This is a genomic window from Janthinobacterium sp. GW460-12-1-14-LB5, from assembly GCF_059423585.1.
Genome location: NZ_JBWKYD010000028.1, coordinates 1 through 57,201, shown reverse-complemented (window position 1 = coordinate 57,201; position 57,201 = coordinate 1). Strand labels below are relative to the sequence as shown.

Sequence of the window (57,201 nt, the reverse complement as noted above, 5' to 3'; positions counted from 1 at the left end):
GGTGGGGCTGATGTCGCCATGGCGGGCAAAAATACGGCGCAGCACATAGAAGCCGAAGCGTACCAGCGCCATCGACGTGCACAGGGGGATGGCGATGCTGAGCAGGTTCACGGACTGGAACTTGGCCAGGAAGTGTTGCGCAATGCCCAGCAGCATGGCCGCCAGCACGGGCGTCAAAATGCGGATGAAACTGTCCGTGCGCTGCAGGGTTTCCGGCGTGGCGGGCGTGGCCGCCGCTTCCGCCCGCTTGTGCAGGAATACGCGCAACTGCCGCACCAGCAGCCAGCTCAACGCCAGGCAGGCAACGATGACCAGCGCCTGCCACAGGATGGCCGGTTGGCGGAAATCGTCGACAAAATCAGTGATCAGGTTCAGCAGCGGGGTTTCATTCATGGCGGATGCGGTCCGGAAGGTGGGACGAAGGTGGTACGGATGGGCAGTGATCCCATGCCGCCAGGCGGGCTGGCGGCATTGAAGGCCGCCGCTGCAAGGCGCAGCGGCGGCCCGTGACAGGCTTACTCGGCTGGTTCAGCGTCAACGTCGTCGGCCGGTTTTTCATCGGCGTAGACTTTTTTCGGCATGACCTTGCGTTCGAACACGGCGGCGAAGAAGCCGTCGGTCTGGTGCAGGTGCGGCAACAATTTCAGATAGTCGCCCATTTCCAGCTCGATCTTCTGTTCGGCCAGTACCTTGCTCATCGGCACCAGGGTGAAGTCCGGATGGGCCGCCAGGAATTGCTCGGCGATAAAATCGTTTTCTTCGTTCAGGAAGCTGCAGGTGGCGTACACCAGGCGGCCGCCGCCCTTGACCAGGCGCGCCGCGCCGGCCAGGATGGCTGCCTGCTTGGCTTGCAGCTCGACGATGGAGTTCGGCTGCTGGCGCCATTTGACGTCCGGATTCCGGCGCAGGGTGCCCAGGCCGCTGCACGGGGCATCGACCAGCACGCGGTCGATCTTGCCGGCCAGGCGCTTGATCTTGGCATCGCGCTCATGCGCGATCTGCACCGGATGCACGTTCGACAGGCCGCTGCGGGCCATGCGCGGCTTGAGCTTGGCCAGACGCTTTTCCGACACGTCGAACGCGTACAAGCGGCCCGTGTTGCGCATCAACGCGCCCAGAGCCAGGGTCTTGCCGCCCGCGCCGGCACAGAAATCGACCACCATCTCGCCGCGCTTGGCGCCGACGATCTGCGACAGGATCTGGCTGCCCTCATCCTGCACTTCGATGGCGCCGCTCTGGAACAATGGCAGGTTTTGCAACGAAGGCTTCTTGATCACGCGCAAACCCAGCGGCGCAAACGGCGTCGGCGTGCTGAGGATAGGCGCTTCGGCCAGGGCCAGCATCACGTCTTCGCGCGTGGCCTTGAGCGAGTTGACGCGCAAGTCCAGCGGCGCCGGCGCGTTCAGCGCATCGGCCAGCTTCATGGTTTCCGCTTCGCCGAACTGGGCGATCAGCTTGTCGAACAGCCAGGTCGGCATGTTGGCGCGCATGTTCGCCGGCATCAGGCTGCGGTCGATCTGCGTGATGCGTTCCAGCCATTCCACTTCTTCTTCCGTCAGGCCGCCCAGCGAGTCGGCGCCCACGGCTTCGGCCAGGCCGAGGATGGTCAAACGGCGCATGGTCGGGCCGCTGCCCGCTTCGGCGAAGTCCGTGAAGAACGATTTGTTGCGCAGCACGGCATAAATGCCTTCGGCAATGGCGCCGCGTTCGCGCGAACCGAGGCGCGGATGGTCGCGGAAATAGCGCGACAGGGTGGTGTCGGCCGGGGCCGTGAAACGTAAAATTTCGCGCAATACTTCTTCAGCATTGGCAAGTATCGCTGGTGGCAATCTCATTGTTATTCTTCCTGTAATATTTTATTGAGGGTCCACGCGGACCTGGCCATGCTCGACCGACAGTTTATCGTCAATGAACAGGCGGATGGCGCGCGGGTAAAGCAGATGTTCCTGTACCAGCACGCGCGCCGATAAGCTGTCTTCTGTGTCGCCGGGCAAGACGGGGACGGTCGCGCTCGCCACGGCCGGGCCATGATCGAGTTCGGCCGTCACGAAATGCACGGTCGCGCCGTGTTCCGTCACCCCCGCCTCAAGCGCCTGGCGGTGCGTCGCCATGCCCGGGAACAGCGGCAGCAGCGACGGGTGGATATTGAGCATGCGCCCCGCGTAATGCTCGACGAAGGGCGGCGTCAGGATGCGCATGAAACCGGCCAGCACGACCAGGTCGGGGGTGTAGCCGTCGATCACGGCTTGCAGCGCCGCATCGAACTGTTCGCGGCTGGCATAATCCTTGTTGACAACGACTGCCGTCGCTATCCCATGTTCCGCGGCAAAAACCAGTCCCTGGGCGTCGGCCCGGTTACTGATGACGGCGGCAATACGGGCTGGCCATTGCTCGGCTTGCGCCGCGCGCACGACCGCTTCCATGTTGCTGCCGCGTCCGGAAATGAGGATAACGATATTTTTCATAGCGCGCATTGTACCCGCTATGGCGATGCGAATCTAGAAAGGCCGCTATTATTGTTGCGGCGCAACATACCTGCCGGGCCGCCGCCGCTGCCCGATTACGCCGCCCGGCCAGGGCATGAAAGGCTGGTTTGACGCCGCCGCGGCGTGAGCAGGTGCTTACTCGAACGAATAGAAGACGCGGAACGGGACTTTCTTCTCGGCCCAGTAGTCGGCCGCGTCGCGGAACACGTCGAGCAGGATCTCGCGCGCTTCCTTGTCGAATTTTTGCGTATTTGGCAATTGCTCGAGCACCACCAGGAAACCCGTCTGCGGTCCCGCCTTGAACATGGTGTCCGTCAGGCACAGGCGCAGGGCATCGAAATTCTTCGCCAGGTTTTTCGGAAACAGGAATGCTTCTGCAATAATGCCGATGACTTGTTGTTTGGTCTGTCCAGCGTTGCAATGCGCATATAAAAAGTGCTGCCCGAGACGGATCGCCTCGTCTTGTAATTCGGTCACGCGAAAGGCACGGATGGACTGGACAAGGTTGGGCGGCACGGTTAGTAACAAACTCATTTTTCCCTCAAATCGACCTGTTATGTATGGATTTTTTCTAGCTGCTCTTCTTATTGCATCCCCGCACGCGGGTCAATGCGCACGCGGTGATTCGATCTGTATCAACTTTTATGCGATTCAGTGCGATTTTATATAAGCCATACGCGTATTAGGGTAACGTGTTGTCCTGCATGAATCAACCCGAATATGATGTCAAACGCAAGATTTGTTACAAACCGCTGGTTTCAAGTCACTTCAACATCTTGTATCGATTGAAAGTGCATGTTACAGACTGTGGGGCAAGGGGCTTGGGCTGTTACATTTTGTTGCCATGCGAAACACTTGCCCGGGCCTGGCGGGATTACTATAGTCCCAAGTTGTAAAAAATACCCTGAAAGATTCTCTAGATAACGAGGTTACAAATGAACTTGCAAGCCAAATTGATGATGTCAGCCCTTTGTATCGGTGCATTGCCACTCGCCCAGGCCGCCGACTTTGAAGATTTCGGCAAGGTCGTGCGCGTCGTGCCGCAAGTGGAACAGATCAATCGTCCACGCCAGGAATGCCGTACGGAATACGTGCAAGTCCAGGCTCCGCCGCAACAGCGCAGCGCTGGCGGCTCCATCGTCGGCGGTATCGCCGGCGCCCTGCTCGGCAGCCAGGTCGGTGGCGGCAATGGCCGCACGGCCGCGGCAGCTGCCGGCGCGATTGCCGGCGCCGTCGTCGGCGACCGTGTCGACAACCAGAACAATTACCAGGGCGGCATGCAGGAACAAGCCGTCAAGCAATGCCGTCAGGTCGACCACTGGGAATCGCGCAACAATGGCTATCAGGTCACCTACGACTACCGCGGCCGCAACTACACGAGCATCATGTCCTACGATCCGGGCGAGCGCGTCCGTCTGCGCGTCTCCATCGAACCAGCGCAGCAGTAACGCTTGACATAAGCTGCTGCGCGTCGGCATAGGCGGCCTGCGATGCTCACCGGCTCGGCGCCCCCGTACTAAGCACGGTTGCGCTTCTCGGCCACCTCTGCCTTCCGCTCGCGACGCTTCTGTCAGGCGTTGTTACTCAGTATTAAAATGCCGGCCCCATATCATTCTCATGGGGCCGGCATTTTTTATGGCGTCCCGGCACGGGCTATAATGCGGCACACTTTCAGGCCGCCTTATGCTTATCAAACGAAAATCCATCGAACAAGTCGAATCCTCGCGCCCCGCGCGCAAGCCCCGCTACGCCCCTGTCACCCTGTCGGAAATGGATGGCGTGCGCTATCTGCATTTCGGCACGGAATGGGTGCAGGGCGCCATGCGCATCCGCAAGCCGGACTGGCCGGAGCTCGAATACGCGCAGCAGATGATGGCGTGGATGTTGTGGATCGAGCAACCGCAGCGCCTCGCCCAGCTGGGCCTGGGCACGGCCGCGCTGACCAAGTTCTGCTACCGCCAGTTCCCGCAGGCACAGGTCGAGGCCATCGAACTGAATCCGTCCGTCATCACCATCTGCGCCTCGATGTTCAAGCTGCCGCCCAACGACGAGCGCCTGCACGTGCGCGAGATGGATGCGCTCGACTACGTCAACGATGAAGCCAACCACGGCACCCTGGACGCCCTGCAGGTGGACTTGTACGACGCCACGGCGCGCGGTCCCGTGCTCGACAGCGCCGATTTCTATGCCGCCTGCTGCGCCTGCCTGGCGCCGCACGGCATCATGACGGTCAACCTGTTCGGCGACCATCCCAGCTACGCGAAGAACATCAAGGCGATGAAGTTTGCGTTTGCGCAGGTGATCTGCCTGCCGGAAGTCCATGATGGGAACGTGGTGGCGATCGCGTTCAAGACGAAAGTGACGCTCGATACCGAAGCGCAAGCCGCCTTGCTGGAACGCGCCAAGCAGATCGTCGCCGAGACCAAGCTGCCCGCCAAGACCTGGGTCAAAGGCATCGCCAGCACCCTGTAAGCGCCGGCACGCCCACGCAGGCCGGCAGCCCTGAAAGGCGCCGGCCATGCCCGCTTCCCCTCCTCCCTCTCCCATCTCGCCCGACACGCCGCTGCAACTGCCGCAACTGCTGGCCTGGCTGCAGGAAGACGGCATGCTTGACGCAGCGCAAGCGGCCGCCATCGCCACGCAGGCCGCCCTGCTGCCGGCGCCGGCCTTGCATCCGCTGTGCAGCATCGCCCACGGCGCACTCACGCTCGACACCCTGTGCGCCTGGCTGGCCCGACGCGCAAGCCTGCCGTATCTGCGCATCGATCCCTTGCACATCGATTTCAGCCAGGTGGCCGACGTCATGACGGCCGGCTATGCCGCCCGTTTTAATATCCTGCCCGTGGAAAGCACGCTTGACCGCATCGTCATCGCCACGGCCCAGCCCTACGCGCTCGCTTGGCAGGCGCAGCTGGGCAAGCTGGCGCCACGCAAGCTGAGCCTGGTCATCGCCAACCCGCTGCACATCGCCGATGCCATTGCGCAATTTTTCAGCCTGGCAACTTCCGTCAAGGTGGCCCGGCAAGCATCCACGCAAGACCTGGCGCTGCGCCACAATTTCGAGCAGCTGGTGGAACTGGGGCGCAACAAGACCAGCCTCGACGCAAACGACCAGCACGTGGTGCGCATCGTCGACTGGCTGTGGCAATACGCGTTTACCCAGCGCGCGTCCGACATCCACCTGGAACCGAAGCGCGACGCGGGCCTCGTGCGCCTGCGCATCGACGGCCGCCTGCACCAGGCGTATCAATTGCCGCCCGTGGTCTTGCTGGCCATGACCGCGCGCATCAAGTTGCTCGGGCGCATGGACGTGGTGGAAAAGCGCCGCCCGCAGGATGGCCGCATCAAGACGCGCAATGCGCAAGGCCAGGAAGTCGAGCTGCGCCTGTCGACCTTGCCCACGGCCTTCGGCGAAAAGCTCGTCATGCGCATCTTCGACCCGGAAGTGGCCGTCAAGAGCCTGTTTGACCTGGGTTTTCCGCCCGCAGACGCCGAACGCTGGCGCCAGCTGACGGCGCGCACGCACGGCATCGTGCTGGTGACGGGCCCCACCGGTTCGGGCAAGACCAGCACCCTGTACAGCACCCTGAAGGCGCTGGCCGGCAGCGAAGTCAATGTGTGCACGGTGGAAGACCCCATCGAAATGGTCGAGCCGGCCTTCAACCAGATGCAGGTGCAAACCCAGGCCGGCATCGAGCTGTCGTTTGCCGATGGCGTGCGGGCGCTGATGCGGCAAGATCCCGACATCATCATGGTCGGTGAAATCCGCGACCTGGCCACGGCCGAGATGGCCATCCAGGCGGCGCTGACGGGACACCTGGTGCTGTCGACCCTGCACACCAACGACGCGCCGTCGGCCGTCATGCGCCTGCTGGAACTGGGCTTGCCCGCCTATCTGCTGGAAGCCTGCCTGATCGGCGTGCTGGCGCAACGCCTGCTGCGCTGCCTGTGTCCGGGCTGCAAGCAGCTGGATGCCGCCCCGGGCGACGCGCCATGGCAGCGCCTGACGGGCGGCCAGCTGGAACGGCCGCAGGCTACGTACCGCCCCGTCGGCTGCGCCCTGTGCCGCCACAGCGGCTACCTGGGACGTGCCGGCATTTATGAACTGCTGAGCGTAACGGAAACGTTCGGCCAGCTCATCAAGGCAGGCGCCGACCTGCACGCCTTGCGCCGCCAGAGCATCCTCGACGGCATGACGCCGCTGCGCATCGCCGGCGCGCGCAAGATCATCGACGGCACGACCAGCATCGACGAAGTACTGAAGCTCACGGCCGCCCTGCATTGAGCCATCTTCATTTTCGTGCAGGAATGCTTTGCATTCTTTTTCAACTGATATATAATGCGGCCTCTTTCGGGTCGTTAGCTCAGCTGGTAGAGCAGCGGACTTTTAATCCGTTGGTCGCAGGTTCGAATCCCGCACGGCCTACCACGAATACAGCAGTACAGATCAGGGTTAGCAAACTACCGTTTGCTAACCCTTTTTTGCATCCATAAGAAAAATATTACCCTCGCGGGCAATATCCACCTTCTGCTTTGCGTCCCCCTATCCCCAAAAAAACTTAGCCCTCGCGTTAAGAGAAATCACTTCACAACAAGCAGGACGATATGCTTCGATTCGTGGAAAGACAATCCCTGCTATCGCTTCCATATTTCGAGCTCATCAGGGAGCTTTGCAATCCAATCTTCGGCCAGAGGCTCAAACCCATCCAGATGGACACGATTTACCCTCACGAGAAAATCATGCCAACCAATCACGAAACGGAACCACGGAACAGCAAACCGTTCGCCCTCGTCCCTATCACGAAAAAGATTATCAAGGGTTCCTCGATCTGCGCTTTCTCAAAGAAATTCCTTAAGGCAGAAAACATTGCGAAGTACGGTAGCATCACCCAACAGGCCTTCTGTTTGGTACAGTCTCCCTGTGCAGGGCAGCAACCTTACACGAACAACATGTGCCACACTGAACAGCAAGCGATGCAGCCTCCTCAGAAAATGCAGCTATCAATGGAACTACCAACTCAGGCCGATGAAAAAATACCAGCGCAGCATGGGCACGGGACTTTCTACGTAGAGTCTTTCGCCGACTATGTACGCCGCTGGCCGGAGTGTTACTCGTAAGTTCCGGAAACCGTCGTCGAGACATGGATCTATCGCTATTGGAACAACTTTCAAGCCTGGCTTCCGCTGGCCCCACTTTCCTGGGAGTACGTCGTTAGACCCCTTTCCAACGAAGATATCTTGCGAATTGAGCACGTAGGCAAATGGCCCGAAACTTTGGAGTCTTGGGGAAATGATCTGTTCGATGGCGCCTCACGCAAGAAGACGTGGCTAGGGCGCTATATGCTGGCTTCGGGGACAACACCTTCCCCATTATCGTTGCACGGAATGCAGATGCGCATACCCATCCACGCGAGCGGAAATGGATGCGTGCCCCCCACCAGCTCATCGAAGGCCACATGCGGATTGCTTACCTTCAAGCGATGATCCGCAGAGAATATGTAAAATTGAAGCCCACGCACATAATTGCAATTGCCACTATTCCGACCACTTAGATGCGTCATAGTCGCACAACTGCCAGCGTTGCACCGCATAGACACTAATCAAACATAACAATGAGCAAAATTTCAGATAATCCTTCGACAAAGAAGTTACTGGACGACATCCACGGCATGAGAGGCCTGAAGGCTCTGTTTGATTTCATGCCTTTCGCCAAGGTTCTTTTTCCAAGCGTCGCAAAGCATCTTGGCGGATTAGAACAATTAAGCAGTCAAGCGGAGATACTGCTGGTTCCAGACCGGTTTAACGATGCCTTCGCCCAGCAGGGATGGATCGCATACGAGTCAATGAGCTTAGATGCGATGATCCGCGCCTTAGAAATTGAGAAGGAAAGCGGCCTGGCGACAGCAGAGCAGTATCTTTCGGATCATTACGGCGCCGATACTCTCGAATTCGGCATCAAGCGGTGTACCGGGCATGCCGAGTTTCGGAAAAGATTACGTCTGATTGAACTAGCGAAAGAAGACTATCTTGCCGGTCGCTATCATGCGTGCGTACCCCTGCTACTTTCTTTGATAGACGGACTGGCTAACGACATTTCCAAGCATGTAGGCTTTTTTGCGGACAATATAAACATGACCGCTTGGGATAGCATTGCGGCACATGAGAGCGGCCTCACTGCTCTTGCAAAAATCATGGGAACCGGTCGCAACAAGACAAGCGAGGACGAAATAACTATACCTTATAGGAATGGAATACTACATGGCAGAGAACTCGCCTTTGATAACAAGATCGTGGCAGCCAAGTGCTGGGCGGCTCTTTTAGCTGTTAGAGACTGGGCTGGAGCACTCGTAGATGGAAAAGATGAGCCAAAGCAAAAAAAGGAAAATAAATGGTCTGATCTATTTCAGCAAATCGCCGAGAACGAGCGTACTAAGAAGTTCCTTGTTGCATGGCAACCTCGCACATCTGCCGAGTTCGGGCACCTTCCATATTCTGGACCGCCTAGTGGCCTTGCACAAGATACGCCCGAGCGTTTGGTTGCAGAATTCTTAGATAACTGGTGCAATGCGCGCTATGGGCCGATGGCAGATGCGTTCGTCGATTACTTAAATACGCCAAAGGGAAAGAAAGCCGGCAACGCAAAAAGGGACTTCGGGCATCAAACACCAGCTTCATATCGCATTGTCTCAACCATTGACGAAACACCAGCTATATCACAAGTCGACGTTGAAATAGTATTCGAACAAGAACCGTCGGCTGAAGTCGTCCAGTTAAGCTTGCGACTCGTATACACCGACCCCGCAAACGATCCGCTCGTATGGAGACACCAGAAAGGTAATTGGAAACTGATCCAGAACGGATTTAGCAAGGTAATTTATCGAAACTAAGAAGACATTCGTGGGTGAATACTTCTGCATCGAAATAGGTTTTGGGGGGCCAAACCTGAGAGAAAATGAATGAAATATTTTCCACAAGTACCCTTTGAATGATCATATCTATACGCATCTTGAGCCAATGACCTAGCTAACGTTTAAAGTTCAAATCCCGCACGGCCTACCACGAATGCGCAGTACTAAAAAGCCTATCCTCACGGATGGGCTTTTTTCGTTTCCGGCCCCGCGGTTATACTGGCGCTTCGTCTTGCCAGCCTTGAAAGAAACGCATGAAACTTGCCGCCACCCTCCTCCTGGCCACCGCTTGCCTGTCCGCCCAAGTCCAAGCGCAAGCCCAAGCGCCCATCGTACTCGACGGCGAGTACAGCGCGCGCACGGACGAGATGAGCCTGGAAATCATCGGCAACCGCGTCTGCTTCGCGCCCGACAAGGCGCAGTGGGGCCGTTTGCCCCGCCCTGCCGCCACGCACGATGCGTGGTTTTGTTTCAGCAACGACGCCCAGGCGCGCCGGCTGCTGCGCGTGCCCGCGCGCCAGGCCGACAATTGCGGCTGGCAGGCGCGTGCGCGCATCGTCATTGACACGTATCAACCCTACGTCGAGCAAGGCGACGGCAACGACATGGCGCGCCTGGCGTCCGTGGTGAAGGTGGCGCAGCCGAACGCCATCGCCTGCGAGTAATCAGTTCAGTTCAGTTCGATCAGTCCAGTTCATACTCCTGCAGATAGCGGGCAAACAGCTCCCCATCGGCCAGCGGACACGCAAACCCCGCGCCCCAGTCAGCCAGCAACAGCTGCTCTTTCAAGGGCAACAGCAACAGCTCGGGCATGCCGTCGCTGCACCACAGGTTGCACACGATGCCCTGCTCGTCCAGGCCCGCAAACAGGGTTTCCGTCTTGTCGCCGCCAAAGGCCAGCACGTTCTTGCATTCCACGCGGTAACTGCTGTAGCCCGTGTAGACGGCGTCGTACGGCGGCAAGGCATCGGCCAGCGCGAGGCGCAGCTGCTCGGCCGTCAGACCCAGCGCGCGCAGTGGCGACGGTGGCGCCTTGATCACATACATGTCCGTCCAGCCGGCGCCGCTGCGGTGCGCATCGGCGAACGCCTGCTGCTCGCCCATCTGCGTCACACAGTGCTGCAAATTATCCAGCGGCAACAGTTCGATCATGCAGAAATCGTCTTCGTGGTAATACGCTTCCCGCATGCGTCAATTCTCCAGCAAGTCTTGCAGTTGCGTATTGCGCCGCGCCGTCAGCCGGCCGGCCCAGGTCTCGCTGCTGACGGACGGATAGCGCACGGCGCCAAAGTTCATCCAGGCATCGCGGTAGGCGAGCCACAGGCGCTGGGTGGCGCGGATGCCGTCCTTGTCCACGGCGCCCGCATGGCTTTCCGCGGGCTTTTTCATCAGCTTGCCGTAGATGGCGTTGAGTTCCTTGTCGAGCGCCGCCGCCTGCTCCTTCGTCATGCTGGCCGGCAACTTGCCCGCTTCGTACTCGCGCAGATCGTGCGCCAGTTGGTCGAGCTCGGCCGTGCGGGCGGCGATGCTCAGGGCGGCGCGCGCCGTGCCGCTCAAGTCCGTTTCATTCGCCGCGCGCGCATCGGCAAACTTGCTTGCCGCCGCCTGCAGCTTTTGCAGCGACGCTTGCGCCACGGCCGGCATGCTTGCGCTGGCCTTGCCCGTTGCCTGCGCGCGCACGCGCTGCTTTTGCCGCGCATCGATGGCGCTGCACACGCCCATCATGTAGCCGCTGGTGATGTCGTCGCACAAGTCGATCATGCCGCGCCCGCTGGCATTGATCTTCTGCAAGTGTTCGATGCGGCCCTGCATCTCGGCCGGCGCCGCGTCGATGCTGCACGCATACTTGAGCGCCAGCAACGGATCTTTCTGTACGCCCTGTCCATTCTGGTACAGCATCATCAGCACGGCGCTGTTCTGCGTAGCCATGGCGCAATGGCGCACGGGACGCCAGTCGGCGGGCTTGGGCGAGGACATACTCTTGGTATCGTAATACAGGTCCGTTGCCTGGCATTGCTGCAAGGATGCCACGGCGGACGGCGCCGGCAAGTCGGCCGGCGGCGGTGCCGCCTCCTTGACCTTCAGGCAGCCCGCATACCAGGCCGTGCTTTCCGCATGGCCCACGCCCATGGCGCTGGTATTTGGGTATGGTGACGCGGCAGCGGCAAAAACCGGGGCAGCCAGCAGGCAGCTCGCGCCCAGCAATGCCGTTTTCAATAAGGGTAGACAAATTTTCATGTTCTATCGGCGCCAGCGTGAATAAAGCGGCAAGTTTAACTGATCAGCCAGGCGGCGCCCGCCCGATACGCGGCCATCCGGCCGGGTAAGTAACGGTTCATGGCCTTGGCAGTGGCCGAATCGATGGGCAATAATGTTGCCCGCTGTACTTTTTTCACTACCCGGACCACGCCCATGACCTTACCCCGTCTTCGCCGTTCCCTCGGCTCCCTGCTGATCGCAGCGGCCTGCGCCTCGCTTTCCCATACCACCGCCGCCGCGCCTGCCGCCACCCCGCAAGCCGCCGCCAAACACGCCATCACGCATGAAGACGTGTGGCTGATGAAACGGGTGGGCGCACCCGTCGCCAGCCCCGATGGACGCTGGGCCGTGTTTTCCGTGGTCGACAGCGCCTACGATAGCAAGGAGCAATGGTCGGACCTGTGGATCAAGTCCCTGCTTGATGACAGCCCCGCGCGTCGCCTGACGTATTCCAAGGGCGGCGAAGGCGCCGTGGCCTGGTCGCCGGACAGCCGCCAGCTGGTGTTTGTCGCCAAGCGCGACGGCGATGAAGCGGGACAGATCTACCGCCTCGACGTGGCCGCCGGCGGCGAAGCGCAGCGCCTGACCTCGCTCACCCTGGGAGCGCGCATGCCGAAATGGAGTCCGGACGGCAAGCAATTGCTGTTCATCAGCGACATCTATCCTGGCAACAAGACGGAAGCCGACGTCAAGCAGAGCGCAAAAGAGCGCAAGGAGCGCAAAGTCAGCGCCCGCTCGTATGAAACGACGGCACCGCGCTACTTCGACAAATGGCTGACGGACAAGCAGGTGCGCCTGTTCATCGTCGACGCCGACGCCGCAGCACGAGGTGACAACACCGCGCGCGACATCCTGTCGGGCACGCAACTGGTGGCGCTGCCGGGCTTTGGCGGCGGTCAGGGTGACGAGGGGCAATCCTTGGACGCCGTCTGGACGCCGGACGGCAAGGCCGTCGTCTTCAACGCGGCCAGCAACCGCGACGCGGCCCAGCGCGAAGCCGTCTACTCGCAACTGTATCTGCTGCCCGTGGCCGGCGGCGAAGCGCAGCGCTTGACGCAGGACAAACATAGCTACGGTTCCCTGAAATTTGCCGCCGACGGCAAGACCCTGTTTGCATTGAGCGACGCGCAAACGCCCGGTAAAGTGTATGACGTGAAACGCCTGGCCAGCTTCGCCTGGCCGATGAGCAACCCTGCGCCGGCCATCCTGACGGCCAAGCTGGACCGGTCGATTGCGCGCTTCGTGCTGCCCGAAGGCGGCAAGCGCGTCATCTTCAGCTATGAACACGCGGGCCTGGAAAAGCTGTATTCGATCGACGTCAGGGGCGGCGAGGTGCGCGAGGAGCCATCCTTGCCGACGGGCAGCATCAATTCGCTGAGCAGCGGCGGCAAGGCTTTGGTCGGCGTGTGGGAGTCAAGCATCAATCCGCCGGAAATCTATGCGTTCAACGGCAAGCAGCCGAAACGGCTGACGGCATTCAACACGGACAAGGCCGATAAAATCGACTGGCAGGCGCCCGAGCACTTCTGGTTCACCACGGCCGACGGCCGCCGCATCCACAATATGCTCATCAAGCCCGCCAACTTTGACCCTAACAAGAAATACCCGCTGTTTACCGTCATCCACGGCGGCGCGGCCAGCATGTGGCGCGACCAGTTCGTGCTGCGCTGGAACTATCACTTGCTGGCCAAGCCAGGCTACGTTGTCTTGCTGACCGATTACAAGGGTTCCACCGGCTATGGCGAGGAATTCTCGCGCTCGATCCAGTTCGACCCGTTGAAGGGTCCGGGCGATGAAGTCAACCAGGGCGTCGATGAAGCCATCAAGAAATATCCGTTCATCGACAGCACGAAACTGGCTGCCGGCGGCGCCAGCTATGGCGGCCACCTGGCCAACTGGCTGCAGGCGACCACCACGCGCTACAAGGCCATCGTCTCGCACGCGGGCGAAATGGATTTGATCATGCAGTGGGGCACCAGCGATGGCGGTTTCGGCCGTGAAACGAATGCGGGCGGCCCCGTCTGGTCGAACCTGCCCGTGTGGCGCGACCAAAGCCCGGTCATGCAAGCAGGCAATCACGAAAAAGGCACGGGCTTTACCACCCCCATCCTGATCACGGTGGGCGAGCTCGACTACCGGGTGCCGGCCAACAATGCGCTGATGAACTTTGCAGTACAACAGCGCCTGAACGTGCCGGCGAAATTGCTGGTCTTCCCGGACGAAAACCACTGGATTTTGAAGGGCGAGAACAGCCGCTTTTTCTATAGCGAAGTCGAAGGATGGCTGGCTAAGTATCTGAAATAATCGTGTTGCGCACTTCTTGAAAGGCCAGGCCCCGCTCACGCGGGCCTGGCTTTTTTCATGCGCTCTGGACGGCGGCCACGGCCGCCTTCTGCCGCTGGATTGCCAGCACCAGCAGCGCCGCCAGCAGGCAGGCGGCGCCGGCCGCGAACAGGGCCGGGTTGTAGGTCAGCATCAGGGTGCGGATGCGGCCCGCGCCATACGCGGCCACGGCGGCGCCCAGCTGGTGGCCCGCGAAGATCCAGCCGAACACCATGCCCGCCCGCTCCCGGCCGAACGTGGCCCCCACCAATTTGACGGTCGGCGGCACGGTGGCAATCCAGTCCAGGCCGTAGAACATGGCGAACAACGACAGGCCGTACAGGGTGAATTCCGAATACGGCAGCCAGAACAGGGACAAGCCCCGCAAGCCGTAGTACCAGAACAGCAATTTCCGGTTGTCATAACGGTCAGACAGCCAGCCGGACAGGATCGTGCCGAACAGGTCGAAGGCGCCCATCATGGCCAGCACGGATGCGGCCGGCACGGCGGACAGGCCCGAGTCGCCGCACAGCGAGATGAAATGCGTCTGGATCAGGCCGTTGGTGCTGAGGCCGCAGATGAAAAAGGTGCCGAACAGTATCCAGAAGGTACGATTGGAAGCCACGCTGCGCAGGATCAAAAAAGGCGTGGCGAACGTCATGCTTGCCGACGGCGACGCCACCAGCGGCGTGGCCGGGTCGGCGCCGTACGGACGCAAGGCCACATCCTGCGGACGGTTGCGCATGCACAGGAAAGCCAGCACGGCGACGATGGCGCAGGCGGCAAACACGGGCAGGACGGCCGTGCGCCAGCCGAAGTGTTCGATCAGCCAGGCGCCCACGGGCAGGAACAGCAGCTGGCCCGTGGCCGAGCTGGCCGTCAGCACGCCCACCACCAGGCCCCGGTGCGTCTCGAACCAGCGGTTCGCCACCACGGCGCTCAAGACCAGCGCCGTCATGCCCGAGCCCAGCCCCAGCAGGATGCCCCACAAGGCCACCAGATGCCAGAACTGCGTCATGCGCGTGGCCAGCAGCATGCCGGCCGCGATCAGGCCCAGGGCCACGCAGATGATATTGCGCAAGCCGAAGCGCTCCATCAGGATGGCGGCAAACGGCCCCATCAAACCGAACAGCACGAAGCGCACGGCCAGCGCGGAGGAAATCTGCTCGGCATCCCAGCCGAATTCGCGGCTCAGGGGCTGCATCAGCGCGCCTGGCAAGCCCAGCGCGGCCGATGACGTCAGGGCCGTAAGGAAAGTAATGGCGACGATGACCCAGGCAAAGTGGATGCCGCGCCGCTCCAGCCAGCGCGAAAAGGGAAGAGAAAGCATGCCGTCCTCATGAAAAAGTGAATACCGGCCAGCACCAGCCGACGGGATTTTTTCCATGTTATATTATGATCGTAATTTATACAATCAAAAAAACTGGAGCGACACTGCTGCGTGCCACTCCAGTCCTGGCTGCAAGACTTGTGAAGACGCCGCTTACTTGACCTTCAAGCCATTCTTCACGTCCTTCACGCCTTCCACGCCACGGGCCAGGTCGGCGGCTTTCTTTACTTGCTCCTGGGAAGGCACGAAACCGCTGAGCATGACGACGCCGTTGACCGTTTCCACGTGCACGTCAAGCGCTTTCAAGTCGTTGTCCTTGACGAGGTCCGCCTTGATCTTGGTGGTGATGACGGAGTCGGACATGGCCGTCTTGGTGCTGCCGGCCGCATTGCGCGTCATGCAGGCGGCCTTGGCCGTCGCATCCATGGCGTCGCAGTTTTCCTTCGTCGTGGCGGGCGGATTCTGCGCCACGTTGGTGCCGGCCTTGGCGCCCGTGTTGGCGTCGGCCAGCGCGGCCGACTTCGCAGCCTTGGCATCGTTCATGCATGTGGTTTTGTCGGCCCCCGTGCGGTCGCCGCACTTGGCCTTGGCCAGGTCATACTCGGCATTGGCGACGTCCTTGCGGGCCTTGCCCAGTTCGCGCGGCGTGTTGCGGTATTGGGCCACGGCGTCCGACTCGGCCTTGGCGCGCGCCACCTTGGCTTCTTCCACGCAGACTTTTTTCGCGTTGCCGCTGTGGCTGTCGCAGGCGGCCTTGGCCTGCTTGTAGTCGGCCGTTGCCTTGTCCGTCAAACTCTTGTACGAGGCGTCCTGCGCATACGCGGGCGCGGCGGCAAGCAGGGCGCTGGCACTGGCGGCCAGCATGAGTGCGATCATTTTGTTCATGATGGTTCCTCTCTGGTTAGTTGATGCCCAGATTAGACCCCTGCCGCGCGCAAAGCTCCGTGCGACAGCACACGCTGACACGCCATTCACGCAAAAACTCACTATCCTTTGTCGCCGCTCAAGCCCTTCCGCCACAATACTTGCGCCTGTTCAAATGGTGAAGCGGAGTCATCAAATGCGCCTGCGCCATCGGCCAGCGCCAGCCATGCCTGCGTGGCGTGGGAACTGCCTACACCGCCGCCCGCGGCCTCGCCAGCCGCGCGCACGCCGCGCATCCAGGCCAGCACGTCCCGGTACTGCCCGGGGTGGCGTCCATGCATCCAGGCCAGGGCGACCAGGTCCGCATAAGCCTCTTCGCGGCGCGTCTCGCGCAACTCCTGCGCCAGCGCCGTCAACTTGCCTTTCTGCATGCTGCGCGGCTCAACGAAGCCGCGCGGCAAGGCGTGCCAGTCGCCCTGCGCATAGCGCTGGCAATGGCCGATTTCATGCGCCGTCATCGCTTCCATCATCAGGCCGTGGCGCGTGGGTGGCACACCCTGCAAGACACTGTCCGCCTGCGCATTGCCACGCAGGGACAGCACCAGCTTGCAGCGCCCCCCTTCGTAGCCCAGCGCCAGCGGCACGGCGCCGGGCGCATCCTGGGGCTGCACGATGATATCGACGGGCAAACCTTGCGCGCGCGCAAACGCGATGACGGGCTGGCCCGCCTGCAGCCAGCGGGTTTCCAGATCGGTCAGCCCGGGACCAGCCACGGCGGGCAAAACGATGAGCAAGCTCATCAGCAAGAGCGGTTTCAACATGGGATAGACGGGAAGAAAGGAGGATTTACCACTGCAGAGTAAGCGGTGGACGTATTTCCACAAGGAAAAACTGGCAACTTTTCGCAAATAAAGACGAAAAAAAACCGGTGCGCAAGGCACCGGCTTTTCAGACTGATAATAATCAAGGTCAGCTTATTGCTTCGTCATCTTATCCAGCGCGCGGGCCGTGACGAATTCCGGACGGATATCGTTGGGCACGGCCTTCATCTTGTCGAGCGCCACCTGTACCTCTGGGCGGATGACCACGTATTTCGTCATCATCGCTTGCGCGCGCGCATAGTCGCCCGTCGCCTCGATGGTCAGAAATTCACGGTCCAGGTCGATCACTGCCTGCTTGATCTTCGCAAAATCGACGCCGAACCTGCCATCGCCCAGCGAGACGAAACCGCCCTTGTCGAGGATGTAATTCATCTGGATGGCCATGCCGCGCGCGTGCGAATCCGTCAGGCCGAAATGCAGGGTGCGGAAACCGGAGGCAAGGAAAGTGTTGTACAGCTTGCGCTCGGCCGCCTCGCCCTGGCCCAGGGTGTCGTTGAGCTGGCCCTTGTCCATCATGTAGCGCAGCGCGAACAAGCCCGTGATGTCGGCCTTGGCCTCTTCGATGGTCGAATACGCTTCCTTCAAGTCCTGGCGCGGCGTGGAAGCCTTGCCGTCGACGACGGTCGCGTGCGGACCCAGGCCGTGCATGATTTCATGCGCGAGGATGTGCGTGAAGAAGGAATTGAAATCGACGTCCTGCTGCGCTTCGGGTGTGAGCACCAGTTTCGAGATCGGCGTCAGGGTGGCCTTGAACTTGGCTTCCTGCACGTTCTTCAGCATGACGCGCTTGGAGCCGCGCGCGCTGATGATGCGCTCGTCATTGGGCAGGTTGTAGGCGGCCGTCTGCACGGCCATGTTGCCGTCGCCCGCGCCATACACCTGGTTGACCACCACCATCGGCGCCAGCGCGCCCACTTTCGGGTTGCGGTAGCGGGCGTCGAGCGGCAGGTTGTCTTCCAGCTCCTGCATGTGTTTGGCGAAGAAGTTCAGCTTTTGCGTCTCCGCCTGGTCGCGGATGTTCACGTAGGCTTCGAACGCGGCTTTGTAGCCGAACAGTTCATCGTTGTACGTTTCATACGGGCCGATGGTGATGTCGACGGGCGAATCGAGATCCATCCAGGCGAAGTCGGACGGCAAATAATCGTTGTCGAGGAAAGCCTTGGCGCGCAGGGTCAGGAATTTCTTCAGCGATGCATTATCCGTGGCGGCCGCCGCCTCGTCGAGCAGCCTGGCCAGCTGTTTCAGCTCCACCTTGTACTCGTCCGAATACTTGACGGTCTGGTACTTGCCATCCTTGCCCGCGCGGATGGTGGTAAAAAACCATTGCGCCTGCTGCTTGTCGTCCGCCGGCAAGCCATTCATCCACGTTTCCAGGCTGGCCTTGGTGGCGCCCTGCGGATAGAAATTGCCCGCTTCCGGCTTGTGCGCGGGAATGGCGATGCCCGCATAGCTGGCCGGCATGAACGAAGCGTGCGCGTCGAGCACCGACCATGGACCCTTGTTGATCCAGAAATAGTTCAGACGGGCCTGGCCCAGCTTTGATTTGTCCTTCTTCAGGGCTGCCCACAGGGCTTCGTTGCCGGACCAGCGCTGGCGCAGCTGCAGCACGTCGACCAGCTTGGCCGCTTCGACCAGCTTGGCGATGGCCTGGCGGTCGCCAGCGGACAGGTGGGTGACGTCGGCCGTCAGCGCGACGGGCGCGTAGCGGGCGCTCATGGCCGTCAGTTGCGCGGCGGTGGCCGGGGCGGCTGGCGCGGCCGCTGGCGTTGCGGCGCAGGCGTTGCCGACGGCGGCGGCCATCAGCAGGGGAATCAGGAGTTTTTTCATGGGGCCTCGGTTAAATTCTGGGGTCAGACCCCAAGTGAGGCAAATTGTAATCCACCAGCGCCCCCGCCTGTAGGGCAGGTTTTACCAAACCTTGTACACCTGCCCCGTCTGCGCCCCTTCCACGCTGCGGCTGTACGCCAGGGCCACGCGGCTGGCGGCGGCCGGCTCGAAGCCGTAGAAGAAGGAGCCGTACGACTCCAGCGACTCGGCCAGCACCGTCGGGCTGACGACATTGATGCGCACGCCCCGCTGCAACTCGATGGCGGCGCCCCTTACAAAACCTTCCACGGCCGCGTTGGTCATGCTGGCGGCCGTGCCGAAGCGGATAGGCTGCTCGGCCACGATGCCGCTGGTGAGGGTAATCGAACCGCCGTCGTTCAGGTATTCCTGCGCCACCAGCGCCACGTTGACCTGGCCCATCAGCTTGCTTTCCAGGCCCACCTGGAATTGCTCTGGAGTAAATTCGGCCAGGGGACCGAAATGCATTTTACCGGCCGTCACGACGACGGCGTCGACCTTGCCGATGCGCTTGAACAGGGCGCGCACTTGCGCGATGTCGCCCATGTCGGCCTGGTGGGTGCCGCTGCGGCTGCCCACTTCGATGATTTCATGGCGTGGCGCCAGTTGGGCGGCGACGGCCGTGCCGATGGTGCCGCTGGCGCCGATGATGACGATTTTCATGCTGCTTCCTTGTGTGGGTTGAACGATGGAGCCAGTATGCGCCGCTTACGAAAAGGAATAAATACGCTAGAATTTACAAGATTACCAACCCACAGTTTGCAATCGGGATGCCATGGATAAATTGCGCAGCATGGAGATTTTTGTCGCCGTCGTCGATGCGGGCAGTTTCACGGCCGCCGCCGAGGCATTCCATATTTCGCCCGTGATGGTGGGCAAGCACATCAAATACCTGGAAGAGCGGCTGGGCGCGCGGCTGCTGGCGCGCACCACGCGGCGGCAAAGCCTGACGGAAATCGGCCAGCAGTATGTGGAACAGTGCCGCCAGATCCTGGCCAGCATCCATGCGGCGGAACGGGGCGCGGAAGCCATGCGCGCGGCGCCGCGCGGCAAGCTGAAGATCACGGCGCCCGTGTCCTTCGGCAGCGAATGCATCGCGCCACTGATGGCCGATTACCTCGATGCGTATCCGGAAGTGAGCCTGGAGCTGAACCTGAACGACAGGACGGTGGACCTGGTGGAAGAAGGGTTCGACGCGGCCATCCGCATCGGCAAGCTGGAAGATTCCGCCATGGTGGCGCGCGCGCTGCGGCCGTATGCGATGGTGATCTGCGCCGCGCCCGCCTATCTGGCCAGGCACGGCACGCCGCGCACGCCGGCCGACCTGGCGCGCCACGAATGCCTGGACTTCATGCAGTGGACGCGCCACGTGCGCTGGCGCCTGGCCAGGAGCGGCGACGATGATGGCAGCCCCGTGCGCGAAAGCCGCTTCCGCTCGAACAACGGGCAGGCGCTGCGCGTGGCGGCCCTGCACGGCTTCGGCATCGTCATGCAGGCGGAAATCCTGATGGCTGGCGATATCGCCGCCGGCAGGCTGGTGGCGCTGCTGGCCGGCTACGTGCCGGCGCCGCGCCCCATGCACCTCGTGTATGCGCGCGACCGCCAGCCCACGCCGAAGCTGACGACCTTCATCGATTTTCTGCTGGAACGCTACGGGCCGGCGGCGACACCGCCACCGGCCACGCTCACGTAACCGTCGTACTTAATTGGCCTTTGCGGCGGGCGCGGACGCCAGTCTGGCCAGCTCGCCGTCCGGCTGCCAGCCGGCGCCCAGCGAACGGGCCACGGCGACCGTCGCCAGCAGGCGCTGGGTCTTGATCTGCGCGGCGGCGCGGTCCGCCGCCAGCGAACTGCGTTGCGCGTCGGTGACGTCGAGGTAGGTCGAGATGCCGCGCTCGTAGCGCGTGCGCGCCACCAGGTAGGCGCGCGCCGCCGCTGCCTGCGACAGGGCCTGGGCATCGCCCTGCAACTGGCGCTGTTCCACGTCGGACAGCGCATCTTCCACTTCGCGCAAGGCCGTCAACAGCTTCGTTTCGTGGTTCGCCACAGCTTCCGCATAGCGCGCCTTGGACAGGTCCAGATTGGCTTGGTTGCGGCCGCCGTCGAAGATGGGCAGGGACAGGGCCAGCGGGCCAAAACTGAACTGGCGCGAACCGCCCTGCGCCAGGTCGCGCAGCTTTTCGGAGGCGTAGCCGAAATTGCCCGTCAATTGCAGCGACGGGTAAAACGCGCCTTCGGCCACGCCCACTTGGGCGTTCGCCGCGCGCAGGCCCGCCACGCTGGAAACGAGGTCCGGACGGTGCGCCAGCAGGCTGGCCGGCAAGCCGACGGGGATGGCTGGCGGCAGCGGCAAGATCGACGGATCGGCGGCCACCGGCAATTGCAGCGCCGACGGCGGCTTGCCCGTCAAGGTGGCCAGGCTGTTTTCCAGCTGGTTGCGCTGGCGCTTGACTTCATGCAGGTCGGCCTGGGCGTTCGACAGTTCGACTTTCGCGCGCGCCAGGTCCAGCTCATTCGTCAGGCCCGCATTGAAGCGCGCCTCGACCAGCTGCGCCGACTCGCGGCGCGTGTCCAGGGCGCCATTCAAAATCGCCATTTCCGCATCCAGCCCGCGCAGCTGCCAGTAATTGCTGGCCACTTGCGACGACAGCATCAGCAGCACGCCGTCGCGGTCCGCCTGCGCCGCCAGCGCCTGCGAATCGGCCGCTTCGACCAGGCGTTTCACGCGGCCCAGCAAGTCGACTTCATACGACAGCGAGCCGCCGACGGAAAAATTGTTGCCGCTGATCGAGCGGTTGCCCAGGGCCAGGCCCTGCGAGGTGTTGGCCGAGGTGCGCGAGTTCGAGATGCCCGTGCTGACGTTCACGCTCGGACCCTGGTTGGCGCGCGCCGTGCCGCTTTGCGCCAGCGCCTGCAGCAATCGCTCGCCGGCCGCTTTTACACCGGGATTGTCCTGCAGCGCGCTCAGTTCCAGGCGGTTCAGGGTGGCGTCGCCATAGATGCTCCACCACTCTTTGGGCAGTTGCGCGGCGTCCGCCGCGGCCGCGCCGTGGCGGAAGGTGCCGTTATCGATACCGGCCACGTTTGCCGGGGCCGTGAAATCCTGGCCCACGGTGCCGCAGGCGGACAGCGCCACGGCAAGGGAAGCGGCCAGCGCGATTTTCGTCATTACTGTTTGCATGATGGTTTGCATGATGATTACCTTCTTGTTCTTGAGGTGGCTGCGTGCGGCGCTCAATGACCGCCGCCACCGCCACCGGGGGCTTTGAGTTTGTCGGCCAGCCACAGGGGCACGATGCAGGCCAGCAGGATGGCGCCGACGAGGAAGAAGCCGTCGTTGTAGGCCATCACATAGGCTTCGCGGCGCACGATGCCGTCGATCGCCTGCAAGGCCTGGTTGCCGGCCGTGACGGCGTCATAGCCCTTGGCCATGAACGAGGACGTCAGCTGGTCGATGCGCAGCTGCGTGGCGCTGGAATACGCGTTGATCGCTTCGCCCAGGCGCTGCGAGTGGAAATGCTCGCGGGTGCTCAGGGCGGTGGCCAGCAGGGCGATGCCGATCGAGCCGCCCAGGTTGCGCGTCATGTTGAACAGGCTCGAAGCGGATGCCATGTCCTTCGGCGCGATACCCTTCATGGCGAAGTTCGACAGGGTCAGCATGACGAAGGGCTGGCCCAGCGCGCGCACCACCTGCGACCACAGCAGCTGGTCGTAGCCGGTGGAGGCGTCCATGTAGGCATTCATCATGCACGAACCGCCGAACAGCAAGAGGCCGAACGAGCACAGGATGCGGTTATCCACCTTCGATGACAACTTGGCAACAAACGGCATGATGAACAGCTGCGGCAAACCCACCCACATGATGACTTCGCCGATCTGCATCGGCGAATAGCCGGCGATCTGGCCCAGGAACAGGGGTAGCAGGAAGGCCGAGCCATACAGGCCCATGCCCGTCACGGCCGACAGCACGGTGGCCACTAAAAAGTTACGCTGGCCGTACAGCGCCAGGTTGACGAACGGCTCGGCGCGCGTGGCGCTGGTGACGACCCAGCCCAGGATGCCCGTCAGGGCCAGCGCGGCGAAGGCGATGATGAAGCCGGAGTCGAACCAGTCCTTCGAATTGCCCTCTTCCAGGAAGATGGTCAGGCAGCCCAGGCCCAGGGCCATGAAGAAGATGCCCAGCCAGTCGGCCTTCCAGAACAATTTGAGCTGCATCGGCTCCTTGTCCAGGCCATAGATCATGCCGGCGATCAGCAGCACGCCGGGCACCCAGTTGATGTAGAAGATCGAAGGCCAGCCATACAGCTCGGAGAGATAGCCGCCCAGGGTCGGGCCCATGGCCGGCGCCAGGGTCGCCGTCAGGCCGAAGATGGCCATGCCGACGGCGCGCTTCGAGGCGGGCAGCTTGAGCATCACCAGCGTGAACGCCATGGGGATCAGCGCGCCGCCCGTAAACCCTTGCAGCATGCGGAAGACGATCATGCTTTCCAGGTTCCAGGCCGCCCCGCACAGGGTGGAGAACAGCAGGAAGAAAGCGGTGGTGCCTATCATATAGGCGCGCAGTCCGAACACGCGCGCCAGCAGCGCAGTGAGGGGAATGACGATGATTTCCGCCACCAGGTAGGCCGTGGAAATCCACGAGCCTTCTTCCTGGGTGGCCGACAGCGAGCCAAGGATGTCCCTGAGCGAGGAATTGGTGATCTGGATGTCGAGCACCGCCATGAAGGCGCCCAGCATGCCGGCGCCGACCGCCAGCCAGGTGCGTCCGGAGACTTTCTCACTGATCACGGGAAACGCTGGCGGCTTCGCCAGCGTGGTGGAGGAGCTGCTCATGGAAGCTTAGCGTGCGGTGGTCTGGGCGGCAGGAGCGGCGGCGTGGCGCGCGGCCTTGTCCTGAGCCTGCTCGGGCTGGTTCACTTCCACTTCGGCGATCACCGACATGCCCGGCACCAGGCGGCCACTCATGGCCTTGATGTCTTCCGGCTGGAAGACGATTTTCACCGGCACGCGCTGGACGATCTTGGTGAAGTTGCCGGTGGCATTATCGGCCGGCAGCAGGGCAAATTGCGCGCCCGAGGCAGGCGCAAAGCTGTCAACCGTGCCCACCAGCTTCTTGCCCGGCATGGCGTCGATGGTCACGTGCACGCTCTGGCCGCGGTGCAGGTCGGCCAGCTGCGTTTCCTTGAAGTTGGCAGTGACCCAGACGTTGTCCTGCACGATGGCCGTCAACTGCTGGCCAGGCTGCACGCGCATGCCCGTTTCCACGTTGCGCTTGCCGATGCGGCCGGCGACGGGGGCCAGGATGCGGTTGTATTGCAGCTGCTGTTCCGCATCCTTCAGTTGCACGCGCAGCACGGCCACTTGCGCCTTGGCGACGTCGCGCGCAGCTTGCGCCGCGCCGATCTGCGCCTTGGCGGCGGACGCGCTGTCGCGGCGGGCGGACAGGTCGGCCACGGCGCTCGAGCGGGCCGCGTTGGCGGCGTCGAGTTCCGCTTTCGAGACGGCTTTCATCTGGCTCGTGTACAGCTGGCCATAGCGCTCCGCATCCTGTTTGGCGCGCAGCAGCTGCGCATCGGCTTGCGCCACCTGCGCCTGGGCGGCGCTCGCTTGCGCCTGCACTTGCGCGATCTGCGCATCGGCCTGCAGCACTTGCTGCTCGGCGCTGGCGATCTGCGCGGCGATCTGCTCGGTCTTCACGCGCTGGTCGAATGGATCGAGTTCGGCGATCACGTCGCCCTCTTTCACGATTTGATTGTCGTCAATAAAAACCTTGGTGACGACGCCGGAAATGCGCGCCGACACGGGATGCACGTGGCCGGCCACATAGGCGTTTTCCGTTTCCACGAAATAGTGGCTGCGGTACCACATGCGCGCGCCGGCACCCAGCGCCACGAGGACGATCAGGCCGGCGATGATTTTGACGCGGTTGTTCGGTGCTGCGGAGCTGGCCGAAGCGGCGGGCGTGGAAGGTGCGGCGGGGGCCGCGGGTGGGACGGCGCTCAGCACCTTGTGCTCTGCCTGGCCTGGCTGGTTGGACATACTCGCTCCGGAAATGAAATGATATAGGTTCATTATTGGGCAAAGAAAAGCCAAAGTCAAGAAATGAAACGATTGCATTTCATTTTAATTTGCACTACAGTGTGAGCCATCACTTACCCTCCAACTTATAAAGAGACCCAGACCATGTCCGATCCCGGCCTCAGCGATACCTTGCCCACCGATACAGAATCCGACGCCGCCGCCCAGGAGCTTTCCTGCTGCGGCAAGCCAGCCGGCCGCCCCCGCGCAGCCGACATGGAGGCGCGCATGGAAAACCTGCTGCACACGGCCGGCTGCCTGTTTCTGGAAAAGGGGTATGGGAAAGTGAGCCTGGAAATGATCGCGCGCGAAGCCCACGTGGCCGTGCGCACGATTTATGTGAAATTTGGCGGCAAGTCGGGCTTGTTCAATGCCGTGGTGGAATTACGCCGCGCCGCCTACTTTTCGACCATGCCGGCGCTGGAAACGGACATGCGGCCCCTGCACTCCATTTTGAGCGAGTTCGGCCTGCTGTTCGTGCAACTGGTCACCATGCCGGCGGCGATCCGCCTGAATCGCATGGTGGTGGCCGAAGCGGCCACGCATCCGGAACTGGCGGAAACGTTTTACAAGGTGGGGCCGGGACAGACGCGCGAAATGCTGACCAAGTTTTTCAGCCGCCCCGACATCGCGCCGTTGTTTCGCGCGGAATTGACACCCTCCATCCTGGCGCTGCACCTGCTCAATTGCCTGCTGGGCGATCAGATGTCGCGCCTGCTGTTTCCGCCACAGGCGCAACCGGACGTGGCGCAACTGCGCGCCAAGGTGGCAGTCAGTCTCGACCTGTTTCTGCACGGCACCCTGCGCCAGCCGCAGGCGGACTGACGCGGAAGTCAGCCAGGGCGGCCGCAGTCTTCCGGCAGCGCCGCTTCGGCCTGTTCATCGCTCAAGCCCAAGGCACGCAGGAAAGGCTGGGCTGCCGACGCGCCATCAACACTGAGTGAAGACTCACTTCCATCGTGGCGCACCGGCCCATAGCGCATCAGGTCGAACGAAGTTTCAAAGCGCTGCGCCAGGAAATAGGTGCGGAAGTAATCGAAGGAAAATGCCACCTGGCCATCGTCCCGCAGCAGCAAGCCCCGCGCATACAGCGGCGCCAGCCAATCCCCGGCGGCCATGCTCCAGCCTTTCACGCCGCAATAGTCGCTGGCAAAGCGCTCCAGTTCCGCCTCGTTGAGGAACACGCTCTTGGCTTCGAACATCACGAATGCCAGCTCGATCAGGAATTCGCGCGCATCGGCAGCCGCGCCGGCAGCCACGCGCTGCTGCACGCCCGCCTTGCCCAGCAAGCCATCGAGATACCCGCGCTCGCCGGCCAGCTGCGGCAGCAAGGTGGCAAATACATACTCGGCGTCCATCTGCCCCGCTTCCTGGCCATTCGGCGTGTACAGCACCGACAGGGCGAAGTTCTTGCTTACGTCATCGAACTCGCGCAGCGACACCGTCCACTGCGTGCCTGGCGCGCCGCCATCGGCCGCGTCCGTACCGAATTCGAGCACGGCAAACGCCGCCATCTGGCCATGCGCACCATACAGGCTGCCGGGATTGCTCTTGAACAAGATGCCCAGCGACTTCATCAGCGAACTGGCGTCGCCCGTATGCTGGTGGCCATGGAACACGGCGTGGATATTCTTGTAATGCGCGCGCTGCTCGGCGCTGGCGTGCTCATCGGCGGAGAAAAAGCTGAAGCCGGCATTGCCCAGCGCCGCAGCCGCGACGCCCTGCTGGCGGCTACCCGGCACCAGGTAGAAACGCGCGCCGGGCAAGCTGGCCGCCTGCAGCAAGGGGCGCAGGAAGGATTCGTAGACGTACACGGGCGTGGTGCCGGCACAGGCGTCCAGCGCCACCAGCTGGCCCGTGAAGAAAATCGCATCGATCTTCTTGCCTGCCGCCAAGATAGCGGCCACATCCTGGTACAAGGCGTGCAGCATCACGGCTTGCTCTTGCTCATCGGCCCTGCGCAAACGGACATCGGCAATATGAAGGGCGGTAAATTTTTTCATTGTTGCAAAACTTTCTTAGAGCCTATCCCAGTAGGGAGCGTCTTCTGCTGGCAGTTCATCAGGAGCGCGGACAAGGCGTGAGGAGGACGCGTAGCGAGCCATGCGACGACTCCCCGCTCCCGAGGGTCGCCAGCAGGGGATGTATTCACCTACCGGGACAGGCTCTGAGTACAGCGGAACTTGACCGCCTCCCACGCTGGCAACATTCCTGGAAAAATCACACGCTGCTATTGAAGCAAAACATGGTGACAGACCTCCATTCTGCCACTTTTTCCATACGGCAATACTCACCAATTTTCACATGCGATGGATCCGCAACGTCCTATCTGCGGTTTACGCTGCCAGGATCAAGGGATATAAAAAAACCCGCAATCGCTTGCGGGTTTTTAATGTTGCAACGTGCGCTTAAAACATCAGCGCTTGCGCGGCGGCGGCAAGTCCGTGCACACGCCTTCGTACACTTCCGCTGCCATGCCAATCGACTCGCCCAGGGTCGGGTGCGGGTGGATGGTCTTGCCGATATCGGTGCCGTCGCAGCCCATTTCGATGGCCAGGGCGATTTCTCCGATCATGTCGCCCGCATGCGTGCCGACGATGGTGCCGCCGATGATGCGGTGCGTTTCAGCGTCGAACAGCAGCTTGGTAAAGCCTTCGGCGCGGCCGTTGGCCACGGCGCGGCCGGAAGCGGCCCACGGGAAGTGTCCCTTCTCGACCTTGATGCCCTTGGCTTTCGCTTCGTCTTCCGTGATGCCGGCCCATGCCACTTCCGGATCCGTGTAGGCGACCGACGGGATCACCTTGACGTCGAAATGCGACTTCTGGCCGGCAGCCGCTTCGGCGGCCACGTGGGCTTCATGCACGGCCTTGTGCGCCAGCATCGGCTGGCCGACCAGATCGCCGATGGCGAAGATGTTCGGCACGTTGGTGCGCATCTGGCTGTCGACGTTGATGAAGCCGCGGTCCGTCACCTGCACGCCGGCCTTGTCGGCCGCCAGCTTCTTGCCGTTCGGGCTGCGGCCCACGGCGACGAGCACCAGGTCGTAGACTTGCGGCGCTGGCGCCGTGGCACCCGCTTCGGCCGCTTCGAACGTGACCTTGATGCCTTCCGGCAACGCCTCGACGGCGACCGTCTTGGTCTTGGTCATGATGTTGTCGAAACGCTTCTCGTTGAACTTCTGCCACACCTTGACGGCGTCGCGGTCCGCGCCCTGCATCAGGCCATCCATCATTTCGACCACGTCGATGCGCGCGCCGAAGGTCGAATAAACGGTCGCCATTTCCAGGCCGATGATGCCGCCGCCGATGACCAGCATGCGTTTCGGGATCTGGCGCAACTCCAGCGCGCCCGTCGAATCGACGATGCGCGGGTCTTCCGGCACGAAGGGCAGCTTCACCACGGACGAACCGGCGGCGATGATCGCTTGCTTGAACTGTACGACTTTTTTCGAACCGTCGCCAGCCGTCACTTCGATGTGGTTCGCGGAGAGGAACTGCCCCACGCCCGTGACGACTTGCGTCTTGCGCGCCTTGGCCATGCCGGCCAGGCCGCCCGTCATGTTCGAAATTACACCTTCCTTGTACTTGCGTACCTGATCGATATCAATGGTCGGCTTGGCAAATGTCACGCCCGTATTCGACATGTGCGCCGTTTCATCGATGACGGAAGCCACGTGCAGCAGCGCCTTCGACGGGATGCAGCCCACGTTCAGGCACACGCCGCCCAGGGTGGCGTAGCGCTCGACGATGACCGTCGACATGCCCAGGTCAGCCGCGCGGAACGCCGCCGAGTAGCCGCCAGGACCGCCGCCCAATACCATCATGTCGACGTCGATGTCGACCTGGCCGCTGTAATTGCCGGCCGGGATGGCGGCGGCAACTGGTGCTGCCGCAGGGGCGGCAGCCGGAGCCGCCGCTGGTGCAGGAGCTGCTGCAGGCACTGCAGCAGCCGCGCCTTCAGCCGCTTCCACCACCAGCAGCGCGCTGCCTTCGGCGATCTTGTCGCCGACCTTGACCTTGACTTCCTTGACGACGCCCGCGTGGGTCGACGGGATCTCCATGCTGGCCTTGTCCGATTCGACCGTGATCAGGGACTGGTCCACCTTGATGGTGTCGCCCACCTTGACCATCAGTTCGATGACTTCGACTTCCTTGAAATCGCCGATATTCGGTACTTTTACCTCTACTGTGCTCATCAATCGCTCCTTACAGCAGAATTTTGCGCATGTCGGCCAGGACTTCGCCGAGGTACACGGAGAATCGCGCGCCCATCGCGCCATCGACCACGCGGTGGTCGTAGGACAGCGAAGTGCCCATCATCAGGCGCGGCTGGAAGGCCTTGCCATCCCATACCGGCTTGATCGAGGCTTTCGACAGGCCCAGAATGGCCACTTCCGGCGCATTGACGATAGGCGTGAAGTGCGTGCCGCCGATGCCGCCCAGGGACGAGATCGTGAAGCTGGCGCCCTGCATGTCGGCCGGTTTCAGCTTGCCTTCGCGCGCTTGCAGCGACAGTTCCGTCATTTCGCGGGCGATTTGCGAGACCGACTTCTGGTCCGCGCCCTTGATGACGGGTACCACCAGGCCATTCGGCGTGTCGGCCGCGAAGCCGATGTTGTAGTACTGCTTGAGGATCAGGTTTTCGCCCTTGGCGTCGAGCGATGCGTTAAACGCGGGGAATTTCTTCAGCGCGGCGACAGAGGCCTTGATGACGAATGCCAGCATGGTCAGCTTGGCCGCATCCTTGTTCTTCGCATTGGCCGCGTTGGTGTCGACGCGGAACGCTTCCAGGTCGGTCACGTCCGCTTCGTCGAACTGCGTGACGTGCGGGATCATGACCCAGTTGCGGTGCAGATTCGGACCCGAGATTTTCTTGATGCGCGACAACGGCAACAATTCGGTCGTGCCGAATTTGCTGAAGTCCAGCGACGGCCATGGCAGCAGATCCAGGCCCACGCCCGAACCGCCTTTGGCAGCGACTGGAGCATTTGGCGCAGCAACCGCGCCCGACATCACGCCCTTGACGAAGTTCTGCACGTCTTCCTGGGTGATGCGGCCCTTCGGACCGGAACCGCCGACCAGCGCCAGTTCCACGCCCAGTTCGCGCGCGAACTTGCGGATCGAAGGCGACGCGTGCGCCAGCTTGCCATTCGCTGCAGGTGCGGCGGCAGGCGCTGGTGCAGCAGCAGCGACCGGCGCCGAAGCGACGGCGGCGGCTGGCGCGGCGGCAGCTTGCGCTGGCGCGGCAGCTGGTGCAGCGGCAGGAGCGGCAGCGCCACCGGTCGTTTCCACCACCAGCACCAGGCTACCCTTGGCGACCTTGTCGCCGACCTTGACTTTCAATTCCTTGACGATACCGGCATGGCTCGATGGAATTTCCATGCTGGCCTTGTCCGATTCGACCGTCAGCAGCGACTGGTCGACCTTGATCGCGTCGCCCACCTTGACCATCAGTTCGATGACTTCGACTTCCTTGAAGTCGCCGATATCGGGCACGGTCACGTCGACCAGGGCCGGCGCGCCGGCTGGGGCGGCAGGCGCTGGCGCGGCCGCAGGGGCGGCGGCCGGGGCGGCTTCAGCGGCAGGTGCCGGGGCGGCGGCAGCTGGCGCCGGGGCCGAGGCGTCGTCCGCCACTTCCAGCAGCAGCACCAGCGAACCTTCGGCGATCTTGTCGCCCACGTTGACTTTCAATTCCTTGACGACACCGGCGTGGCTCGATGGAATTTCCATGCTGGCCTTGTCCGATTCGACGGTAATGAGGGACTGGTCGACCTTGACCGTGTCGCCTGGCTTGACCATCAGTTCAATGATCTCGACTTCCTTGAAATCGCCGATATCCGGGACTTTGACTTCCACAATGCTCATAGCTTGCTCCGTTATTTTATTTGTCAGATGGACCCGCACACACGCCAGGGCGGCACTTTCGCACCGCCCTGGCATCATCGGGTCCGCACAACGATTACTGGGTCACCGGATTCGGTTTGTTCGCGTCGATGCCGTACTTGGCGATCGCCTGCTCCACCACCGACACGTCGATCTTGCCTTCGTCAGCCAGCGATTTGAGCGCGGCCACGGTGACATAATAACGGTTCACTTCGAAGAACTCGCGCAGCTTGGCGCGGCTGTCCGAGCGGCCAAAGCCATCGGTACCGAGCACTTTGTAGGTGCGGCCCTTCGGCATGAAGGCGCGGATCTGTTCTGCAAATGCGCGCATGTAGTCGGTCGTGGCGACGATCGGGCCATCCGTGTCCTGCATCAGCGACGTCACGTAAGGCACGCGCTGCTGCTTCGACGGGTTGACCATGTTCCAGCGTTCGGCATCCTGGCCATCGCGAGCCACCAGGGTCAGCGACGGCGCCGACCACACGTCCGCGGCCACGCCCCAGTCGTTTTCCAGCAATTCGGCGGCGAAGATCGATTCGCGCAGGATGGTGCCGCAACCGATCAGCTGTACGCGCAGCTTGGCGTCCGCCTTGCCTTCTTGCAACTTATACATGCCTTTCAGGATGCCTTCTTCCTGGCCTGGCTTGATGCCTGGCTGGGCGTAGTTCTCGTTCATGATCGTGATGTAATAGAACACATCTTCCTGGTTGGCGATCATGCGGCGCAGGCCGTCCTGGATGATGACGGCGACTTCATGGCTGAAGGTCGGGTCGTACGGCATGCAGGTCGGGATGGTCGCGGCGAAGATATGGCTGTGGCCATCTTCGTGCTGCAAGCCTTCGCCGTTCAGCGTCGTACGGCCGGCCGTGCCGCCCATCAGGAAGCCACGGGCGCGCATGTCGGCCGAAGCCCACACCTGGTCGCCGATGCGCTGGAAGCCGAACATCGAGTAGAAGGTGTAGAACGGGATCATGATGCGGTCGTTGGTCGAATACGACGTCGCCGCGGCGATCCACGAGCTCATGCCGCCCGCTTCGTTGATGCCTTCTTGCAGGATCTGGCCGGCCTTGTCTTCGCGGTAGTACATGACCTGGTCTTTGTCGACCGGCTCGTACAACTGGCCTTTCGGGTTGTAGATGCCGATCTGGCGGAACAGGCCTTCCATGCCGAAGGTACGCGACTCATCGACCAGGATAGGCACGACGCGCTGGCCCAGGTTCGGGTCTTTCAGCAGGGTCGAAATGACGCGCACGAAGGCTTGCGTGGTCGAGATTTCGCGGCCTTCCGGCGTCGCTTCCAGCACGTTCTTGAACGCGTCCAGGCCAGGCACGGGCAGGGTTTCTTCCGCCTTCTGGCGGCGCTGCGGCAGGTAGCCGCCCAGGGCCTTGCGGCGCTCGTGCAGGTAGACCATTTCCGGCGCGTCGTCGGCTGGCTTGAAGAACGGGATGTCGGCCAGCTTGTCGTCCGGGATCGGCAGCGAGAAGCGGTCGCGCATTTCGCGGATGGCTTCGTCGTCGAGTTTTTTCGTCTGGTGCGCCGTGTTGCGCGCTTCGCCGGACTTGCCCATGCCGTAGCCCTTGATGGTTTTCACCAGCAGGACGGTCGGCTGGCCCTTGTGTTCCTGGGCGATCTTGAATGCAGCGTAAATCTTGTGCGGATCGTGGCCGCCACGGGTCAGGCGCCAGATGTCGTCGTCCGTCATGTTGGCAACCATTTCCAGCAGCTTCGGATGCTTGCCGAAGAAGTGCTTGCGCACGTAGGCGCCGTCTTTCGCCTTGTAGTTCTGGTATTCGCCGTCGACGGTTTCCATCATCACGCGCTGCAGGATGCCTTCCTTGTCTTGCGCCAGCAGAGCATCCCAGCCCGGGCCCCAGATGACCTTGACGACGTTCCAGCCCGCGCCGCGGAATTCGCCTTCCAGTTCCTGGATGATCTTGGTGTTGCCGCGCACGGGGCCGTCCAGGCGCTGCAGGTTGCAGTTGACCACGATGACCAGGTTGTCGAGCATGTCGCGCGCGGCCAGGCCGATCGCGCCCAGGGATTCCGGCTCGTCCATCTCGCCATCGCCGCAGAAGGCCCAGATTTTACGGTTGTCGGTCTTGGCGATGCCGCGTGCGTGCAGGTATTTCAGGAAGCGCGCCTGGTAGATCGCCATGTGCGGGCCCAGGCCCATCGACACGGTCGGGAACTGCCAGAAGTCAGGCATCAGCTTTGGATGCGGGTACGAAGACAGGCCCTTGCCGTCGACTTCCTTGCGGAAGTTCAGCATTTGCTCTTCCGTCAAACGGCCTTCGAGGAAGGCGCGCGCGTAGACGCCAGGCGAGGAGTGGCCCTGGATGTACAGCAGGTCGCCGCCGTGGTCGGCCGTCGGCGCGTGCCAGAAGTGGTTGAAACCGATGCCCAGCATGTTCGCCAGCGAAGCGAACGAGGACAAGTGGCCGCCCAGGTCGCCGTCGGCGCGGTTGGCCTTGACCACCATGGCCATGGCGTTCCAGCGCATCCACGAGCGCAGGCGCTCTTCGTATTCCAGGTTGCCGGGGCAGTGTGCTTCTTGCTTGGTGGGGATGGTATTGACGTAGGCGGTGGTGCTGGAGAACGGGATCTGGGCGCCGCGGCGGCGGGCCAGGTCAACCATGCGCTCCATCAGGTAATGCGCGCGTTCCGGACCTTCATTTTCCAGCACCGCTTCGAGCGCGTCCAGCCACTCCTTGGTTTCCTGCATATCCGGGTCGGTGCCGATCTGTGTCGTTACCTGGTTCAGTTGAGCTGACATCTGTTGAGTCTCCTTTGTGAACGCCCCACCCCGATTTTCCGGATCGCTGTCGGACGGTATTTCGCTGATTATTTACTATTAAGTCGGTTTAGTGTGGGGATTCTAACAGCGTATTTAGTATTTTTCAAATTACGATATAGCATTTCATATCGTGAAATTACCCTATGAAATTTATGCTGCACTGCCGCAAATTCTGTGCGGAAATTAGGATGAGCAGAGTAGCAAAAGGAATCAACACCCCAGTCGTCCGCACAGGCTCCCCGGGCCAAGCGGGCCTGAAAAATGTCGAGGGCCAGGCGCGGCGACGCAGACAGTACGCCAGTACGGCAAGGAGCTGCAACGCCGCCATCGGCATTTTCTCAGGCCCGCGTCTCTGGCCCGCTTTTTAACATAACGGCTTGGCGCCAAAACCGCCCCTTTGCGCCGCCCGGCTTTATAATCTGTCTTTTCCCTCCCACACAGCCTCCCTACCATGCCAGCACAACTGATCGACGGAATCGCCCTCTCCCAAAAACTGCGCAGCGAAATCGCCACGCGCGCCGCCGCCCTCACGGCCAAGGGCACCCAGCCCGGCCTGGCCGTGATCCTCGTCGGCGAAGACCCGGCCAGCCAGGTATATGTCCGCAACAAGGTCAAGGCGTGCGGCGACGTGGGTTTCCACTCGGTGCTGGAAAAATATGAAGCGGACCTGTCCGAAGCGGACTTGCTGGCACGCATCGCCAGCCTGAACGCGGATCCCGCCATCCACGGCATCCTCGTGCAGATGCCTTTGCCCAAGCACATCAACCCGCACAAGGTCATCGAAGCGATCGCCACGACGAAAGACGTGGACGGCTATTCCGTCCTGAGCGCCGGCGAACTGATGACGGGCTTGCCCGGCTTCCGCCCGTGCACGCCGTACGGCTGCATGAAACTGATCGAAAGCACGGGCGTGGACTTGCGCGGCAAGCACGCCGTCGTCATCGGCCGCAGCAACACGGTCGGCAAGCCGATGGCCCTGCTGCTCTTGCAAGCGAACGCTACCGTCACCATCTGCCATAGTGCGACCCCGGATCTGGGCCTGTACACGCGCCAGGCGGACGTGGTCGTGGCCGCCGTCGGCCGCCGCAACACCCTGACGGCCGACATGGTCAAGCCGGGCGCCATCGTCATCGACGTGGGCATGAACCGCGACGATGACGGCAAGCTGTGCGGCGACGTGGATTTTGCCGGAGTGAAAGAAATCGCGTCCCACATCACGCCCGTGCCCGGCGGCGTGGGCCCGATGACGATCACGATGTTATTAATGAATACCGTCGAGGCCGCAGAGCGCATTTAAGAGGAACACCTGAGAAAACGTCCATGGCTGCGTTGCAGTGCCTCGCCGTACTATTCGTACTGCCTTCGGCACCGCGCCTTGCCCTGAACGTTTTTCAGGCGCTCCATATATGAAGACAGAATGGACGAACCGACGATGAATACCAATCCCCTGCTTGATTTTTCCGGCCTGCCACGCTTCGACGCGATCACGCACGAGCATGTCACGCCCGCCATCGATACCCTCCTGGAACAGGCGCGCGCCACCGTGGCGCAGCTGGAAGCGCCCATGGAAGAAGTGAGCTGGGACAACTTCGTCGCGCCCCAGGACCAGATCGCCGAAACCCTGGGCCGCGCCTGGAGCATCGTCAACCATTTAAATAGCGTGATCGATACGCCGGAACTGCGCGCCGCCTACAATGCCAACCTGCCCAAGGTGACAGAGTTCTTGACCGAGCTGGGCCAGAACGAAATCCTCTTCGGCAAATACAAGCAATTGCAGGCCCGCGCCGATTTCGCCAGCCTGTCGCCGGCGCGCCAGCGCATCGTCGAGAATGCCGTGCGCGACTTCCGCCTGGGCGGCGCCGAGTTGCCCGAGGACAAGAAAGAGCGCTTCGGCGCCATCCAGGAAGAACATGCGGCCGTCGGTACGCGTTTTTCCGAAAACGTGCTCGACGCCACGAATGACTATAAGTTGCTGGTCGAGAACGAAAGCGACCTGGCCGGCTTGCCCGACGACGTGAAGGCGGCCGCGCGCGCCGCCGCCGAAAAAGCCGGCAAGCAAGGGTACGAATTCTCGCTGCACTTCCCGTCGTATTACCCGATCCTGCAGTTTGCCGACAAGCGCGCGCTGCGCGAAACCATCTACCGCGCCAACGCCACCAAGGCGTCGGACCAGGGCGAGGTCTTCAGCAAGAAAGAAGACTGGGACAATACCCGGAACATCGTTACCTTGTTGCGTCTGCGCAACGAAGAGGCACAATTGCTCGGCTACGCCAATTTCGCCGAAGTGTCGCTCGTCTCCAAGATGGCCACCTCGCCGGCGCAAGTCATCGCCTTCCTGGAAGACCTGGCCAAGCGCGCGCGTCCGTTCGCCGAGAAGGACTTATCAGAACTGAAACAATTCGCCAAGGAAGAGCTGGGCCTGGACGAGCTGCAGGCGTGGGACGTGCCGTACGCCTCCGAAAAGCTGCAGGAACGCCGCTACGCGTTCTCGGCCCAGGAAGTCAAACAGTATTTCCCTGAACACAAGGTGATCGACGGCTTGTTCCGCCAGATCCAGAACCTGTTCGCGGTCGAGATCAAGCCCGATACGGCGCCCGTCTGGCACCCGGACGTGCGTTTTTACCGCATCGAGCGCGACGGCCAGCTGGTCGGCCAGTTCTACCTGGACCTGTATGCGCGCGCCGGCAAGAGCGGCGGCGCCTGGATGGACGATGCGCGCGGCCGCCGCGCCGACGCACAGCACGTGCAAACGCCGATCGCCTATCTGACCTGCAATTTCACGCAGCCAGCCGTGGTCGATGGCCAGGCCCAGCCGGCGCTGTTCACCCACGATGAAGTGATCACCCTGTTCCACGAGTTCGGCCATGGCTTGCACCATATGCTGACCGTCGTCGACGAGCTGGGCGTGTCGGGCATTGCCGGCGTCGAATGGGATGCCGTGGAACTGCCGTCGCAATTCATGGAAAATTTCTGCTGGGAATGGGAAGTGCTCGAACACATGACGGCGCATGCCGTCACGGGCGAGCCGCTGCCCCGCGCCCTGTACGACAAGATGCTGGCCGCCAAGAATTTCCAGTCCGGCCTGCAAACCCTGCGCCAGGTGGAGTTCTCCTTGCTCGACATGCATCTGCACTATGACTACGATGCCGGCACGGGCCAGACCGTGCAGCAGCTGATCGACGGCGTGCGCGCCAAGTTCGCGCTGATCATCCCGCCCCCGTTCAACCGCTTCCAGAATTCCTTCGGGCATATCTTCTCCGGCGGCTACGCGGCTGGCTACTACAGCTACAAATGGGCCGAGGTGCTGTCCGCCGACGCCTATGCGGCGTTTGAAGAAGCCAGGGCGCTGGGGCCGGCCGCCACGACGGCGGCAGGCAAGCGTTACCTGCAGGAAATTCTGTCCGTCGGCGGCTCGCGCCCCGCGCTGGAATCGTTCACGGCCTTCCGCGGCCGCGAGCCGTCGATCGACGCCCTGCTGCGCCACAGCGGCATGGCAGCCTGAGGGATGTCATGACGCGTGTCAATTTTCATACGAATGTGCCCGACAAGCTGGCGTATGCCTGCCGCCTGGTGCGCAAGGCCTACATGGCCGGCAACAAGGTCGTCGTGCTGGCGCAAGACGGCGCCCAGCTCGACGCCTTGAACTGCGCCATGTGGACCATTTCCGCCACGGATTTCCTGCCGCACGTGCTGGCCGGCGACCCGCTGGCGGCGCAAACGCCCATCATCCTGACCGATGACGCGGCCGCCGAGCTGCCGCACCACGATATCCTCGTCAACCTGTCGCAGTTGCCGCCCGCCAATTACGCCGATTTCCAGCGCGTGTTCGAAATCGTTTCCATGGATGAACAGGATGCGCAGGCGGGCCGCCAGCGCTTCCTGCACTACCGGCAGCAAGACGTGCAGCCCACGCACTTCGTCGCGGGTAAAGCATGAACCAGCCGCCATTCGACCAGGGCATCCCCCTGCTGACGGAAGTGCTGCTGGGGCCGGAGGTGGCGCCCGTCGCACCTGCTGCGCCTGCTTTCGAAGAAGCGCCGGCATTGCCGCCAAGCGTCGTGCAGCCCGACTGGGACGCCATCGAACAGCGGCTCACGCAGCGCATCCTGCATCAAGTACAGGGCAAGATCGACCATCTGCTGGAAGAGCGCATCGCCCACGTCCTGCAGACGGCCCTGCAAAACGCCCTGATCGGCATGCGCGGCGCCCTGCGCGAAGACTTGCAGCAATCGCTGGAACAGATCGTGGCGCATGCGGTCAGCCATGAATTAGGTCACCTGCACCCTCCCGCATAGCCCTGAGCAGTCGGGTTACGCGCTGCGCGCTAACCCGACCTACCCGATCTACCCTATTCCTTCTCCCAATGCCATTCTTTGGTGCGCTCGCGCCTGCGAAATCGGTGCATCGCGCCTCACTTTGGTGATTGTTGCGACAAAATGTAAAAAGGCCGAAATGCGGCTTTGCGCCGCCTGTTTTTTGTTGTACCTTTCTTCACACGCACCGCCTGTCGAAGCGGTTTTTCACGAGACGCCGCCGTATCTTTATCCATTGGAGAATGTTTATGCTGCTCAAGACCAAAGTCCTTCCTCTCGCCCTCGCCCTCGCCTTTGCCGGCCACGCGGGCGCACAGGAAATCATCAAGATCGGCCACGTCGCCCCGGTCTCTGGCGCCAGCTCCCACCTGGGCAAGGATAATGAGAATGCGGCCAAGATGGCGATCGAGGATTTGAACGCCAAAGGCTTCAAGATCGACGGCAAAGCCGTCAAATTCGTGCTGGTGCCCGAAGATGACGCGGCCGATCCCAAGCAGGGCACGGCCGTGGCGCAAAAGCTCGTCGACGCCAAGGTCAACGGCGTCGTCGGCCACCTGAACTCGGGCACGACGATTCCCGCCTCGCGCATTTACTTCAATGCCGGCATTCCGCAGATTTCGCCGGCCGCCACCAACCCGACCTATACCCAGCAAAAATTCAACACAGCCTTCCGCGTGGTGGCCAATGACAACAAGCTGGGGGGAACGTTGGGCGCGTATGCCGTCGGCAAGCTGCAAGCGAAGAAAATCGCCGTCATCGACGACCGCACGGCCTACGGCCAGGGCGTGGCGGAACAGTTCGTCAAGGGCGCCAAGAAGGCGGCACCTGGCGTGCAAATCGTCGGCAAGGAATTTACCAATGCCAACGCGACGGACTTCAATGCCATTTTGACCAGCATCAAGTCGAAAAATCCCGACCTGATCTTCTTTGGCGGCATGGATTCCGTGGGCGGCCCCATGCTGCGCCAGATGAAGGCGCTGGGCATCAAGGCCAAGTTCATGGGCGGCGACGGCCTGTGCACGGAACCGCTGGGCAAGCTGGCGGGCGACGCCGTGGGCGAAGACATGGTCACCTGCGCGGAAGCGGGCGGCGTGACGGGCGCGCAGCAAAAAGGCATGGACGATTTCCGCGCCCGCTACAAGCAGAAATACAATATGGAAGTGCAGCTGTACGCGCCGTACGTTTACGATGCCGTGATGACCATGGCCACCGCCATGCAGGATGCCAAATCGTCGAAACCGTCCGTCTACCTGCCATTCCTGGCCAAGGTGCACTACCAGGGCGTGACGGGGCCGATCTCGTTCGACGCCAACGGCGACATCAAGGATGGCGCGCTGACCCTGTTCACGTATCGGGATGGCAAGAAAACCAAGATGGAAGTCGTCAAGTAAGCGGCTGCCCGGCCACGTAAGCCAGTAAACCTTCGGCCAGCGCGTCGAAGGTGGCGCGGCAGCGCAGGCTGCCGCGCAAGTCTTCATGCATGGTGACCCAGGTTTCCATCGGCAGCGAAAACGCCTGCGGCAACACGCGCCGCAGGGCCGGATCGCGCGCCGCCACCCTCGCCTGGCACACGCCGATGCCGGCGCCCGCGCGGATCAATGCCAGTTGCGCCAGGTCGCTGTCGCTGCGCCAGGCAAAGTTGTCCCGCGAAAAACCCTGGAAGGCCGCACCCGCGTTGCGCACGAACGGGCTTGCCTCGTCGTAGCCGATGACGGCGTGTTGCGCCAGATCAAGCAATCCCGCCGGCGTGCCATGGCTCGCCAGGTAATCCGCGTGCGCATGCAGGCCCAGCTCGATCTCGCCCACCTTGCGCGCCACCAGTTGCTCCTGGCGCGGACGCAGCATGCGCACGGCGATATCCGCTTCCCGGCGCAGCAAATCCTGCACCTTGTTGCTCAATACCAATTCAATGACCAGGCCCGGATGGCGCGCGCGCAGGCGGGCCAATATCGGCGGCAGCACTTCCACGCCCACCACTTCGCTGGCCGCGATGCGCACGACGCCAGCCACGCCCTGCCCCTGGCTGCTGGCCGCCCGCTGCATCAGGGCCGCCGTGTGTTCCATGGTTTCCGCATGGGGCCGCAACGCCAGGGCCACTTCCGTGGGCAGCAAACCCTGCTGGGAGCGCGTAAACAGGGTCGCGCCCAGCGCCTGCTCAAGCGCGGCGATATGCCGGCCGGCGGTGGGCTGCGTGATGCCCAGCGCACGGGCCGCGCCGGACAGGGAGCCGTGCTTCAGCACGGCCAGCAGCGAACGGTAGTATTCCCAGGGAATGGCGGTAGTCATACATAAATGTATAGTCTGTACTCGATGCTCGTCAATTCCCAATTAACCCTGCGCGGCAGATACTGGCACCATCAACCACACGGAGGTCAGGATGGAGAACACGAAAAACACGGCATTGGTACTGGGCGCCACGGGCGGTATCGGCGGCGAGATGGTGCGCCAGCTATTGGCGGCGGGCTGGCAGGTGCGCGCCCTGACGCGGGGAGAAACGCCATCGCCACGGCGAGATAACATCGAATGGCTGCGCGGCGATGCGCTGTCGCGCACGGACGTGCTGGCCGCCGCGCAAGGCTGCGCCGTCATCGTGCACGCCGTCAACCCGCCCGGCTACCGCCACTGGGGCCGGCTGGTGCTCCCCATGCTCGACAACACGATTGCCGCGGCCATCGCCGAAGGCGCCACCATCGTGCTGCCCGGCACCGTCTACAACTTTGGCCCCGACGCCTTTCCCGCGCCGGACGACTTACTGGCTGAAGACGCGCCGCAACATCCGCTCACGCGCAAGGGCGCCATCCGCGTGGAACTGGAAGCACGGCTGGAACGGGCCAGCACGCAGGGCGCGCGCGTGCTGATCGTGCGCGCCGGCGACTTCTTCGGCCCCCGCGCCGGCAATAACTGGTTTTCGCAGGGTCTCGTGAAACCGGGCCAGAGCGTGCGCAGCGTGCTGTATCCGGGCGCGCCCGGCGTGGGCCACCAATGGTCCTACCTGCCCGACGTGGCGCGCACGATGCTGCAATTGCTGGATGTCCGCGCCACCTTGCCCCCATTTGCGCGCTTTCACATGGCCGGCCACTGGGACCGCGACGGCCGGCAAATGACGGGCGCGATCGCCCGCGTGGTGGAACAGGCGACAGGAACCGCGCCCGCCATCCGGCGCTTCCCGTGGTGGCTGGTGACGCTGGCATCGCCGTTCGTGGCGACCCTGCGCGAAATGCGCGAGATGCGCTACCTGTGGCAAACGCCTCTATCCATGGACAATGCGCGGCTGCAGGCCGTGCTGGGCCAGGAGCCGCATACGCCGCTCGACGAAGCGGTGCGGGCGACACTGGAGGGCATGGGCAATCTGCATAAGGCAGCGGGCAAAAAAAACGCGCCGGGATTGCCGGCGCGCTGATTGCAGATACTGCGGCACAGATTATTTCTGTGCCAGCACCCATTTGACCAGGGTGCGGGCTTCCGCCTCGCTCACTTGCGGGTTGGCTGGCATCGGGATCGCGCCCCAGGTGCCGGAACCGCCCTTCATGACTTTCGCCACGAGCTTGGCTTCCGCGTCTTTCTGACCGGCGTACTTGGCCGCCACGTCCTTATACGCGGGACCCACCAGTTTCGTGCTCACCGCGTGGCATGCCATGCAGTTTTTGGCTTTCGCCAGATCCGGATTGGCCAACGCTGCTTGCGATGCCAGAGCCGATACGGCCAATACACTCACCAACATAAAACGTTTCATTGTCTTTTCTCCAAAGTTACTTCCTGCGGCATTTTACTGTGTTTCCGCAGATGCACCACGAGCCCAGATCAAGCGTTTCAATGTAGTAACGCAATGTCGTCAGAAGGCAGTCCTATTCTGCCCCATCTGCGCGCCCATGACCATGTTGTTTGTAAGGCGATGTAACGACGAACGGCCCCGCATCGTCAAACGGGGCCGGCCGTCGTACCGGCGCAACAGATCAGCGTTTCTGCTTCTTCAATTGCGACAAGTCGCGCACGGCGCCCCGGTCGGCCGACGTCGTCAGCGCCGCATACGCCTGCAGCGCCTGCGACACGTAGCGCTCGCGGTTGACGGGCAGCCAGGCCGCGTCGCCCTTCGCTTCCATGGCGGCGCGGCGCGCGGCCAGCTCAGCATCCGTGATGCGCAGGTTGATGGTGCGCTCGGGGATGTCGATGTCGATGAAGTCGCCCTCTTCCACCAGGCCGATGGCGCCGCCTTCGGCCGCTTCCGGCGAGGCGTGGCCGATCACCAGGCCCGAGGAACCGCCCGAGAAGCGCCCGTCCGTGAACAGCGCGCACGCCTTGCCCAGGCCCTTGGACTTGATGTACGAGGTCGGGTACAGCATTTCCTGCATGCCAGGACCGCCTTTCGGGCCTTCGTAGCGAATGATGACGACGTCGCCTTCGTGCACGGTATCGGCCAAAATCGCTTCAACAGCGGAATCCTGGCTTTCGAACACGCGCGCCTTGCCCGAGAATTTCAAAATGCTTTCATCGACGCCTGCCGTCTTGACGATGCAGCCCTTTTCCGCCAGGTTGCCGTACAAGACGGCCAGGCCGCCATCCTGCGAGTAGGCGTGGGCCTTGTCGCGGATGCAGCCCGTGCTGCGGTCCGTGTCGACGGCAGCGAAGCGCTCGGACTGCGAAAACGCCGTCTGCGTCGGCACGCCGCCCGGGGCGGCGCGGAACAGTTCATGCACGGCGGGGTTATCCGTGCACATGATGTCGTTTTGCGCGATGGCGTCGGCCAGGGTCGGCGCGTGGATCGTCGGCAGGGTCGTGTTGAGCAAGCCGGCGCGCGCCAGTTCGCCCAGGATGCCCACGATGCCGCCCGCGCGGTGCACGTCTTCGATATGGTATTTGTCCGTCATCGGCGCCACCTTGCACAGGCAAGGCACCTTGCGCGAGATGCGGTCGATGTCGGCCATCGTGAATTCCACCTCCGCCTCGTGCGCGGCGGCCAGCAGGTGCAGCACGGTATTCGTCGAGCCGCCCATGGAAACGTCGAGCGCCATGGCGTTTTCAAACGCCGCCTTGGTGGCGATCGAGCGTGGCAGCACCGAGTAATCGTCCTGCTCGTAGTGGCGCTTGGCCAGTTCCACGATCAAACGGCCCGCGCGCAGGAACAGCTGCTGGCGGTCCGAGTGCGTGGCCAGAATCGTGCCGTTGCCGGGCAGGGCCAGGCCCAGCGCTTCCGTCAGGCAGTTCATCGAGTTGGCCGTGAACATGCCGGAGCACGAGCCGCAGGTGGGGCAGGCGGAACGTTCGATTTCCGCCACGTCGGCGTCGGAGACGGTGCTGTCGCCGGCCTTGATCATGGCGTCGACCAGGTCCAGCTTGATGATCTTTTGCGTGCCGTTGACCACCTTGACGACCTTGCCCGCTTCCATCGGCCCGCCGGAAATAAACACGACGGGGATATTGATGCGCATGGCGGCCATCAGCATGCCCGGCGTGATCTTGTCGCAGTTCGAGATGCACACCATGGCGTCGGCGCAGTGGGCGTTGACCATGTATTCGACGGAGTCGGCGATCAGGTCGCGCGAGGGCAGCGAATACAGCATGCCGCCGTGGCCCATGGCGATGCCGTCATCGACGGCGATGGTGTTGAATTCCTTGGCCACGCCGCCGGCCGCCTCGATTTCGCGCGCCACCATCTGTCCCAGGTCCTTCAGATGCACGTGACCGGGCACGAACTGGGTAAATGAGTTGACGACGGCGATGATCGGCTTGTCGAAGTCGCCATCCTTCATGCCGGTGGCGCGCCACAGGGCGCGGGCGCCAGCCATGTTGCGGCCGTGGGTGGTGGTGCGGGAGCGGTATTGCGGCATGATGGGGTCCTTCCAAGGATGATTGATGCCTGACTGCGCGGATTTCCAGCAAAACCCTGCATGCAGTGGGGGTACGCCAGATTGCCTTGCGCGCGCGCCACTGTCAAATATATGATGCACGTGCCTGTGAGTCGTTTTACATATCACAGCATTCAATCCGCATGGAAACGCATATGAACCTCGAACTGCGCCAGCTGCGCTACTTTGTCACCGTCGCCGAAGAATTGCACTTCGGCCGCGCCGCCGCGCGCCTGCACATGACGCAGCCGCCCCTGTCGCAAACCATCATGGCGCTGGAAGAATTGCTGGGCGCGCCCCTGTTCGTGCGCACGCGCCGCGAAGTGCAGCTGACGCCGGCCGGCAGCGCCCTGCTGCCCGAGGCGCGCCGGATGCTGGCGCAGGCGCTCGATTTGCCCGCGCTGGTGCGGCGGGCCGCGCAGGGCGAGGCGGGGCGTCTGAGCCTGGCGTTTGTCTCCTCGGCCGACTACAGCGTGCTGCCGCCCTTGCTGCGCGCCTACCAGACGGCCTATCCGCAGGTGCAGATCCAGCTGCAGGAAGCCACCTCGGATCTGCAGCTGGAGGAACTGCTGGCCGGACGCACGGATGCGGGCCTGCTGATCCCGCCCCTGCCCGAGAAGGCGAAAGAGGCGCTCGATTACCTGCCCGTGCTGGCCGAGCCGCTGGTGCTGGCCGCGCCGTCCGGCCTCGCCATATTGAATACGCCGGGGCCCGTGCGCCTGCGCGACGTGCCGCCCCTGCCCCTGATCATTTTCCCGCGCGCGATCTCGCCCGCCCTGCACGACGCCATCCTCGGCGTGTTCCGCGCGGCCGGCGTGACGCCCATGATCGGCCAGGAAGCGATCCAGATGCAAACCATCGTCAGCCTCGTCTCGGCTGGCATGGGCATCGCGCTTGTGCCACAATCGGTATCGAATCTGATGCGCCCGGGCGTAGAATACAGGCCGCTGCAGGATGCTACGCCGCTGGTGGAAACGGGCCTGGCCTGGCGCCGCGACAATCCGTCCGCCGTGCTGCAAGGCTTTTTGGCGCTGCTGCGCAAGCAGATCGGCGCAGCCGCCGATTAAATTAAGTGGCCGCTAAGGCAAAAAACCGCAAGCGCCCCCATACTACGCAACCTTGGCTTTAAACAAAGAAAGAAATCCATGCTGATACACCCGATGCCCGACCCGATAGCAATCCAGATCGGCCCGCTCGCCGTGCACTGGTACGGCCTGATGTATGTGCTGGCCTTCGCCCTGTTCATTATCCTGGGCCGCGTGCGCATCAGGCAGCCGCATATCGCCGTGCTGGGCTGGAAGAAGGAAGACCTCGACGACATGCTGTTCTACGGCATGCTGGGCGTGGTGATCGGCGGGCGCCTGGGCGAAGTGCTGTTCTACCGTCCCGAATACTTCATGCAGAACCCGCTGGAGATCTTCATGGTCTGGCATGGCGGCATGTCCTTCCATGGCGGCTTCCTCGGCGTCATCCTGGCCATGTACCTGTGGAGCCGCAAGGCGGGCCGCAACCTGTTCGACGTGCTCGACTTCATCGCCCCGCTGGTGCCGCTCGGCTACGCGGCCGGCCGCCTGGGCAACTTCATCAATGCCGAACTGCCTGGCCGCATCGCCCCGGAAACCCTGCCGTGGGCCATGCAGTGGCCGGGCATTCCGTATCCCGTGCACCCGTCGCCGATCTACCAGATGCTGGTCGACGGCATTTTAGTGTTCATCATCCTGTGGCTATATGCGCGCAAGCAACGCCCGCGCATGGCCGTGGGTGCCATGTTCACCCTCTTGTACGGCTGCGCGCGCTTCTTCACGGAATACTTCCGCACGCCGGACTGGGAAGTCGTGTGGCTGGGCGTGCCGATCACCTCGGGCCAGATGCTGTCCCTGCCGATGATCGTCGGCGCCATCGCGCTGCTCGTGTGGGCATATAAAAGCCAGGTGATGGGCACGCCGCCCACCAAGGCCCGCCCGGCCTGAGGAGCAGTCAAGCCTGTAGCTTGCTTGTAATCACTTTCCATTGCGCCGGCGTCACAGGCGTGATGGACAGGCGGCTGCCCTTCTTGAGCAGCAGCATGTCTTCCAGTTCCGGCATCTGGCGCATCTCGGACAGGGGCAGCAGCGCCGTCTTTTTCAGGCCCCGCACGTCGACGCTGATCCAGCGCGGCTGTTCAGGCGTGGCTTTCGGGTCGAAATACTTTCCACCTTCTTCAAACTGGCTGTGATCGGGATAGGCGCCGCTGGCCACTTCGGCCACGCCCGCCACGCCCGGCTGCGGGCAACTCGAATGATAGAACAGCACGCCATCGCCAGGGCGCATGCCGTCGCGCATGAAGTTGCGCGCCTGGTAGTTGCGCACGCCAAACCAGGGCAAGGTGTGCGCGGGCGCCGCCATCAGGTCATCGATGCTCACTTCATCGGGTTCGGATTTCATCAGCCAGTATTGTTTCATGCAGACTCCGTATCAAAGCGACAGGCGTAAAAAAACGGTTGCGCATGATGCGGCAACCGTTTTCAGTTGTACTACAAGGTACTGCGAATTGGGCCCCGCCTGTGCCGCTATGCCGGCATCCCGAACCAAACGGTTCAAGGTGGTCACGTTAGTTCAATTTCGGGTTCGTCGAACGAGCGACGCTCACTCCCATCAAACAAAATTCGCAACCGATGCGCATAAATGGTTCAAGGAATATATGGCAATCGCGAACACCGCAGGGTAGACCCAAGTTTACTCCTTTGATCGCGCATCGCAAAGACAAATCGTAGCGTGTCCGCTTAAAAAAGGTTTTCCTGGGGCGTCAGTGCGCTGTCCAGAACCGTGTGCATGGCCGAGATCTTTTGCTTCACTTCCAGTATCGTCAATTCCGACAGCGGACCTTGCGGCGATTTTACGGAGAGGAATTCCGCAGCCACGCCCAGGGCGGCCAGCACGGCGATGCGGTCGTTGCCCTTGACCTTGCCCGCGTCGCGGATGGCTTTCATTTTGCTATCGAGATAGATCGCCGCTTCGCGCAGCGCGCGCTCTTCGCCGTCGCGGCACACCATGCTGTAGGACTGGCCCATGATATTGACATCGACACGCGGCATTACGCTTCCTTCTCGTTCTCGGCAATATAAGCGCCCGCTTCCGAAGCAGCTTGCTCCAGGCCAGCTTGCACCAGTTCGGGAATTTTTTCCAGCAACGCTTCCACGCGCTCCTGCGCCTCGCGCATGCGTTGCACATACAGGGCATTCTCGGCGGCCAGCGCGGCATTGTCCTTGCGCAATTGCGCGTTTTCACGGCGCAGCGCATGGGTCATTTCGGCCAGCAGGCCTATTTTGTCGGATAATTCGTTGAATTCGGAAATCATCCCGCCACTATAGGGCGGACGCTCCATGGGCGTCAATCGAATCACGCCGCTGTCACACATATTTACATCAATGCAGGGCAGTTGGCGGACAATACACACTTTTTCCGGCGCTTTTCGCCATCTGCACGCATCCGCCGGCGCCGCGATGGCAGCGTTTTACTCGTCGACGTAATCGGGTTCGATATCGAGACCGCCATAGCGGTTTTCGCAAGAGCGGCGCACCAGCGTCTGTTGTCCGCCCTTGCCGTCAAGCACCATCGTCAAGTCGCGGCAAGTACGGTGGTAGCTGCCAGGTTTGGCGTCCGTCCCCGAGGGCGTCAGGCGCACTGCCAGCGGCGCCGCATTGCCCAAGCCTTTGTTGCTCCACTGGCGCGTCTTGCCATCCTCTTCATCTTTCAAGGTACGCACGGCGGCCGTCAGCAAGGATTTCTGTTCCTTCGCATTCAGCCTGGCGATGGTGACGTCGGACAGGAAAGGCGGATACGCGACGGGCGCCGGGTCCTTGCCCTGCACATCCCAGCGTCCGCTGTTCTGCGAACAGGTGCGGCGGCTCAGGTCTTGCGACTTGTCGCCCGCCGTGACGACGAATTTCAGGTCGCGGCAGACGTGCGCCTTCAGGCTGTGTTCCGTCATGCCGGAGTTGCTGAAGTTATACGTGACTTTCACCAGCGCGCCACGGTCGCCGCCGTTGTCCCACACGTGCGCTTCCTGGTCGTCGTCATCCTTGTTGAGGTCATTGAACAGCTCGTTGAGCAGCATGTCCTTTTCCAGCGGCGTCAGGGTGGCCACGGTGATCTCGTCGAGAATGGTGGGCGTTTGCGCGGCGGCATTGCCCAGGCAGGCGAGGCCGACGAGGGCGGCACCGAGCAGGCGCAGGGCGGGACGGGAATAAGTCAATGGCATGGCGTGCTTTCTGGCGCGAAGAGGGATATTGATATGCAATTGCAATCATCTTATCAAATTCCATAGCAAAACTCTGTTTCCTGTGCGTAAAGGAACGCCCCTCCCCTGGCGGCCATGCTAGAGTCGCGCCTGTTGCTGACGCCCGGGAACAAGGCTTGCGTTTGCGCAAACCCTGCGTAAATGCAGGCTGCACAGAACGTCTATGCATATCTTCCCGGAGAATAAGCCCTTGAATAAGCCCCCTACCGTCCCTATAATTAGCACTCGTTAGTAGAGAGTGCTAACAAACTCTTTCGTAGCAATCCTCAGGACTGATGGTGCTTGCCAGACCACTGCAGGGAACGCTACGCGGCGGGCGACGCCGCGATGCACCACTGCCGGAGACAGGCAAGGACAGGATGACATGGGGTTTGCTTGACCGTTGCGGGCTGCTTTCAACGGCGGTCACTGAAAGCACGCCTGGCGCTGTGCCAGGCATGTATTCATTTAGCAACACTTATCCATTGAACTTTAAGGAGTTTTGTATGAATCTGCGCCCATTGAACGATCGCGTCATCGTCAAACGCCTCGACCAGGAAACCAAGACTGCGTCCGGCCTCATCATTCCTGATGCAGCTGCTGAAAAACCGGATCAAGGCGAAGTCCTTGCCGTAGGCAATGGCAAGATTCTCGACGACGGCAAAGTCCGTCCTCTGGATGTCAAAGTGGGCGACCGCGTCCTGTTCGGCAAGTACGCCGGCCAAACCGTCAAAGTTGACGGCGATGAGCTGCTGGTCATGCGCGAAGAAGACATCATGGCGATCGTCGTCAAGTAATTGTTTCCACGTTGTAGACAGATACATCCCGAAACTCAGGAGAATTGAACATGGCAGCTAAAGAAGTAGTATTCGGCGACGCAGCGCGCGCCAAGATGGTCGAAGGCGTCAACATCCTCGCCAACGCAGTCAAAGTAACGCTGGGCCCGAAAGGCCGCAACGTGGTCCTGGAGCGCTCGTTCGGCGCCCCTACCGTCACCAAGGATGGTGTTTCGGTAGCGAAAGAAGTTGAACTCAAAGACAAGCTCATGAACATGGGCGCGCAAATGGTCAAGGAAGTTGCTTCCCGCACCAGCGACAACGCCGGCGACGGCACCACCACCGCCACCGTGCTGGCACAAGCCATCGTGCGCGAAGGCATGAAGTTCGTTGCCGCCGGCATGAACCCGATGGACCTGAAGCGCGGTATCGACAAAGCTGTTGCAGCGACCGTCGAAGAACTGGCGAAAATCGCCCGTCCTTGCACCACGACCAAGGAAATCGCCCAGGTTGGCGCGATCTCGGCCAACTCGGACTACTCGATCGGCGAGCGTATCGCTGAAGCGATGGAAAAAGTCGGCAAAGAAGGCGTCATCACCGTAGAAGACGGCAAGTCGCTGAACGACGAGCTGGACATCGTTGAAGGCATGCAGTTCGACCGCGGCTACCTGTCGCCATACTTCATCAACAACCCAGAGAAACAAGTTGCCGTCCTGGACAGCCCATTCGTCCTGCTGTGCGACAAGAAAATCTCGAACATCCGTGACCTGCTGCCGGTACTGGAACAAGTCGCCAAAGCTGGCCGTCCACTGCTGATCATCGCGGAAGACATCGAAGGCGAAGCGCTGGCTACCCTGGTTGTGAACAACATCCGCGGCATCCTGAAAACCTGCGCAGTGAAAGCACCTGGCTTCGGCGACCGCCGCAAAGCCATGCTGGAAGACATCGCTGTCCTGACCGGCGGCCAGGTCATCGCTGAAGAAGTCGGCCTGACCCTGGAAAAAGTGACCCTGGCCGAACTGGGCCAGGCGAAACGCATCGAAGTGGGCAAGGAAAACACCATCGTCATCGATGGCGCCGGCGAAGCTGCCTCGATCGAAGCACGCGTGAAACAAGTGCGCGTACAGATCGAAGAAGCGACCTCGGACTACGACCGTGAAAAACTGCAAGAGCGCGTGGCCAAACTGGCTGGCGGCGTTGCCGTGATCAAGGTTGGCGCAGCCACCGAAGTCGAAATGAAAGAGAAAAAAGCCCGCGTTGAAGATGCACTGCACGCCACCCGCGCTGCCGTGGAAGAAGGCATCGTGCCAGGCGGCGGCGTAGCCCTGCTGCGCGCACGCGCCAACATCACGGTCAAGGGCGACAATCCTGATCAAGACGCTGGTATCAAGATCGTCCTGCGCGCAATGGAAGAGCCACTGCGCATGATCGTGCAAAACGCCGGCGAAGAAGCTTCGGTCGTCGTGGCAGCCGTACTGGCTGGCTCGGGCAACTACGGCTACAACGCTGCCAACGGCACGTATGGCGACATGGTGGAAATGGGCGTCCTGGACCCAGCTAAAGTGACCCGTTCGGCGCTGCAAAACGCCGCTTCGATCGCTTCGCTGATGCTGACGACCGACTGCATGGTCTGCGAAATCGCTGACGACAAGGCAGCCGGCGGCATGGGCGGCGGCATGGGTGGTATGGGCGGCATGGGCGGCATGGACGGCATGATGTAATGTCCGGCGGCCGGTCGCGCAGGCGACGGCGCGACTGGCCGCATACGCCGGGACTGGACTGGCAGACCAAAAGCTGCCAGCGCCTGCCCGGCAGCCCCGAGAGCCATCTTCTACGGAAGGTGGCTTTTTTTCGTCTTGCTTTTTAGAAATTTCAACGATTGCCCGCCTGCACGTTTTGCTTTAGCATGGCCGCCATCGTCCCTCTTTCTCACGCCACCATCATGCAGCCACGCGCCTCTTCTTCCAAAACCACCATCATCGCCGGCATCCTGGCCGGCTTGCTGGCCGCCGGGCTCGGCGCTTTCTACCTGCACCAGCAGGCCGCACCGCACGGCACCAATACCCCGGCCGCCAGCAGCCCGGCGCCGGAGCAGAGCGCGCGCGCCGTCGATGCGCTGATGGCATTGCCGGAGATCAAGGCCTGGTCGGCGCATATCGAAAAGGCGTCCGGCGGCCGCGCCCACGGCGCCGTGATGGAAACGTCGCCCGATGCGCGCCTCATCGATGGCAAGCCCTACTATGACCTGAACTTCGTGGAAAACACGCCGGATGCGGCGCACCGCTGGGAGAGTTTCGTCGTTTCCCAGGATGGCAAGCGCATCCTCGTCGACGACGTCGTCAGCGGTGAGCTGATCAGCCTGGAGCAATGGCGCAAGGACAATGCGCCCATGCAGCGCATCGCCACCCAATAACTACCTACGCGGGGCCCCCTGCGGCGCCGCGCCGCGCACGCGCGCCACCCACCACACCGTCCACAGCGACAAGCCCGCCGCCAGCCAGCCATTGATGCCATAGCCGCTGATGTGGCCGGCCGCATCCGTCTGCAGGGTCAGGCCGCCCAGCCAGGCGCCCAGGCCGCTGCCAAAACTTTGCAGGGCTGAATTGGCGCTGAGAAACGCGCCCCGCTTGTGCGGTTCCGGTATCGTCGTCAGCAGCGCCTGCAGCGGTACCATGCGGCCCGAGACGAGGGCCATAAAGAAGGGAAACGCCAGCATCAGCGCCAGCAGCGGCAGCTGGGGCAAGTGCGTCATGAACAGCAGCGGCGCGATCGACAGCAAGGACACCCAGCGGTACACCTGCTGCTTGCCGGCCCGGTCCGCCCAGCGGCCGATCAGGCGCGCCGTGAAGATCGTGGCGCAGCCGCCCGCCAGGTAGACCCAGGTGACGTCGGCCGGCGCCAGCCCCATATTGCCCACCAGCACGGGCGAAATGAAGGGAATGACCAGCATGCCGGCCGTCATATTGACAATGGACAAGGAAAACGCTTGCAGGTGGCGCCGTTCCCGGAACAGCGCCAGCAGGTTCGGCAGCACCTGGCGCAGCGGCGTGGCAGCGGCGCCCATGTGCGCCGTCAGCGATGGCAGCACGCGCGCCGCGCCCAGCCAGACCAGCAGCGACAGCGCGACCAGCAGGAAAAACGGCGAAGCCCAGCCAAAGTGCGCGGCCAGCACCACGCCGATGGGCACGCCGCCCACGGCCGCCATGGCAAACGAGGTCATGACGACGCCCGTGGCCGCGCCGCGCCGCTCGGCGGGAATCACGTCGCCGATGATGGCCATGACGATGGCGCCCAGCACGCCGCCCGTCAGCCCCGCAAAGGCGCGCGACCACAGCAGCACATGGAAGTTCGGCGCCAGCGCGCAAGCGAGGTTCGACACGGTGAACAGGCAAAACATGGTCAACAGCAGCTTCTTGCGGTCGAAGCGGTCGATATACGTGGCTGCCAGCAAGCCGGATAGTCCCGCGCACCAGGCGTAGGCCGAGACGGCGCCCGAGACGGCAGCCGGGCCGATGTGGAAGGCCTGCATCAGCTGGGGCGCCAGCGGCATCATCACCATGAAATCCATGATGACGGTAAATTGCGTCAGCGCAAGTAGCCACAGCATCGCGCGCTCGCGCGCCGGCGTCAGAGCCGCGCCAGCGGACATATCAGGGGAAGGGCTCGGTACAGGTTTCATGCGGCAGATCTTAAGGATGGCGGCGCTGGACGGCAAGGTTTACTTTCTGGCATCAAAGCCCGATACTCGCCCACATGCCCGCCATCACCATCCGCCCCCTCGCGCCAGACGACGCGCCCGCCTACCGCGCGCTGCGCCTGGCCGGCATCGCCGAACTGCCCGCCGCCTTCTGCACCACGTACGCGGCGGAAAGCGGCTTGCCGCTGGCACAGATAGCCCAGCGCTTACGCGCCTCTTCCCACCAAATAATATTTGGCGCCTTCCACGAGGAACAATTGATCGCCATGGCCGGCCTGCGCCGCGAACCGATCGCCGTCGTGCATGACAAGGCCAGCCTGTGGGGCGTGTACGTGGCGCCGCAGGCACGCGGGCATGGCGCGGGACGGCAGTTGGTGCAGGCCGCCATCGCCCATGCCTGCGCCATTCCCGAACTGGGCCGCGTGCGCCTGGCCGTGGCGCAGGACAACCACGCGGCATTGAGCCTGTACCTGGGCTGCGGATTTACCCTGGCGGACAGCCCCGCAGCGGATGGCATGCTGCAAATGCAGCTGTTGCTGCCCCGCCCCGCTCGTGCCAGTGCAAGTGCAAGTGCAAGTGCAAGTGCCGAAAGTAATGTCTTTATGAAAATCAATACCTTACAAATCCCTGCGAAATAGCGGACAGGCCGTTTTTTCTGTTGCAAGCAAACGCGGCAGGCCTTAGCATCGCGGCTTACAAAAAAAACTTGGGGGAGAGCCAATGTCATCGGCCGAGACACAAACCGCCACGGGCAAAATGCCGCGGCAAATACCGTACATCATCGCCAACGAGGGCTGCGAACGCTTCAGCTTTTATGGCATGCGCAACATCCTGACGCCATTCCTCATCAGCACCCTGCTGCTGATGATCCCGATCGACCAGCGCACGGGCGAAGCCAAGCACGTGTTCCATACCTTCGTCATCGGCGTGTATTTCTTCCCGCTGCTGGGCGGCTGGCTGGCCGACCGCTTCTTCGGCAAGTACAACACCATCTTCTGGCTCAGCCTTGTGTATTGCGCGGGCCATGCCTGCCTGGCCCTGTTTGAAAACAGCGTCAACGGCTTCTATTTCGGCCTGTTCCTGATCGCCTTCGGTTCCGGCGGCATCAAGCCCCTGGTCGCCTCGTTCGTCGGCGACCAGTTCGACCAGACCAACAAGCACAAGGCCAAGCTGGTCTTCGACCTGTTCTACTGGATCATCAACTTCGGCTCCTTCTTCGCCTCGCTGCTGATGCCGATGTTCCTGCGCGACTTCGGCCCGTCGATCGCCTTCGGCATCCCCGGCCTGATGATGCTGGCCGCCACCATCGTCTTCTGGATGGGCGCGAAAAAATACGTGCACGTGCCGCCGGCGCCGCCGAATCCCGATTCGTTCACCCGCGTGGCCCGCACGGCCCTGCTGGCCCGCGTCGACGGCGGTTCGCGTCCCGGCCTGTACGTGGCCTACGTCGGCGTGATCGGCGCCCTGTACGCGTTCTACAGCATTCCCGAATGGGGCTTCGTGATTTCCGCGTGTACGGCGCTGGTCCTGCTGCTGGCCTTCGGCAGCATCGGCACGGCCATGCAGCTGGAACGCGCACGCGGCATCCACCCTGACGAAGCCGTCGAAGGCGTACGCGCCGTGCTGCGCATCCTCGTCATCTTCGCCCTCGTCACGCCGTTCTTCTCGCTGTTCGACCAGAAGGCCTCGACGTGGATCGTGCAGGCGAACACCATGGAAAAACCGAGCTGGTTCCTGCCGGCGCAGATGCAGGCGCTGAACCCGATGCTGGTGATGCTGCTGATCCCGTTCAACAACCTGGTGCTGTACCCGATGCTCAACCGCTTCGGCCTGGAAGCGACGGCGCTGCGCCGCATGACGGCCGGCATCGGCTTTTCTTCGCTGGCGTGGATCGTCATCGGCTTGCTGCAGCTGGCCCTCGACAGCGGCAATGCCGTCTCCATCATGTGGCAGATCCTGCCGTACGCCCTGCTGACGTTCGGCGAAGTGCTGGTCTCGGCCACGGGCCTGGAGTTTGCCTACAGCCAGGCGCCCGTCTCGATGAAGGGCGCCATCATGAGCTTCTGGAATCTGTCGACCACGGTGGGCAACCTGTGGGTGCTGATCGTCAACCGCAGCGTCATGAACGAAGGCGTGATCGGCAAGATCGCCGAGAGCGGCATCAGCGTGACGGCCTTCCAGATGTTCTTCTTCGCCGCCTTTGCCGCGGTGGCCATGCTGGCCTTCGGTCTGTATGCGAAGCGCTACAAGATGGTCGACAATTACCGCCAGGCGGTCATCCCGGCGAAAGCGTGATGACGGTTTGATGTAACGCAATGCAGAAGGGCGCCCTAGGGCGCCCTTTTTTTACGTCGTCACGCTCGGCGCGTCGCGCCCCGTGCACGCGCGTATCTGCGCCACTTTTTCCGCCACGGCGATCAGCCCCGCCAGCGCCTGCTGGGTCGGGATACTGTGCTGCGCGGGATCGGCCTCGTAGCGCTCCAGGTACAGGCGCAGGGTGGCGCCCTCGGTGCCCGTGCCGGACAGGCGCAGCACGATGCGCGCGCCGTCCGTCATGATGATGCGGATGCCCTGCTGCGTCGCCACGGAACCGTCGACGGGGTCCGTGTAGCTGAAATCATCGGCCAGCGCCACCGTGTAGCCATCGAACGCCTGGCCCGGCAAGGCGGCCAGCCGGCCGCGCACGGCTTCCATCAGCTGCTGCGCGCCGGCGCTGTCGATGTCTTCGTAGTCGTGGCGCGAGTAGTAGTTGCGGCCATACGTGGCCCAGTGCGCGCGCACGATCTCTTCCACCGATTGTTTTTTCTCCGCCAGCAGGTTGAGCCAGAACAAGACGGCCCATACGCCATCCTTTTCGCGCACGTGGTTCGAGCCCGTGCCGTAGCTTTCCTCGCCGCACAGGGTGGCCATGCCGGCGTCGAGCAGGGTGCCGAAGAACTTCCAGCCCGTCGGCGTCTCGTGGCAGGGGATGCCCAGCGCGCCAGCGACCCGGTCGGCCGCGCCCGACGTCGGCATGGAGCGGGCGATGCCCTTCAAGCCGGCGCGGTAGCCGGGCGCCACGGCGGCGTTGGCGGCCAGGATGGCCAGGCTGTCCGAGGGCGTGACGTCGAAGCGCCGGCCGACGATCATGTTGCGGTCGCCGTCGCCATCCGAGGCGGCGCCAAAATCGGGGGCCTCATTGTCACCATCTCCGGCTGCCATGATGGCGATCAATTCCCGCGCATTGACGGGATTCGGGTCCGGATGGCCGCCGCCGAAGTCTTCCAGGGGCACGCCGTTGATGACGCTGCCCTTGGTCGCGCCCAGCATGCCTTCCAGGATGGCCGTCGCATACGGGCCGGAAACGGCGTGCATGCCGTCGAAGCAGATGCGCAGGCCGCCCGCGAACAGGGCGCGGATGGCGTCGAAGTCGAACAGCTGCTGCATCAGTTCAGCGTAATCGAAAACCGGATCGATCACCTCGACCGTCATCTGCTCGATGCGCACGGTGCCCAAGGCGTCGAGGTCGATGTCGGCCGCGTCGCTGATGCGGTATTCGCGGATCGTTTGCGTGCGCGCAAACATGGCTTCCGTGACCTTCTCGGGCGCCGGCCCGCCATTCGCGATGTTGTACTTGATGCCGAAATCGCCATCGGGGCCGCCCGGGTTATGGCTGGCCGACAGGATGATGCCGCCGCTGGCGCCATGCTTGCGGATCACGCAACTGACGGCCGGCGTCGACAAAATGCCGCCCTGCCCCAGCAGCACGCGCGCGTAGCCGTGCGCGGCCGCCATGCGCAGCACCGTCTGGATGGCCGCGCGGTTGTAGTAACGCCCGTCGCCGCCCAGCACCAGGGTCTGGCCGCGGCAGTCGCCCAGCGTGTCGAACACGCTTTGCACGAAGTTTTCCAGGTATTGCGGAGCGCTGAAGACCGCCACCTTCTTGCGCAATCCCGAAGTGCCTGGCCGCTGGCCGGCCATCGGCGCCGTATTGATAACTTGAATAGCCATGTTGTCTCCCTATTAACTTCCCATGCTAACCGATGCGGGCCGCGGGGCAAAGCGTTGTACGCCTGCCACGGTGCGGCAAGCCGCTTAACGCCGCATCCCGGCATACCGTATAATGAGAATCATTCTCATATGCGGCATTCCTGGCTGCGGACTCAGACATCGGACGCCGTGGTTGCACGCTATTACCAAGAACTGTTGAACTTTTGCTGGCGCAACTTGCGCAACCGCGAGGCCGCTGCCGACCTGGTGCAGGAAAGCTATGCGCGCGTGCTGGACGAAACGGCCGTGCGCGAACCGCGCGCGCTGCTGTACCACACGGCGCGCAACCTGCTGATCGACCAGCGCCGCCGCGCCGCCCTGCGCCAGCACGAGGCACTCGACGCCCTGCCGGAGGCCGCGCATCCGGCCGCACCGCGCCATTTGCAGCCGGAACAGGCGCTGGAAAGCAGCCAGGACTGGCAAGCCTGCGTGGCCGCCATCGACGCCCTGCCGCCCCGCTGCCGCGACGCCTTCGTGCTGCACGTCTTCGAAGAATTGCCGCACGCGCAAATCGCCGCGCGCATGGGCATTTCCGTGAGCATGGTGGAAAAACATATCGCGCGCGGCATGCTCAGTTGCCGGGCGCAGTTGCATTCTTTGCGGGAAGCCACATAATGGCGCCCATGACCGCCCACC

The 57,201-nt window shown here is 62.4% G+C and carries 50 protein-coding genes, 1 tRNA gene and 1 other RNA gene (1 of these 52 only partly in view); 24 read left to right on the top strand and 28 right to left on the bottom strand.

From position 1 onward, the window contains the following. The 4 genes from AC07X6_RS24170 to AC07X6_RS24155 form a co-directional block, all read right to left on the bottom strand. Positions 1-393, bottom strand: partial view of a mechanosensitive ion channel family protein gene (locus tag AC07X6_RS24170; protein ID WP_230539764.1) — the 5' end (the start) only. It extends 966 nt beyond the left edge of the window; 393 of the gene's 1,359 nt are visible here — the first part of the coding sequence; its start codon is at positions 391-393; its stop codon lies beyond the left edge, outside the window. Positions 394-515: 122 nt separating this feature from the next. Then, positions 516-1,835, bottom strand: coding sequence for an RsmB/NOP family class I SAM-dependent RNA methyltransferase (locus tag AC07X6_RS24165; RefSeq protein ID WP_494792637.1), 1,320 nt, complete (start codon positions 1,833-1,835; stop codon positions 516-518). A 21-nt stretch (positions 1,836-1,856) separates the two neighbouring features. After that, a complete protein-coding gene (gene purN / locus AC07X6_RS24160; protein ID WP_494792636.1) occupies positions 1,857-2,465 on the bottom strand; it encodes a phosphoribosylglycinamide formyltransferase in 609 nt (202 codons plus the stop codon). 156 nt (positions 2,466-2,621) lie between these two features. After that, a complete protein-coding gene (locus AC07X6_RS24155) occupies positions 2,622-3,020 on the bottom strand; it encodes a barstar family protein (RefSeq protein ID WP_086146799.1) in 399 nt (132 codons plus the stop codon). Between the two features lie 401 nt (positions 3,021-3,421). On the opposite strand from AC07X6_RS24155, the gene AC07X6_RS24150 reads away from it, so the two are divergent. From AC07X6_RS24150 to AC07X6_RS24120, 7 genes are all read left to right on the top strand, one after another. After that, positions 3,422-3,934: a glycine zipper 2TM domain-containing protein gene (locus AC07X6_RS24150; protein ID WP_230539766.1), complete on the top strand. Its 513-nt coding sequence runs from the start codon at positions 3,422-3,424 to the stop codon at positions 3,932-3,934. 235 nt (positions 3,935-4,169) lie between these two features. Further along, positions 4,170-4,958: a class I SAM-dependent methyltransferase gene (locus AC07X6_RS24145; RefSeq protein ID WP_494792635.1), complete on the top strand. Its 789-nt coding sequence runs from the start codon at positions 4,170-4,172 to the stop codon at positions 4,956-4,958. Between the two features lie 46 nt (positions 4,959-5,004). Next, complete coding sequence (locus AC07X6_RS24140) at positions 5,005-6,771, top strand: GspE/PulE family protein (protein ID WP_494792634.1); 1,767 nt, start codon at positions 5,005-5,007, stop codon at positions 6,769-6,771. Positions 6,772-6,839: 68 nt separating this feature from the next. After that, positions 6,840-6,915: transfer RNA gene (locus AC07X6_RS24135), tRNA-Lys, on the top strand. Positions 6,916-7,226: 311 nt separating this feature from the next. After that, the gene (locus AC07X6_RS24130; RefSeq protein ID WP_494792633.1) at positions 7,227-7,604 is read left to right on the top strand and encodes a hypothetical protein; all 378 of its coding nucleotides are present in this window, start codon (positions 7,227-7,229) and stop codon (positions 7,602-7,604) included. Between the two features lie 494 nt (positions 7,605-8,098). Then, positions 8,099-9,373 carry a hypothetical protein gene (locus AC07X6_RS24125; RefSeq protein WP_494792632.1) on the top strand — a complete coding sequence of 425 codons (1,275 nt, stop codon included), beginning with the start codon at positions 8,099-8,101 and terminating at the stop codon, positions 9,371-9,373. Positions 9,374-9,648: 275 nt separating this feature from the next. Next, a complete protein-coding gene (locus tag AC07X6_RS24120; RefSeq protein WP_494792631.1) occupies positions 9,649-10,059 on the top strand; it encodes a hypothetical protein in 411 nt (136 codons plus the stop codon). A gap of 19 nt (positions 10,060-10,078) precedes the next feature. Here AC07X6_RS24120 and AC07X6_RS24115 read toward each other — a convergent pair whose 3' ends face one another. After that, positions 10,079-10,582: a hypothetical protein gene (locus AC07X6_RS24115; RefSeq protein ID WP_494792630.1), complete on the bottom strand. Its 504-nt coding sequence runs from the start codon at positions 10,580-10,582 to the stop codon at positions 10,079-10,081. 3 nt (positions 10,583-10,585) lie between these two features. After that, positions 10,586-11,632: a lysozyme inhibitor LprI family protein gene (locus tag AC07X6_RS24110; protein WP_494792629.1), complete on the bottom strand. Its 1,047-nt coding sequence runs from the start codon at positions 11,630-11,632 to the stop codon at positions 10,586-10,588. Positions 11,633-11,806: 174 nt separating this feature from the next. Between AC07X6_RS24110 and AC07X6_RS24105 the strand changes: the two genes are divergently transcribed. Then, complete coding sequence (locus AC07X6_RS24105; RefSeq protein WP_494792628.1) at positions 11,807-13,957, top strand: prolyl oligopeptidase family serine peptidase; 2,151 nt, start codon at positions 11,807-11,809, stop codon at positions 13,955-13,957. A gap of 55 nt (positions 13,958-14,012) precedes the next feature. On the opposite strand, the gene AC07X6_RS24100 is transcribed toward AC07X6_RS24105, so the two are convergent. The 5 genes from AC07X6_RS24100 to AC07X6_RS24080 form a co-directional block, all read right to left on the bottom strand. Beyond that, positions 14,013-15,305 (bottom strand): MFS transporter, encoded by a 1,293-nt coding sequence (locus tag AC07X6_RS24100; RefSeq protein WP_494792627.1) that lies wholly within the window; start codon positions 15,303-15,305, stop codon positions 14,013-14,015. A 153-nt stretch (positions 15,306-15,458) separates the two neighbouring features. Continuing rightward, positions 15,459-16,190 carry a BON domain-containing protein gene (locus tag AC07X6_RS24095; RefSeq protein WP_230539774.1) on the bottom strand — a complete coding sequence of 244 codons (732 nt, stop codon included), beginning with the start codon at positions 16,188-16,190 and terminating at the stop codon, positions 15,459-15,461. 101 nt (positions 16,191-16,291) lie between these two features. Then, the gene (locus AC07X6_RS24090; protein WP_494792626.1) at positions 16,292-16,990 is read right to left on the bottom strand and encodes a hypothetical protein; all 699 of its coding nucleotides are present in this window, start codon (positions 16,988-16,990) and stop codon (positions 16,292-16,294) included. Positions 16,991-17,143: 153 nt separating this feature from the next. After that, positions 17,144-18,877 (bottom strand): dipeptidyl-peptidase 3 family protein, encoded by a 1,734-nt coding sequence (locus AC07X6_RS24085; RefSeq protein ID WP_494792625.1) that lies wholly within the window; start codon positions 18,875-18,877, stop codon positions 17,144-17,146. An 81-nt stretch (positions 18,878-18,958) separates the two neighbouring features. Next, positions 18,959-19,558, bottom strand: coding sequence for a short chain dehydrogenase (locus AC07X6_RS24080; RefSeq protein WP_494792624.1), 600 nt, complete (start codon positions 19,556-19,558; stop codon positions 18,959-18,961). Positions 19,559-19,670: 112 nt separating this feature from the next. On the opposite strand from AC07X6_RS24080, the gene AC07X6_RS24075 reads away from it, so the two are divergent. Continuing rightward, positions 19,671-20,588: a LysR family transcriptional regulator gene (locus AC07X6_RS24075; protein ID WP_494792623.1), complete on the top strand. Its 918-nt coding sequence runs from the start codon at positions 19,671-19,673 to the stop codon at positions 20,586-20,588. A 9-nt stretch (positions 20,589-20,597) separates the two neighbouring features. Here AC07X6_RS24075 and AC07X6_RS24070 read toward each other — a convergent pair whose 3' ends face one another. Genes AC07X6_RS24070 through AC07X6_RS24060 form a run of 3 tightly spaced genes read right to left on the bottom strand, consistent with a single transcriptional unit; the run spans position 20,598 to position 24,934 of the window. Continuing rightward, positions 20,598-22,076 carry an efflux transporter outer membrane subunit gene (locus AC07X6_RS24070; RefSeq protein ID WP_494792622.1) on the bottom strand — a complete coding sequence of 493 codons (1,479 nt, stop codon included), beginning with the start codon at positions 22,074-22,076 and terminating at the stop codon, positions 20,598-20,600. Between the two features lie 53 nt (positions 22,077-22,129). Then, positions 22,130-23,728, bottom strand: a complete 1,599-nt coding sequence (locus AC07X6_RS24065) for a DHA2 family efflux MFS transporter permease subunit (protein WP_474292534.1) — start codon at positions 23,726-23,728, stop codon at positions 22,130-22,132. A 6-nt stretch (positions 23,729-23,734) separates the two neighbouring features. Beyond that, entirely contained in the window at positions 23,735-24,934 is a 1,200-nt protein-coding gene (locus tag AC07X6_RS24060; RefSeq protein WP_494792621.1) for an HlyD family secretion protein, read from the bottom strand. A 144-nt stretch (positions 24,935-25,078) separates the two neighbouring features. Here AC07X6_RS24060 and AC07X6_RS24055 point away from each other — a divergent pair, with 144 nt between their 5' ends. Continuing rightward, positions 25,079-25,798 (top strand): TetR/AcrR family transcriptional regulator, encoded by a 720-nt coding sequence (locus AC07X6_RS24055; RefSeq protein ID WP_230539782.1) that lies wholly within the window; start codon positions 25,079-25,081, stop codon positions 25,796-25,798. 8 nt (positions 25,799-25,806) lie between these two features. On the opposite strand, the gene AC07X6_RS24050 is transcribed toward AC07X6_RS24055, so the two are convergent. From AC07X6_RS24050 to aceE, 4 genes are all read right to left on the bottom strand, one after another. Continuing rightward, the gene (locus AC07X6_RS24050) at positions 25,807-26,976 is read right to left on the bottom strand and encodes a hypothetical protein (protein WP_494792620.1); all 1,170 of its coding nucleotides are present in this window, start codon (positions 26,974-26,976) and stop codon (positions 25,807-25,809) included. A 413-nt stretch (positions 26,977-27,389) separates the two neighbouring features. After that, positions 27,390-29,168 carry a dihydrolipoyl dehydrogenase gene (lpdA, locus tag AC07X6_RS24045; RefSeq protein WP_494792619.1) on the bottom strand — a complete coding sequence of 593 codons (1,779 nt, stop codon included), beginning with the start codon at positions 29,166-29,168 and terminating at the stop codon, positions 27,390-27,392. A gap of 10 nt (positions 29,169-29,178) precedes the next feature. Beyond that, a complete protein-coding gene (gene aceF / locus AC07X6_RS24040; protein WP_494792618.1) occupies positions 29,179-30,837 on the bottom strand; it encodes a dihydrolipoyllysine-residue acetyltransferase in 1,659 nt (552 codons plus the stop codon). 94 nt (positions 30,838-30,931) lie between these two features. Further along, positions 30,932-33,628, bottom strand: coding sequence for a pyruvate dehydrogenase (acetyl-transferring), homodimeric type (gene aceE, locus AC07X6_RS24035; protein ID WP_099408847.1), 2,697 nt, complete (start codon positions 33,626-33,628; stop codon positions 30,932-30,934). A gap of 472 nt (positions 33,629-34,100) precedes the next feature. On the opposite strand from aceE, the gene folD reads away from it, so the two are divergent. From folD to AC07X6_RS24010, 5 genes are all read left to right on the top strand, one after another. Beyond that, positions 34,101-34,946, top strand: coding sequence for a bifunctional methylenetetrahydrofolate dehydrogenase/methenyltetrahydrofolate cyclohydrolase FolD (gene folD / locus AC07X6_RS24030; RefSeq protein ID WP_070221908.1), 846 nt, complete (start codon positions 34,101-34,103; stop codon positions 34,944-34,946). A 120-nt stretch (positions 34,947-35,066) separates the two neighbouring features. Beyond that, on the top strand, positions 35,067-37,151 hold the full coding sequence (locus AC07X6_RS24025) for a M3 family metallopeptidase (RefSeq protein WP_494792617.1): 2,085 nt from the start codon (positions 35,067-35,069) through the stop codon (positions 37,149-37,151). Between the two features lie 8 nt (positions 37,152-37,159). Beyond that, positions 37,160-37,585 carry a DNA polymerase III subunit chi gene (locus AC07X6_RS24020; RefSeq protein WP_494792616.1) on the top strand — a complete coding sequence of 142 codons (426 nt, stop codon included), beginning with the start codon at positions 37,160-37,162 and terminating at the stop codon, positions 37,583-37,585. Continuing rightward, positions 37,582-37,944, top strand: coding sequence for a DUF2486 family protein (locus AC07X6_RS24015; RefSeq protein ID WP_230539787.1), 363 nt, complete (start codon positions 37,582-37,584; stop codon positions 37,942-37,944). The genes AC07X6_RS24020 and AC07X6_RS24015 overlap by 4 nt, the downstream gene beginning before the upstream one ends. 266 nt (positions 37,945-38,210) lie before the next feature. Beyond that, positions 38,211-39,353, top strand: a complete 1,143-nt coding sequence (locus AC07X6_RS24010; protein WP_046686027.1) for a branched-chain amino acid ABC transporter substrate-binding protein — start codon at positions 38,211-38,213, stop codon at positions 39,351-39,353. Here the strand turns inward: AC07X6_RS24010 and AC07X6_RS24005 are convergent. Continuing rightward, complete coding sequence (locus AC07X6_RS24005; protein WP_494792615.1) at positions 39,346-40,248, bottom strand: LysR family transcriptional regulator; 903 nt, start codon at positions 40,246-40,248, stop codon at positions 39,346-39,348. The two genes, AC07X6_RS24010 and AC07X6_RS24005, sit on opposite strands and share 8 nt — an antisense overlap. 91 nt (positions 40,249-40,339) lie before the next feature. Here AC07X6_RS24005 and AC07X6_RS24000 point away from each other — a divergent pair, with 91 nt between their 5' ends. After that, positions 40,340-41,362 carry an NAD-dependent epimerase/dehydratase family protein gene (locus tag AC07X6_RS24000; RefSeq protein ID WP_494792614.1) on the top strand — a complete coding sequence of 341 codons (1,023 nt, stop codon included), beginning with the start codon at positions 40,340-40,342 and terminating at the stop codon, positions 41,360-41,362. Between the two features lie 21 nt (positions 41,363-41,383). Here the strand turns inward: AC07X6_RS24000 and AC07X6_RS23995 are convergent, their stop codons facing one another. After that, complete coding sequence (locus AC07X6_RS23995; RefSeq protein WP_076567973.1) at positions 41,384-41,695, bottom strand: c-type cytochrome; 312 nt, start codon at positions 41,693-41,695, stop codon at positions 41,384-41,386. 220 nt (positions 41,696-41,915) lie between these two features. Then, positions 41,916-43,787 carry a dihydroxy-acid dehydratase gene (gene ilvD / locus AC07X6_RS23990; protein ID WP_230539790.1) on the bottom strand — a complete coding sequence of 624 codons (1,872 nt, stop codon included), beginning with the start codon at positions 43,785-43,787 and terminating at the stop codon, positions 41,916-41,918. A gap of 173 nt (positions 43,788-43,960) precedes the next feature. Between ilvD and AC07X6_RS23985 the strand changes: the two genes are divergently transcribed. Beyond that, entirely contained in the window at positions 43,961-44,872 is a 912-nt protein-coding gene (locus tag AC07X6_RS23985) for a LysR family transcriptional regulator (RefSeq protein ID WP_494792613.1), read from the top strand. A gap of 78 nt (positions 44,873-44,950) precedes the next feature. Continuing rightward, complete coding sequence (lgt, locus tag AC07X6_RS23980; RefSeq protein ID WP_494792612.1) at positions 44,951-45,775, top strand: prolipoprotein diacylglyceryl transferase; 825 nt, start codon at positions 44,951-44,953, stop codon at positions 45,773-45,775. A 7-nt stretch (positions 45,776-45,782) separates the two neighbouring features. Here the strand turns inward: lgt and AC07X6_RS23975 are convergent, their stop codons facing one another. From AC07X6_RS23975 to AC07X6_RS23955, 5 genes are all read right to left on the bottom strand, one after another. Further along, positions 45,783-46,247: an EVE domain-containing protein gene (locus tag AC07X6_RS23975; RefSeq protein WP_494792611.1), complete on the bottom strand. Its 465-nt coding sequence runs from the start codon at positions 46,245-46,247 to the stop codon at positions 45,783-45,785. Between the two features lie 88 nt (positions 46,248-46,335). Further along, positions 46,336-46,513, bottom strand: a non-coding RNA gene (ssrS, locus tag AC07X6_RS23970) — 6S RNA. Between the two features lie 54 nt (positions 46,514-46,567). Further along, entirely contained in the window at positions 46,568-46,879 is a 312-nt protein-coding gene (locus AC07X6_RS23965; RefSeq protein WP_034747344.1) for a cell division protein ZapA, read from the bottom strand. Next, the gene (locus tag AC07X6_RS23960; protein WP_306594795.1) at positions 46,879-47,169 is read right to left on the bottom strand and encodes a DUF904 domain-containing protein; all 291 of its coding nucleotides are present in this window, start codon (positions 47,167-47,169) and stop codon (positions 46,879-46,881) included. Before AC07X6_RS23960 ends, AC07X6_RS23965 begins: the two co-directional genes overlap by 1 nt. Before the next feature lie 129 nt (positions 47,170-47,298). After that, the gene (locus AC07X6_RS23955) at positions 47,299-48,045 is read right to left on the bottom strand and encodes a hypothetical protein (RefSeq protein ID WP_494792610.1); all 747 of its coding nucleotides are present in this window, start codon (positions 48,043-48,045) and stop codon (positions 47,299-47,301) included. A gap of 524 nt (positions 48,046-48,569) precedes the next feature. Between AC07X6_RS23955 and groES the strand changes: the two genes are divergently transcribed. The 3 genes from groES (at position 48,570) to AC07X6_RS23940 (ending at position 51,252) form a co-directional block, all read left to right on the top strand. Then, positions 48,570-48,860: a co-chaperone GroES gene (gene groES, locus AC07X6_RS23950; protein WP_010400979.1), complete on the top strand. Its 291-nt coding sequence runs from the start codon at positions 48,570-48,572 to the stop codon at positions 48,858-48,860. Positions 48,861-48,910: 50 nt separating this feature from the next. Continuing rightward, positions 48,911-50,560 (top strand): chaperonin GroEL, encoded by a 1,650-nt coding sequence (gene groL, locus AC07X6_RS23945; protein ID WP_070281377.1) that lies wholly within the window; start codon positions 48,911-48,913, stop codon positions 50,558-50,560. Positions 50,561-50,745: 185 nt separating this feature from the next. After that, positions 50,746-51,252, top strand: coding sequence for a hypothetical protein (locus tag AC07X6_RS23940; protein ID WP_230539795.1), 507 nt, complete (start codon positions 50,746-50,748; stop codon positions 51,250-51,252). On the opposite strand, the gene AC07X6_RS23935 is transcribed toward AC07X6_RS23940, so the two are convergent. Next, a complete protein-coding gene (locus tag AC07X6_RS23935) occupies positions 51,253-52,518 on the bottom strand; it encodes an MFS transporter (protein WP_494792609.1) in 1,266 nt (421 codons plus the stop codon). A 74-nt stretch (positions 52,519-52,592) separates the two neighbouring features. On the opposite strand from AC07X6_RS23935, the gene AC07X6_RS23930 reads away from it, so the two are divergent. Then, positions 52,593-53,174, top strand: coding sequence for a GNAT family N-acetyltransferase (locus AC07X6_RS23930; protein WP_494792608.1), 582 nt, complete (start codon positions 52,593-52,595; stop codon positions 53,172-53,174). A gap of 82 nt (positions 53,175-53,256) precedes the next feature. Then, positions 53,257-54,831: a POT-type proton-dependent oligopeptide transporter gene (locus tag AC07X6_RS23925; RefSeq protein WP_305058582.1), complete on the top strand. Its 1,575-nt coding sequence runs from the start codon at positions 53,257-53,259 to the stop codon at positions 54,829-54,831. Between the two features lie 51 nt (positions 54,832-54,882). Here AC07X6_RS23925 and AC07X6_RS23920 read toward each other — a convergent pair whose 3' ends face one another. Next, positions 54,883-56,526, bottom strand: a complete 1,644-nt coding sequence (locus tag AC07X6_RS23920) for an alpha-D-glucose phosphate-specific phosphoglucomutase (protein WP_494792607.1) — start codon at positions 56,524-56,526, stop codon at positions 54,883-54,885. 168 nt (positions 56,527-56,694) lie between these two features. On the opposite strand from AC07X6_RS23920, the gene AC07X6_RS23915 reads away from it, so the two are divergent. Next, positions 56,695-57,180, top strand: coding sequence for a sigma-70 family RNA polymerase sigma factor (locus AC07X6_RS23915; protein ID WP_494792606.1), 486 nt, complete (start codon positions 56,695-56,697; stop codon positions 57,178-57,180). Positions 57,181-57,201: the final 21 nt, after the last annotated feature.

Coding starts and splice junctions, on each gene's coding strand:
- AC07X6_RS24065 (WP_474292534.1), bottom strand. CDS start 23,728: ATGAGCAGCTCCTCCACCACGCTGGCGAAGCCGCCAGCGTTTCCCGTG.
- AC07X6_RS23995 (WP_076567973.1), bottom strand. CDS start 41,695: ATGAAACGTTTTATGTTGGTGAGTGTATTGGCCGTATCGGCTCTGGCA.
- AC07X6_RS23920 (WP_494792607.1), bottom strand. CDS start 56,526: ATGGCTATTCAAGTTATCAATACGGCGCCGATGGCCGGCCAGCGGCCA.
- groL (WP_070281377.1), top strand. CDS start 48,911: ATGGCAGCTAAAGAAGTAGTATTCGGCGACGCAGCGCGCGCCAAGATG.
- AC07X6_RS24070 (WP_494792622.1), bottom strand. CDS start 22,076: ATGCAAACAGTAATGACGAAAATCGCGCTGGCCGCTTCCCTTGCCGTG.
- AC07X6_RS24140 (WP_494792634.1), top strand. CDS start 5,005: ATGCCCGCTTCCCCTCCTCCCTCTCCCATCTCGCCCGACACGCCGCTG.
- AC07X6_RS24075 (WP_494792623.1), top strand. CDS start 19,671: ATGGATAAATTGCGCAGCATGGAGATTTTTGTCGCCGTCGTCGATGCG.
- AC07X6_RS24090 (WP_494792626.1), bottom strand. CDS start 16,990: ATGTTGAAACCGCTCTTGCTGATGAGCTTGCTCATCGTTTTGCCCGCC.
- AC07X6_RS23925 (WP_305058582.1), top strand. CDS start 53,257: ATGTCATCGGCCGAGACACAAACCGCCACGGGCAAAATGCCGCGGCAA.
- AC07X6_RS24115 (WP_494792630.1), bottom strand. CDS start 10,582: ATGCGGGAAGCGTATTACCACGAAGACGATTTCTGCATGATCGAACTG.
- groES (WP_010400979.1), top strand. CDS start 48,570: ATGAATCTGCGCCCATTGAACGATCGCGTCATCGTCAAACGCCTCGAC.
- AC07X6_RS23975 (WP_494792611.1), bottom strand. CDS start 46,247: ATGAAACAATACTGGCTGATGAAATCCGAACCCGATGAAGTGAGCATC.
- AC07X6_RS24105 (WP_494792628.1), top strand. CDS start 11,807: ATGACCTTACCCCGTCTTCGCCGTTCCCTCGGCTCCCTGCTGATCGCA.
- AC07X6_RS24100 (WP_494792627.1), bottom strand. CDS start 15,305: ATGCTTTCTCTTCCCTTTTCGCGCTGGCTGGAGCGGCGCGGCATCCAC.
- AC07X6_RS24125 (WP_494792632.1), top strand. CDS start 8,099: ATGAGCAAAATTTCAGATAATCCTTCGACAAAGAAGTTACTGGACGAC.
- AC07X6_RS24020 (WP_494792616.1), top strand. CDS start 37,160: ATGACGCGTGTCAATTTTCATACGAATGTGCCCGACAAGCTGGCGTAT.
- AC07X6_RS23965 (WP_034747344.1), bottom strand. CDS start 46,879: ATGCCGCGTGTCGATGTCAATATCATGGGCCAGTCCTACAGCATGGTG.
- AC07X6_RS24005 (WP_494792615.1), bottom strand. CDS start 40,248: ATGACTACCGCCATTCCCTGGGAATACTACCGTTCGCTGCTGGCCGTG.
- AC07X6_RS23935 (WP_494792609.1), bottom strand. CDS start 52,518: ATGAAACCTGTACCGAGCCCTTCCCCTGATATGTCCGCTGGCGCGGCT.
- AC07X6_RS24055 (WP_230539782.1), top strand. CDS start 25,079: ATGTCCGATCCCGGCCTCAGCGATACCTTGCCCACCGATACAGAATCC.
- AC07X6_RS24110 (WP_494792629.1), bottom strand. CDS start 11,632: ATGAAAATTTGTCTACCCTTATTGAAAACGGCATTGCTGGGCGCGAGC.
- AC07X6_RS24060 (WP_494792621.1), bottom strand. CDS start 24,934: ATGTCCAACCAGCCAGGCCAGGCAGAGCACAAGGTGCTGAGCGCCGTC.
- folD (WP_070221908.1), top strand. CDS start 34,101: ATGCCAGCACAACTGATCGACGGAATCGCCCTCTCCCAAAAACTGCGC.
- AC07X6_RS23985 (WP_494792613.1), top strand. CDS start 43,961: ATGAACCTCGAACTGCGCCAGCTGCGCTACTTTGTCACCGTCGCCGAA.
- AC07X6_RS23930 (WP_494792608.1), top strand. CDS start 52,593: ATGCCCGCCATCACCATCCGCCCCCTCGCGCCAGACGACGCGCCCGCC.
- AC07X6_RS24150 (WP_230539766.1), top strand. CDS start 3,422: ATGAACTTGCAAGCCAAATTGATGATGTCAGCCCTTTGTATCGGTGCA.
- AC07X6_RS24165 (WP_494792637.1), bottom strand. CDS start 1,835: ATGAGATTGCCACCAGCGATACTTGCCAATGCTGAAGAAGTATTGCGC.
- AC07X6_RS24085 (WP_494792625.1), bottom strand. CDS start 18,877: ATGAAAAAACTCCTGATTCCCCTGCTGATGGCCGCCGCCGTCGGCAAC.
- AC07X6_RS24000 (WP_494792614.1), top strand. CDS start 40,340: ATGGAGAACACGAAAAACACGGCATTGGTACTGGGCGCCACGGGCGGT.
- AC07X6_RS24080 (WP_494792624.1), bottom strand. CDS start 19,558: ATGAAAATCGTCATCATCGGCGCCAGCGGCACCATCGGCACGGCCGTC.
- ilvD (WP_230539790.1), bottom strand. CDS start 43,787: ATGCCGCAATACCGCTCCCGCACCACCACCCACGGCCGCAACATGGCT.
- AC07X6_RS24130 (WP_494792633.1), top strand. CDS start 7,227: ATGCCAACCAATCACGAAACGGAACCACGGAACAGCAAACCGTTCGCC.
- AC07X6_RS23960 (WP_306594795.1), bottom strand. CDS start 47,169: ATGGAGCGTCCGCCCTATAGTGGCGGGATGATTTCCGAATTCAACGAA.
- AC07X6_RS24010 (WP_046686027.1), top strand. CDS start 38,211: ATGCTGCTCAAGACCAAAGTCCTTCCTCTCGCCCTCGCCCTCGCCTTT.
- AC07X6_RS24120 (WP_494792631.1), top strand. CDS start 9,649: ATGAAACTTGCCGCCACCCTCCTCCTGGCCACCGCTTGCCTGTCCGCC.
- aceE (WP_099408847.1), bottom strand. CDS start 33,628: ATGTCAGCTCAACTGAACCAGGTAACGACACAGATCGGCACCGACCCG.
- AC07X6_RS24155 (WP_086146799.1), bottom strand. CDS start 3,020: ATGAGTTTGTTACTAACCGTGCCGCCCAACCTTGTCCAGTCCATCCGT.
- AC07X6_RS24025 (WP_494792617.1), top strand. CDS start 35,067: ATGGACGAACCGACGATGAATACCAATCCCCTGCTTGATTTTTCCGGC.
- AC07X6_RS23940 (WP_230539795.1), top strand. CDS start 50,746: ATGGCCGCCATCGTCCCTCTTTCTCACGCCACCATCATGCAGCCACGC.
- AC07X6_RS24095 (WP_230539774.1), bottom strand. CDS start 16,190: ATGAACAAAATGATCGCACTCATGCTGGCCGCCAGTGCCAGCGCCCTG.
- lpdA (WP_494792619.1), bottom strand. CDS start 29,168: ATGAGCACAGTAGAGGTAAAAGTACCGAATATCGGCGATTTCAAGGAA.
- AC07X6_RS23955 (WP_494792610.1), bottom strand. CDS start 48,045: ATGCCATTGACTTATTCCCGTCCCGCCCTGCGCCTGCTCGGTGCCGCC.
- purN (WP_494792636.1), bottom strand. CDS start 2,465: ATGAAAAATATCGTTATCCTCATTTCCGGACGCGGCAGCAACATGGAA.
- AC07X6_RS24145 (WP_494792635.1), top strand. CDS start 4,170: ATGCTTATCAAACGAAAATCCATCGAACAAGTCGAATCCTCGCGCCCC.
- AC07X6_RS24050 (WP_494792620.1), bottom strand. CDS start 26,976: ATGAAAAAATTTACCGCCCTTCATATTGCCGATGTCCGTTTGCGCAGG.
- lgt (WP_494792612.1), top strand. CDS start 44,951: ATGCTGATACACCCGATGCCCGACCCGATAGCAATCCAGATCGGCCCG.
- AC07X6_RS24015 (WP_230539787.1), top strand. CDS start 37,582: ATGAACCAGCCGCCATTCGACCAGGGCATCCCCCTGCTGACGGAAGTG.
- aceF (WP_494792618.1), bottom strand. CDS start 30,837: ATGAGCATTGTGGAAGTCAAAGTCCCGGATATCGGCGATTTCAAGGAA.